A 44,802-nucleotide genomic window follows, 5' to 3' on the forward strand; every position below is an offset into this window, starting at 1 on the left:
GTACTCTAAGTCTGATTCTCGTGCCGATATCCGGCTTTGTTTTCCGTTCTCAATTTTACAAAACCTCAAGCACCCCCACCACTAACTCTCTCGCATCAAAGCCTGCGGTACCAAAGTGCGCCAAGTGCAGCTATCCCCCAGGGAATCGACACCAGCACCAGCACCCGCAGCCAAACAAGAGCCAGCTCCAAAACCGCCCTCCCCAGCCGCACAAAAACCCGCCAATCTCCCCGCAACTGTCAGCATCAAAGCAGTTGGCGACATCATCCCCGGCACCAATTTTCCCTACAACAAACTGCCGCCAAATAAAGACCGTTTATTTGATTCGGTAAAACCGTACCTTCAAGGAGCCGACATTCTGTTTGGCAATTTTGAAAGCACGATGACCGATTACCCTTACAGTTCCAAAGGAGTCGGCGGACGAATGCTGTTTGCCTTTCGGACTCCTCCAAGTTATGCCAAAATCTTCAAAAATGTCGGTTTTAATATTTTGAATGTTGCCAACAATCACTCTTACGATTTTAACGAGCAGGGATTTAAGGACACGATTAAAAACATCGAAAGCAACGGCATGAAAGCCGTTGGGAAAAGAGATCAAATTGTTTATCAAAATGTCAAGGGCGTGAATGTTGCTTTTATCGGCTTCAGCAACTACGGCGAAGTCCACAATTCCTTGCTGGAACTAAAAGCAGGGGCAGAAGTTGTCAAAAAAGCGAAGCAAAAAGCTGATATTGTAGTGATATCAGTTCATGCTGGAGCTGAAGGAACCGGAGCTCAGAATGTCAGAAATAAAACCGAGTTCTTTTACGGAGAAAACCGGGGAAATATGGTTTTGTTTTCGCGGACGATGATTGATGCCGGAGCAGATTTGATTTTAGGACACGGCCCGCACGTTACCAGAGCTTTGGAACTTTACAAGGGGAAATTGATTGCTTATTCCCTGGGCAATTTTATGGGTTATCGCACTTTGTCCACAGCGGGAGCACTCGGTCAATCTCTGATTTTGGATGTAAAAATGAATCCGCAAGGGGATTTTGTTTCTGGTAAGATTATCCCCGTCGAACTTGACAGCAAAGGTATTCCGTCTGTCGATAAGGATTTTAGGAGTGTAGGCTTGATTCGCCGTTTGACTCATAGCGATTTTCCCAACACTGGTTTAACTATTGATGACAAGGGACAAATTTTGAAGAAGAGTAAGTAGTCAGTTGGCAGTTGGCAGTTGACTGTTGACTGTTGACTGTTGACTGTTGGCTGTTAACTGTTAACTGTTGCCTGTTAACTGCTGGCTGTTAACTAATGAATGTTGCCAACTAACAAATAACAAATAACAAATAACAACTAACAACTAACAACTAACAACTAACAACTAACAACTAACAACTAACAACTAACAACTAATCAAAACTCATTGCTTTCAAAGCTTCTTTCATTTCGTCTGCTGTCGTCGTTGCAGTACCGAATTGACGCACGACAATGCTAGCCGCTAAATTGCCCAAAACTGCCGCTTCCCAACCGGATGCACCGACGCATAAAGCTAAAGTCATTGCTGCTACAACTGTATCTCCAGCACCGGTTACATCGAATACATCAGTCTTGTTAAAAGGGGGAATATCCCAGCTTTGAATGGCAAATTCCCCGTTTTCACAAGTGGATGTTGGAGGGGGTGAATTTTTGATGGCTTCGCCCTTGGCTTTTTCAAACAAACTCATCCCTTCTTCGCCGCGAGTAATCAGGATTTTTTGAGCCTGAGTTAGGTTCAACAAATCGCGTCCTGCTTGCATTAAAGTTTGAGGGTTATTGATAGCGTATCCGACTGCTTGTTCGGCTTCGGGCAAGTTGGGAGTAAATAGCATTGCTCCAGAATATCGCTGCAAATCTGTTTGAGCGTCTACTATTGTTTTGCCGGGAACTACTGCCGATTCGATCGCCAAATTGGTCAAAACTCCGTCGCCGTAGTCGGAACAAACGACGGCATCTACTGTCGGGATTTGTTGCCCGATGTAGTCTGCTAATTGCAATTGCAAGTCTACATCCGGCAACTCGTCAGATTTGCGATCGACTCGGACAATTTGCTGAGTCACTGACTGTCGCGCGTGCCCGGAAATTCGAGTTTTGGTGACAGTTGGACGCTGCGAATCAATGAAAATCCCACCCGTATCAATTCCCGCAGCCTCAAAAATACCGCACAAAGCCTTTCCCTGGTCGTCTTTTCCCACCAAACCAGCAACTTTGACTTTGCCTCCCAGTTTGGCCAAATTGTAGACAGCATTTGCGCCACCTCCTGGCAGTTGCCGAGTATTTTCGTAGCGCAAAATCAACACAGGTGCTTCGCGGGAAATTCGCTCTACTTGTCCGGTAAGAAACTCGTCCAAGGTCAAATCTCCGATCGCTAATACCTGCGCTCGATCGAAGCAGTCTAATCTTTTCAATAATTGCTCAGTTGAGGCACGCAGTTGAGGCAAAAAATCGGAATAGTCGTTAGTCATTAACCAAAAAAAATGAGACTGAGGAGTTGATAGTTGAGCAGGGGACGAGCGGCAGTTAAAAATCCTAATAAAGATTAATAATTGATTTCCTCCCTGATTTGATTTTTAACTTTTCATTGACTGTCTCGCTTTGATTTTGATAAATTTATTGCAGGCTGCAGGCGATCGCACTCGCTCAACCAACTTGGCAAATAATTGCATCAAGACTCAAGACAAAGTTTCACGCTGTAGAAGTTTCCTCCTACATAAGCGGCTTCAAAAAACAGCATAATTATTTCAATTTCTGCTTGATGATTGTAATCACCTGACTCATTTGTTTTTTGAGTGCATCAATTTCCGCTTGCATTTTCGCCATTTTCTGAATCATCGCCTGAATGTCGGCACCGCCGGCTCCGGAACTGGGTGCAGCGGCGGCTGCGGCTTCGGGCACTGGTTTCTTTTTGGCCAGTACCATTGCCGATTTGATCGCCTCGGTTAGCTGCTTCTTCTCAAAGGGTTTGGCGATGAATGCAAAAAAATGCTTCTCGAAGGGTTTGGGAATTTTTTCCATCACCTCTTCTTCGCGCCCCGACATGATCACCAAAGGTATCTTGGAAAGTTCGGCATGGGCTTGCACTTTTTGATACACTTCCCAACCGCTGACTTTGGGCAGCAGGAAATCTAACATAATTAGATTCGGGCGGGCTTGACGGATCAGTTTGAGTCCCTCTTCGCCGTCTTTTGCTTCTAGAACTTCAAAGTTACCTTGGGGCAACATCTCTCGGACTCGAACTCGGATGACTTTACTGTCATCGATTACCAAGATTTTTTGACCAGCCACGACTGACTCCTTCAGTAATGAGTGATGATTCGCATCCTTTAGTATATCCCTAACAGAATTCTACCCAGAACTCTGGGCAATATAGTTTTGCTGCAACGATCGCGCGATTTTGATTTGGGGTTATATTCCTACAAGTTCAGGGACTTTGATTTCGGATAGGATCTAAGGCATTAACTCGATCGCCCTTGAATTTTATGTCGCCCCAGACTCCTCAAACTCATACTGTCAAAGCAACTGCCGCCCAAATGCGGGGTGAAATCGAGCTGATTCCGGAATGGCTGCGACGGCCAATTGGCAAAGCTAGCGAACTTTCCCCAGTCCAGAAAATTATTAAACAGCGGCAAATTCACACCATTTGTGAGGAGGGCAGATGTCCCAACCGGGGCGAGTGCTACGCCCAAAAAACGGCGACTTTTTTGTTGATGGGGCCGACTTGCACCCGCGCTTGTGCTTTTTGTCAAGTAGATAAAGGTCATTCTCCGATGCCCCTCGATCCGGAGGAACCGCAAAAGGTGGCGGAAGCAATAAGTCTTTTGGGCTTGCGCTATGCGGTGCTGACTGCGGTGGCGAGGGACGATTTGCCCGATGGCGGTGCGGGTTGGTTTGCAAGGACGATCGCCCAAATCCGCCTCTTGAACCCGGATACTGAAGTTGAGGTACTGACTCCGGATTTTTGGGGGGGAATCGGTAGGGGCGATGCCCCCGCGCCCTTCCCCGGCGGACAGAATTCCGACCTCGATGAGTTGCAGCGAGAGCGGATTCGGACGGTGGTGGAGGCAAAACCGGCTTGTTACAACCACAATATTGAGACGGTGCGGCGGTTGCAAGGGCCGGTGCGGAGGGGGGCTAAGTACGATCGCTCGATCGGCGTTCTGCGGATTGTCAAGCAATTTGACCCAACTATTCCCACCAAATCCGGTTTGATGTTGGGGCACGGGGAAACCTCCGCCGAGATTGTTGAAGCGATGGCCGATTTGCGGGATGCCAAGTGCGATCGGCTCACCCTCGGGCAATACATGAGACCATCTCTAGAACACCTCCCAGTGCGTAAATACTGGACGCCAGCCGAATTTGACCGTTTTGGGTCGATCGCCCGAGAGATGGGGTTTGAGCGCGTGCGATCGGGGCCTCTCGTCCGCAGTTCATACCACGCCGGAGAAAGCGATTGAAAGCAATCTCAATTCAACCGGGTAGAAACTCCTAGTTACAAAAAATAACACTCTAAGAGTGTGCTCATGTGCGACGCTCTCTGCTATTTGTGAATAGAGTGACATTATGAATTAGGAGCTTTACCTATGGCAGAGATAGCGAAGAACCAATTAAAATCCGACTCCGTGATGAAAACGGGCAAATTCCCTTACACCTTTCGCGCAGGGTGGTTTCTATTGCTGTTAGGTATCAACTTTCTCGTGGCAGGCTATTATTTCCATATCATTCAATAGTTCTGTAATTTGACTGTTAGCAGCCCCTGCTGTTTTCGACCTCAACGTCGGAGACTGAGAAAGAGGGAGAGGGGGAGAGTTTTGAGTTTTAAGTTGGGGAGAATATGACTTCATCCTTTTAACTAATGACTGCTGACTTCTTCCCTCTTCCTTTTGACAGTTGACAGGAAAGTTGGTGGTTGGCCCGAAAGCAGTAGTTAACAGTCAACAGTCAACTGTCAACTGTCAACAGCTAACAATTCCCTAATGACTAATGACTGCTGACTAACGACTAATTACTGCTGACAACTGCTTTCCTACCAACTGCCAACTGACTAATAACTTCAAGAGCGATTTCTCGCAGATTCTAACTTAGATAACCGCTCTTTGATTTTGAGCACATCCTGCTTAGTTTCAATTGCCAAAGTTGCTAAATTGTCAAACATCGGGTCTCCCGACAGCATTCTAGGATTTGCGCGCCCAGAACTCGGACTGTTTCGAGACTCAGACCGGTTAACTCGAGAACCTTGAGACTGCAAACTGTAGATTTGTCCTCTGAGTTCGGTAATTTGACTTTCTAATTGAGTAATACGAAACTCTAATTGAACAGTCGATTGAGCTGGCGTAAAACTGGGTAAAACAGCAATTGCTAACGCGCAAGCAAGACACACAACACAGATTTTTATGGCGCGATGGCGAAAAAAATTCGGCATAGCTTGAATAGTTTAAATTATACCAGGTATAGGATAACAAATCGCCGATATTTTGGGTCTCTATCAGAAGTGTGTTTTATCTGAAATGTTGCACCATTCTCAATTTGTTGTGGGATGGGCATCCTGCCCGTCCATAAAAGGCTGATTGACAATAGTGCAAGATGTCAGTTTTATGCGAAACAGGAACGTAGCTATTTTAATGTTTTCCGCATCGGACAAAGAGTCTCGATCGACTAAAATTCACATTCAGAGGACTTAAGTCCGAGAGGGCGAACCGGAAGAATCTTAATTTACGAAAATTTACATTGCAAAAACTGAAGTTTTAAGCATCTTCACCCCAAAATTTTAGTTGCACATAAACCAATATCAAAGCTACAGCCATTAGGAAAGTTGCCGCAGCGGCTGCATAACCAAAATCAAATTGCGAAAAAGCTTGCTCGTAAATATAATAAACTAGCAAGTTAGTAGAGTTCAAAGGGCCACCGCCGGTGATGACGTAAACTTGCTCGAAACTCCGCAGGGTAAAAATAGCTGTAGTCACCGTAGCAAATATTAAAGTCGGCCGCAAGCCTGGTAAAGTGATGTACAAAAATTGTTGCCAAGCATTGGCTCCGTCCAATTCTGCCGCTTCGTAACGATTTATGGGGATTGCTTGCAATCCTGCTAAAAATACTACCAGATTAAAGCCTAATTGTTTCCAAACACTCAGCAAAATTATGACTGGCATTGCCCAAACTGTGCTGCTAAGCCACGGAATTGGATTTAGACCGATCGCCATTAACATATCATTCACCGGGCCTTCGGTTTGAAACAACCACCGCCAACCCAAGCCAACCGCAACTAAAGAGGTAATCGAAGGGACGAAATAAGCGGTGCGGAGAGCGCCCCGCCAAGCAAACGAGCGATTTAGCAACACTGCTAAACCCAAAGGAATTACTAAACTGGGAATGACTGTGGCGGTAGTAAAATAGATCGTGTTTTGGATAATTTGCCAAAAATCCGGGTTAGTGAGGAGACGCGAGTAGTTGTTCAAACCAATTAAACGCACTCCCGACTGGGTAAAGCTGCCGCTGGTAAAGCTGAGGTAAAATAAATAGGCGATCGGCCCAATCAAAAAAGTACCCAAAAACAGCAAAGCCGGCGTTAGGAAAGTCCAAGCTGCGATCGACTCATTGTCCAACCAGTTAAAACTCCCAAATTTAATCCTAACCATTGACTTGTAAATTTTAGCTTTTAGTTTTAAATGATATCACAATATAGGTGAATGTCAAAATGAATCTTCTCGATATATTAGCCAATTTACCCACTATAGAAACTGAGAGACTGCTGCTCAGAAAAATTAGTTTAAACGATGCTAGCGATATGTTTGAGTATGCTTCTAGTCCCGAAGTGTCGGAATACACAATGTGGTCAACTCACACCTCGATCGAGGACACTAAATATTTCCTCAAATCGCTGACAAAAATGTACAAAAGACGAGAGCTTGTGGATTGGGGACTTGTCTCCAAAGCCGACAATAAATTTATCGGTACTTGCGGATTTGTGGAATGGAGTATGACACACAACCGCGCCGAAATGGGATACGCTATTTCTAGCAAATATTGGAATCAAGGATATATGAGCGAGGCTGTCAATGCAATGATGGAATTCGGCTTTCGGGAAATGCTGTTGAATAGAATTGAGGCTAAATGTAAAGTTAGTAATATTGGTTCGGCGCGGGTAATGGAAAAAGTGGGGATGCAGTTGGAAGGAATATTGCGACAGAAGATATTTGTCAAAGGCGAATACTGGGATCTAAAAATTTATTCGATTCTCAAAGATGATTTTTTTGCCGATCGACCAGATTAGCACTCCTAAATGTATGCCGTGCATTGCACACAATACCCTTTAAGTAGAAAGGCGCAAATCAACAGCACTGTGTTAATGAAGTGTAAATCACACGCTTTCCCTCAAGCCTCCTGCGTCAAGCCTCCTGCCCGATTCCAACGATAAATATTTGTGCCGACTTAATTCACCGAGAATTTCAAAGGTGATACCCGCCACGTGATTTATCCGTGGAATCAATCCAAAATCTCAAATCTCAAATCCTCAAGCCCCCGGATTGAGCTGTGGAATCAATCCAAAATCTCAAATCTCAAATCTCAAATCTAATGACCCTATTCTAAAATATAAGTGAATACTTTTTAGCCTTATGACAACTAACCCACTATCTATGAATTCCACTGCTAGCCTGATTTCTCCTGAGATTAGCAAAAGTTCGTTAGCGTTAGCGAAGCGATCCGAAGGAAAGCCCACCCCTACGGGGGCTACGCCAACGAAGAGGATCGCTCCGGCTCATCCTCCCTTAAAAATAGGAGTTTTAGCTTCGGGTAGCGGCAGCAACTTCGAGGTAATTGCCCGATCGATCCAACAGGGGCAACTTAATGTTCAAATCCCAGTATTAATTTACAACAATCCCGAAGCCAAAGCTGCCGCCCGAGCTGAAAAATACCGCATTCCCTCGATTTTGCTCAATCACCGCGACTGCAAAAGCCGCGAAGAATTAGATACAAAAATTGTTAAAACTTTCCAAGAATATGATGTAGAATGGGTAGTGATGGCGGGTTGGATGCGAATTGTTACTAAAGTTTTGCTAGATGCTTTTCCCGACAAAATTATTAACATTCACCCCAGCTTGCTGCCGAGTTTCCCAGGAATTCGAGCCGTCGAGCAAGCACTCGCAGCCAAGGTTAAAATCACCGGATGTACGGTGCATATCGCCCGTTTGGAAGTAGACAGCGGGCCGATTTTAATGCAGGCTGCGGTGCCGGTATTGCCTGACGATACGGCAGAAACTCTGCACGCGAGAATTCAGGTGCAAGAGCACCTGATTATGGTAGGTGCGATCGCCCTGATTGCCGAATCCCATCAAAAACATTGTGACTAACAACCTCACCAGCGCGGCATCTGTACCCAAATTGTCCGTCAGCGAATCACCGGAACATCTCTGGCCGAGAAATATCATAGCTGGTGGAATAATTCGCCCCGAACCTTGATTCGGCAGCCATCGGGATGCCAAAGTCATCGCCGCCAGCGCCGAATTGGGCGAACCGGAAAAAGCACCTATTTTAGATGTCGGTGCGGGCCCTGAGCACAATAGTTTACTCTGAGCAAGGTTAGGTGATTTCGTGGATGCGATCGAACTAAGGAATGAGAATTAAATAACTTACCATTTTTATTGTTCTTGTGGGATGGGCGGGAGAGCCCATCCCACAATTATGTGTAAATTATTTAATTCGCGATCCTTAGTCGGCGTCCGGCGGACATTGTTTGTGTAGACGCGGTTTCAACCGCCGAGTCTTTTTTGCGAGAATAAATTATCCCAATGATATCGCCGGTAGCCACGGAATATCTGTAACGCCGGGGTCGCAGCCAAGTTGTTTGAGCAGTGCGGTAATTTGTCCTCTATGGTGAGTTTGATGATTGAACATATGTGTCACCAGAACCCAAGTCGGTAGCACGCGGCATTTACCGTCTACATTGCTTGTGTACTCAAATGGTTGACTCAACCAGTCAGAATTAAGGTGTCTCGACCATTCTATAATTTGCATATCTGTTGTCTCGCGTTCAGCTCTCAAAACCTCAAAATCAGCATACAGTTCTTGACCGATAACGGTTCCCGAAAATGGGTGGAGAGTGAAACGACCCATCCATGCTTTGTCACCATACAGTAAGTGATTCAAAGTGCCGTGAATAGACTTGAAAAAGGCACCCATATCCTGTTTGCGTTGTTCGTCAGGAATTGCCGAGCAGACAGAATATATCTTTTGGTTCATCCAGCAATTGTACTCTGCCATTAGCTGGTAGTAGCTACCGTCGTACATACTCAAAACTTAACCGCCTAGTTTTAACCACTTACATTATACAAATAAGTAATTGTAAATATTTACCAAACCTAAAATTTGCTTTTATATCTCTTGACAGCGTATTCCAGGTTTATGAACTATGCCCTCCTAACCGGGTTTCTTGAAAGTTATCGCCGGATAACTGATGGGTGTTGGAGAAGCCCGGCTAGGAGGGGGTACTGGAGCTACATGGAATTTGCTGTAAGTTGGTACACTTTCTGATGCTAGATCGTGCTGCTACGAGGGACAAACACTCGCTAAGATTGCCACTTAAAAGTTTATATAAATAATAACTAAAGCGCTTTTTGTTTTTTTATGAGTTGATAAAAATGCGTTATTTGAAAAAAATAGTAAATTCATTTACGGCATTTTTAGGACGCATCTGGCGATAAAAAAAAAATGAAATTTCCGGCCCAAAAACGGTGGAAAAACTTGCAACATTCTCGATCCCTTCCCTGAAATCGTCAGTATAAAAAGTTTTGTCGTACTGATTTCGATCGCTCCCAACACCAGGCTGGCGATCGGGTAGCGCAAATCTGTAACGACGGTGTAGAGGCGATCGCATCCGAAATACAACAGCAGCAATCGGGTTTTTGGATCGAGATAGAGCGCTAAAAATTACTCAAACTAAGTATTTTTGCCAGTCAACCCGGTTTTTGCCTCCCGGATTGAAAAAAAAATTAAATTCCAGAAAAACGTCGATCGGGGCACGTTTTACCGTACATTAAAAAATAAGGAAAAATTAACTATTTACCAGAGCCTGAGCTTTTTGAGGCGCGATCGCAGGATATTTCTTGAGTCTGGCGTATTTTTGCTATCCGTAATGCCATTAACCAGGCAAAAATTTGGGTGTGCAATTGGTGCATCTTTCAATTCAGCATTGTCCAATCTTACTGATTTACTAATGTCAATTACTAATCAAATTCGTTTTAACAATCTCAGGGGCGACATCTTCGGCGGTGTCACTGCTGCGATCGTCTCGCTGCCCCTGGCCCTGGCCTTCGGTGTCGCGTCCGGGATCGGACCGATCGGGGGGCTGTACGGTGCCATTTGCGTTGGCTTCTTTGCAGCGCTGTTTGGCGGTACCCCAACACTAATTTCCGAGCCCACTGGGCCGATGACTGTGGTGATGACTGCGATCGTCGCCTCCCTCACCGCCAGCAATCCCGAACAAGGACTGGCGATGTCGTTTACCGTGGTGATGCTGGCGGGCCTGTTTCAAATCATCTTTGGTGTTTTCAGGCTAGGAAAATACGTCACCCTGATGCCCTACAGCGTGATTTCCGGCTTTATGTCGGGAATTGGCGTGATTCTGATTATTCTGCAAATAGCACCTTTTCTGGGTCAACCCGCGCCCAAAGGTGGAGTTTTGGGGACTTTTTTAGCAATTCCGCAGTTGGTAGCCAACGTGAATCCGCCGGAAGCAATTCTGGGTGTCTTGACGGTGGCGATCATTTTCCTGATGCCCAAACAAGTAAAGAAATTGGTGCCGCCGCAATTGGTGGCGCTGATTATCGGCACGATAGTTTCCATGACTGTCTTTCAAAACGCGGAGATTCGCCGGATTGGGGAAATTCCCGTAGGATTCCCCCCTCTGCAATTTCCGACTTTTTCTGCAGATCAACTCACCCTGATGTTGGTGGATGCGGTGATGCTGGCGATGCTGGGCTGTATCGATACCTTGCTGACGGCGGTGGTGGCGGACAGTCTGACGCGGACGGAACACAAGTCGGACAAGGAGTTGATCGGTCAAGGGATTGGCAACATCATATCGGGAATCTGCGGTGGCTTGCCGGGTGCCGGGGCGACGATGGGAACTGTGGTGAATATCCAAACAGGCGCGACTTCGGCGCTGTCGGGTATAACTCGGGCCTTGGTTTTGTTGGTGGTGGTTTTGGGGGCGGCGCAGTTAACTGAACCGATTCCGATGGCGGTGTTGGCGGGAATTGCGCTGAAGGTGGGGATTGATATTCTTGACTGGAGTTTCTTGAAGCGATCGCACAAAGTGTCTGTCAAGGGTTCCGCAATCATGTACGGGGTGATGTTTTTGACAGTGTTTGTGGATCTGATTGTGGCTGTGGGTGTGGGCGTGTTTATTGCTAATATTCTGACGATCGAACGGTTGAGCAATTTGCAGGCTGCGGGAGTGAAGCTGATTTCCGATACGGATGATGATGTCCTCCTCGGCGAGGAAGACAAGCAACTCTTGGATCGGGGCAGGGGGCGCGTGTTGCTGTTCTGTTTGAGCGGCCCGATGATTTTTGGTTTGTCGAAGGCGATCGCCCGCGAACACAATGCTATGAAGGATGCGGATGCTTTGGTGATGGATTTGACTGAGGTGCCGATGCTGGGCGTGACTGCTTCGCTGGCGATCGAAAATGCGATTCGCGATGCTTGCGATAAGGGTTTGCAGGTTTACATCGTCGGTGCGAGTGCCAAAATTCAGCAGCGCTTGCAAAAGTTGGGATTGTTGGATCTGATCTCGCCCGATCGTATTTTGGGCGATCGTACCACAGCTTTGCAACAAGCCGTCGCGGTGGCTGACAGCAAATTTGCCCTCTCGGAAGTGCCAGTTTAATACCAACTTCGGGTAACATACCTCTTTTACGATCGAACCGCGAAGACGCTCATAGCGCGAAGAGAAGAGTCAGAAGATAAAGGGGATAGCAAACTCGGATTTGGTGTAACAAGACCTAGCTACTGGTTGTCAAAAACCGGGTTTTTTACGATAATATTGGCTCGCAGCCTTTAAGATCAGTAAAAAATTCGGTTTCTTTGGTATTTATGCCTCCAGGACTAAATTTTTGGACGCAATTGTCACAATTAGTAGGGAGCTAATATTATCAGAAAATTGTGAATTGTTTCACAATACTCCTGACTCTAATAGCTTTAAATATATAAACTCAGGAGCTTTTACTCCCGCTTCTTCTCTAATTTTTACCAGTCTCGGAGATTCAAAAAATGCCCTGGCATCTGCTATTGATGTCCAGCCACTGAAATGAACAATTTTGTTGGGTTCATTTTCATATTTCAATACTTGATACGATCTCTCGCCAGCTTCTTTTCGCAGGTTCTCAGCATTGTGAAATACTTTTTGCCAAGCTTCATAATTTTCTACTTCATGAATAATTAAGACATATTGTATACTAATCAAACCTATTTTCCTCTCAATACACTTGATCGTGACTACCAATATCTACAAACACAGTTTTACCATCTTCCGTAAAGTAGAATAGCACCCTTTCGTCATAATCTACGGTAAAACTCCAAAAATCATTAAGTTTCCCCGACAGTTTGTGAGTTTTCAAAGTCGGATCAAATCTATCTATCGTGAACTGCTCTAATTTTTGCCAAAACCTTGCCTCTAAATCTGCATTGCCTTTAATACGCTTTTTGAAAGCACGTTTAAATTAAGAACTGAAACTGACTTCGATGATTACTCCTCTATCAGTTGTCTCAGTTCATTGATGTTGGCATAAAATTTCAGCAAACCTTTTTGTTTTTCGACTTGCGCCGACTTAAAATTCTCAGATATCTCCTCACGGCGTTCTTCACGGAGATATTGTTTCAAAAATAGTTGAATTTCCTGCTTCTCATCAGCGGAAAGAATTTTTATAGCCTCAACTACATCACTGAAAGTCATAGTCTAAAAATCCCTATCGTGTTTATTCGATTAATCTAACATGAAAAAAGTAAACGCGGTTTCAACTGCCGAGTCTATTTCATGAACGATCGAGACATCCTGCACAGCCATAAAACCTATTTTCCTCTAATTTCAAACATTCACAGAGCTACCTAAAAACTGCTCGTATCCCTCTTTAAACTTTTGCTTTCCCTGAGACTCGATGATGCTGCCGTGAGCGACAATCACTCGCTCAAAGTCCCAACCTAAAACCTTCTTAACTGATTCTCTCACTTTTTGTTTATCCTTTGTCGCAATTCGCTCCAGGAGCGATGGACTCAATTTTTTATATCCGCCAATCACTTGGCTCGCAAATTGTGTGATGATTGGGAAACTATCATCAAAGTGAAAGGCTGTGTCGGTTAAAATCAGAGTGTGGCTGGCAGCATGAAAAAATACACATTCATTGAGTGAATCAAAACCGCTTAAACTAAGTGTTCTAAATCCGTCAAAAAATACATATTCCAGCCCCTTCCATAAACTATTTGCTTCACCCTTGATGGTTAGATCGATCGACAAATCTGTTTTTTTAGCTTCCAAACCCGGTGCAGCCCAGAATTTCGCGTTTGGGTAGAGCTTTTTGAAATTGGCCGCAAACAAATAGTGATACAGGTTGGGCGCTATGATGTGGCTAACGGTTCCCAGTTCGCCAAGCTGACTGACGATTGTATCATTGACTTGAATCGGAGAAATAACGACTAACTCGCAATTAGCCAGCCGAATTACTGTCATTCTCGTGCCAACGCTGAGTCCAAAGTACCGTAAAGGTTGTTCGGCAACCCAAATATCTCGATCGATTTCTCTGAGCATCTCCAAATTTAAGCAGCTTCCGAAACACAGTCAATCGTAGCGCTTTTTGACATCGCACCCTCAACGCTCGCGATCGCGCTTTCCACTAAAGTAGTAAACAGTGCCCGATCTAAGTTTTTCCTAAATATCGTGTCTATATTTTCTGAAATTCCGACTGTGTGGTTGCAAATTTCCCTCGTGGGTATCTGGTTGGGCTTGATTTTATTGGTGGCTGAAGGGCTAAATCGCTTTACTTCTGTCGGTGGTGAGGTATCGCGCAAGGTGGTTCACATCGGTACTGGGAACGTGATTTTGCTGGCGTGGTGGCTGGAAATACCGGGTTGGGTGGGGATTTCGGCGGGTTTTTTGGCTGGTGCGATCGCCCTCATTTCCTACCAAGTTCCTATTTTGCCTAGTCTTAACAGTATCAACCGCAAGAGTTTCGGGACTTTTTTCTATGCTGTGACTATCAGCGTTCTGGTAGCTTGGTTTTGGCCGCTGCAACATCAGGAATACGCTGCTTTGGGTATTTTGGTGATGGCTTGGGGGGACGGATTGGCTGCTGTCATCGGCCAAAAATACGGCCAACATATTTATCGAGTTTGGGGAATTCAGAAGAGTTGGGAAGGTTCTGCAACTATGTATTTGGTGAGTTTTGCTGTTAGCATTTTGATTTTGCTGGTTGCTGGCGGCACTGTTTGGCAAACTTTGGCTGTGTCGGCTGTTGTAGCTTTGGTTGCTGCTACTTTGGAGTCTGTTTCTCTGTGGGGAATTGACAATTTGACTGTGCCGATCGGCAGTGCGGCGATCGCCTTTTTTCTCAATCAACTTTGGTAATTTGTTTGTAGTGAGGACGTAAGGATTCAGAAAAATTAGAAGACTCAAGTTCTCACTACCAAATTCGTACAATCATTGTCAGGTGCGCTGGAACGCACCTGACACATAGCTATAAAGTTACTAAGTTGCTGCTCAATCTTTCGATTTAGACTTTTTTGATCGCTTACCTTCAAAAGGTTGAACTCCACTATTTGGATAGTTGTCATCGGTGGGGCTAAAAATCCGTCCGGCAGCTTCGGAAACGTAACGCATCGCGTTTGCAAAAGATTTAGAAAGATTCATGAAATCTGCCTCTCTTGTCTGGGTTCTGATACTTCTTAGATTACTGCGAGCTTCGGTCTTTGGATGGCTTTAGCAATATTTATTTGAATAACTTATTAGTCCGCAATATCCCAGAAAGCTGAAGTTTTTAGGAATTGCGGAGTTTGGGCGATCGCACTCATACCAAAAATGCTTTTACCAAAACTTCAGATCCACCCACAAACATCCAAGTCAAAACTCAGCACACTGCAGCCCTACCAACTAAAATTGGCTGTTTTTATTAAAAATACCATAGCATTAATCTGTAAATTGACCTGCAACCCTCTACCAAAGGGCGTAGTTAAGCAAATTTTAAGATAGTACGAGCAATTTTTCTCAAAGCTTTACAAAAATATATAGTATTTATCACTATAATTAAAGTAAATAAGTTTGTCCGGGGTTTTTCGCTATGAAAACTGCGACAGAAAGTCTGCACCTCACAGGTTTTGAGGAAATCTTAGAAGACCGGGAACTGACGGTTTCCCCAGCAGATTACAGCCTCTTGACGGATCTTTACCAGCTAACGATGGCTGCTTGTTACGTCGGGGAAGGGTTGGACGATCGCCCTGCGAGTTTTGAATTATTCGCGCGGCGGCTGCCAGAGGGTTTTGGCTACGCGATCGCGATGGGCTTGGCTCAAGTTCTCGACTATCTGGAGAAATTTCGGTTTTCTCCTGCACAAATTCAAGCTTTGCAATCCACTGGGATTTTTGCAGGCGCGCCTGAGCGATTTTGGACTCTACTCGCCACAGCCCGCTTTACTGGCGATGTTTGGGCGGTGGCGGAGGGGACGGCAGTGTTTGCTAACGAGCCTCTGCTGCGTATCGATGCTCCTCTGTGGCAGGGTCAGTTAGTCGAAACTTATTTGTTGAATGCGATAAATTATCAAACTTTGATTGCGACGCGGGCAGCGCGGTTGCGGGATGTGGCGGGTCCAGACGCTAAGTTGCTGGAATTCGGGACGCGCAGGGCTTTTGGGCCGCAAGCTGCTGTTTGGGCTGCCAGGGCGGCTCTGGCTGCTGGGTTCGATGGCACTTCAAATGTTTTGGCTGCTTTAAAGTTGGGCCGCAAGCCAGTCGGCACTATGGCTCACGCTTTGGTGATGGCTGTGGCCGCTCTCGAAGGCAGCGAAAATCAAGCCTTTGCAGCTTTTCACCGCTGTTTTCCCGGTGCACCGCTGCTGATTGATACTTACGATACTGTGGCGGCGGCGCGGATGTTGGCCGATCGAGTAAACAGCGGTGAAATGCAGTTGGAAGGCGTGCGGCTGGATTCGGGAGACTTGGCCGCGCTGTCGAGGGAAGTGCGATCGATCCTTCCGGGCGTGCCAATTATTGCTAGCGGCGATTTGGACGAGCGAGAAATTGCTAAATTAAAAAGTAGCGGCGCTTGCATTGACGGTTACGGTTTGGGAACAAAATTAGTCAGCGGTTCACCCGTGAACGGTGTTTATAAGTTGGTGGAAATTGACGGGATTCCAGTGATGAAGGAGGCAAGCGGCAAGGTAACATATCCGGGTAAAAAACAAATTTTTAGACATCTTCAAAATGGACAAATTCTCGGAGATTGTTTGGGATTGTCCGGTGAATATCATCCAAATTCTGATTTTCATATACCATTAATGAAATTGGCGATCCAAAATGGCAAACGAGTGCAGGAACAGGAAACTTTGGAGGATATTGCCAAACGAACCGCTGCTTCTGTCGCCAGTCTTCCGGCAGCAACCCGCCAACTAGACCGCCCGATTTCGCCGCCGGTGGCAATTTCTACAGATTTGCTAAATCTTACCAAAAAAACAAAAAAGAGTCATTAGTCATTAGTGTCAACCACAGACTAAAATCCATGATAAATCTCGCTTATAGCTTAGCCTCTATCCCCCTAAATCCCCCTTAATAAGGGGGACTTTGAGAGCTTACAGTTCCCCCTTATTCAAGGGAGATTTCGCTCGCTCCAGTCCCTTCTTTTTAGGACTGGGCTCGCTCTTGTCCACGCTTTTTTAAGGGGGGTTAGGGGGGATAAAGAGGTGAATAATCAAGCAACAGGTCGGAAGTACGTTTGATATTAAGTTGATCCTAACGGTCATGAGTATGTAATTTAATTCCCAATTCCCAATTCCCAATTCCCAATTCCCAATCCCCAATCCCCAATGACTACTGAAAACTGACTACTGACTAATTCCCCATTACCTAACCTATGCAGAGAATTGCCTTGTTTGGAACCAGTGCAGATCCGCCCACAGCAGGACACAAAACAATCCTGAGTTGGCTTTCCCAGCATTTTGATTTAGTAGCAGTTTGGGCGTCGGACAATCCTTTTAAGTCCCACTCCACATCCATAGAACACAGATCGGCAATGCTGTTGTTAATCATTCAAGAAATTAATTCACCAAAACACAATCTGTGCTTGAATCCCGAACTCAGCAGTTCTAGAACGCTAGAAACTGTCGAACAAGCAAGATTGCAGTGGCCGGATGCAGAGTTGACACTGGTAATAGGTTCGGATTTGGTCGGGCAACTGCCTCGCTGGTACAAATTTGAACAATTGTTAAAACAAGTGGAGTTGCTGATAGTACCGCGGCCTGGTTATCCGTCAGAACAGTTAGATTTGTGGCAGTTGAGGCGCAGCGGTGCAGAAGTGGCGATCGCATCTTTGAATGCTCCCAATGTTTCTTCTACCTCCTATCGCGAAACAGGAGACACCGAAGCCCTAACTCCAACCATCGAAGATTACATTAATCGGGAGCATTTGTACCCATGGCACGAGGAACAAAAAAGAGCGAAAATTGCTCATTAGCTGACTTTAAAGTAGGAGTAGATAATGCCATTTTCTCCGTCGATACCGAGCAGAACCGCTTGTTGGTGCTGTTGGTAATGCGGCCTGACGAACCGTTTATCGACTGTTGGAGTCTTCCCGGTACCTTGGTGCGCCACGGAGAGTCTCTGGAAAATGCAGCTTACCGAATTTTGGCTGAAAAAATCCGGGTCAAAAATTTGTATTTGGAACAACTCTATACTTTTGGAGAACCGGGGCGCGATCCTCGGGAATTTACCAGAGGAAATCGCTATCTTTCGGTGAGTTATTTTGCTTTGGTTCGGTTTGAGGAAGCTGAGTTAATTACAGGGAGTGTAGTTGCAGGTGTCAGCCACCGCGTCGGCGGCATTGCTTGGTATCCCGTGCAACAAGTTCCGAAGCTAGCCTTCGATCACAATCAAATTCTCGAATACGGATACCGACGACTCCGCAACAAACTCGAATACAGTCCGGTAGCTTTTGAAGTTTTGCCGGAGCTTTTTACTTTGAGCGATTTGTATCAACTTTATACCACTATTTTGGGGGTACATTTTTCTGATTATTCTAATTTTAGAGCTCGATTATTGAAATTAGGTTTTTTGTGCGATACCGGGGTTAAGGTTTCGCGAGGGGCTGGCCGTCCTGCTAGTTTGTACCGCTTTGATGCGGCAGCTTTTGCTCCTTTCAAAAATAAGCCACTGGTGTTTATCTAAATGTTCCTTGGACTGTGCGCCCCAAACGGAATCCCCCGACTATTGTCGTGGAAATTCCAAAATTGTAGACTCTTGTTCAATCTCCCAGACTCATCTAGAAGAGTAAATCTAAAATCTAAAATCTAAAATTGACTGACATTGGAGAATCAATTTAGTAAGATGAGAAGAGAAGCTATTCAGGAGTGCTGAGGATGAAAGACCCCGATCAATGCGCTAATATTCACGAAGTGCGGGAGGAAATTGATATCATCGATCGAGAAGTGATCGATGCTTTGAGCAAGAGATTTCAATACGTCATCGCAGCAGCAAGGTTCAAAACGAGTGAAGCTAGCGTTATAGCGCCCGATCGCTTTCATACTATGTTGCAGCAGCGGCGCGAGTGGGCTTTAGAATCGGGTTTGAACCCTGATGTGGTTGAAAATATTTACCGGGATTTGGTAAGTTATTATATTGAAGAAGAATTGAAACATTACAAGTCTGAGTAATGCTTCCCTACATTCAAATCTAGAACTATTAGGAAGTTTAGTCCGCGCGAGCGGACGGCTAGCAAAATTTATAAGGTAAATTGGTAATATGAAAATTGCGATCGCACAACTCAACCCTACGATTGGCGATATCTTGGGCAACTCCAACCTAATTCTGGAGGCTGCGAAAAAAGCCGGGGTTGCAGGCGCAAACTTATTGCTAACACCGGAACTTTCTCTAATCGGTTATCCGCCCCGCGATTTGTTGATGGATGCGAATTTCATTGCAGCCGCCGCCGCACAGTTGCAGAAACTCGCGCCAGATTTGCCACCGGAGTTGGCCGTCATCGTCGGTACTGTCGTACCTAATGTTCATGCTGTTAAATTAGGCGGAAAATCATTGTTCAACAGCGCTGTTTTATTGCAAAACGGCGCGGTTAAACAAGTTTTTCACAAACGCTTGTTGCCTACTTATGATGTATTTGACGAAGATAGATATTTTGAACCGGGAGAAAACAGCAATTACTTTACTGTTGGCGAACTCAAAATTGGCGTGACAATTTGTGAAGATTTGTGGAACAATGAGGATTTTTGGGGTCAACGCAGTTACGCGGGCGATCCGGTTGCCGATTTGGCAAAATTGGGCGTAGATTTAGTGGTAAATTTGTCGGCATCGCCTTATTCTGGGGGGAAGCGGGGAGTGCGATCGGCTATGTTGCAGCACAGCGTCATCCGCTGCGGGATACCGATTGTTTATGCTAATCAGGTAGGGGGAAATGATGATATTATTTTTGATGGCAGCAGTTTTGCTGTGAATCGAAAGGGTGATTTGATTCAGGTATTGAATTCTTTTGAAACTGATTTTGCGGTGCTGGAATATGATGAAAATAAACAAGATTTAGTGGGCAGCAATCAGCAAATTGCAGTAGCAATTGAGGCGACCAAGTTGAGTTTTGCTCCGCCTGAAGGAGATGCAGAAATTTGGGCTGCTTTGGTTTTGGGGGTGCGAGATTATGTTCGCAAGTGCGGTTTTTCTAAGGTTGTGCTTGGCTTGAGCGGTGGGATAGATTCGGCTTTGGTGGCGGCGATCGCCAGTTGCGCGATCAAACCAGAAAATGTGCTGGGGGTGTTGATGCCTTCTCCTTACAGTTCGGATCATTCGGTTAATGATGCTTTGGAATTAGCCCGAAATCTGGGTATGGCGATCGAAATGTTGCCGATCGCCGATTTGATGAAATGTTACGATCGCACTTTCGCCGATTTGTTTGTCAATACCACTTTCGGCATTGCTGAGGAAAATATTCAATCCCGGATTCGAGGTAATCTGTTGATGGCAATTTCTAATAAGTTCGGACATTTGCTACTTTCGACGGGCAATAAGTCAGAAATGTCCGTGGGTTACTGCACTCTCTACGGCGATATGAATGGTGGATTGGCGGTGATTTCTGATGTGCCGAAAACTCGGGTTTATTCACTTTGTCGGTGGCTGAATGCTGGCGGATATGCCGACGCGGCGGCCCCGCGCCCTGGTAGCGAGATAATTCCGGTTAATATTATTAGCAAACCGCCGAGTGCGGAACTGAAACCGGGACAAGTTGACCGAGATTCTTTGCCGGATTACGATGTTTTGGATGAAATCTTGCAGCGATCGATCGAACATCGCGAATCAGTCCCAGAAATTGTCGCAGCGGGACACGATGAAGCTGTGGTTAAACTTGTAGTAAAATTAGTCAGGCAATCGGAGTTTAAACGCCGACAAGCAGCCCCGGGTTTGAAAATTAGCGATCGAGCTTTTGGTACCGGTTGGCGAATGCCGATCGCCAAAGCTTCCTTCTATTAAAGGCATTATGGTTAACATTGACGGTAGTTTCGGCTTCGATTTTCTGATCGGAAGCCCCAGCAGCGATACGATTAGAGGATTTGCTGGTAATGACACTATTCAAGGTTTGGCGGGAAATGACCTGATTTTTGGCGGTAGCGACAATGATTTGCTCGCCGGAAATCAAGGCGCTGATACGATTTCAGGAGGCCGGGGAAGCGATACAATCTATGGAGGACAAGAGTCGGATTGGATTAATGGCGATCGGGGTAACGATTTGCTAATTGGTGGCGAAGGCAAGGATATCTTGACAGGAGGCGCGGGCGATGATTTATTTGTTATTGACACAACCTCGGCCGCATCTACTATTACTGAAGCCGATGTAATTACAGATTTTGGCAGCGGCAACGATAAAATTGTTTTGACAGATCGCAGAAAGTTTAGCGATTTAAACATTTTTGTTTCTGACAACCAAACTATTATGCAAGATCGAAACTCGGGCAACTATTTAGGAGTTTTTTTGGGAAAACTCAACCTGACTGAATCCAACTTTATCTCGCTGTTTGGCGGGATAGATACGGGCCAAGTTTTGCCAGTTTCTGCGAACATTATTGTGGGCGATCGCCCGCTAGGATTAGAAGTGGCAAAAACTCCCCAAGAACAAGCAATTGGCTTAATGTTTCGCACAGAATTGCCCGAGGACAGGGGAATGTTTTTCCCGATCGCCCCCGCGCGAAATGTGCGTTTCTGGATGAGAAACGTGTTAATCGAGCTCGATATGGTTTTTCTCAACGAAGGCACTGTGCAGGCGATAATTCCCAACGTACCGCCGTGTTTGAGCGACACCTGTCCCAACTACGGCCCGGATGTCCCCGTGGACGGAGTTATTGAACTCAAAGGCGGAAGGGCTGCTGAATTGGGATTGAAAGTGGGCGATCGGATTCCCAATTTACCCTAAAAAGTATATAATTTTACAACAGCATTCAACATTTGTGCATCCCATGAATCCGATTGAATTAAAAATAATCCCCAATCAAACTCAAGACGGTTTAGCTTACCAACATTTGCGCTTGCGAATTACCACTCAAGATGGTGTGATCGTACCCGATGATTTACAAGGTTTGAAAATTCCCGAAGGCGTTCAATTTAGCCAAGGAATTGTCATTGAAGGTAGAGGAGCGATTTGGCTGTACGGGTATTTAGTGCACGAATGCCATCCTGCAGCGTGGGTTGGATGTTACGATCCGCGATTGGAAGGTGCGGTGGTGGTAGCAACGCACAAGCACGAAGTATCGGTTGGACAGGTATTGAAATTGAGTTTACCAAATTAATCAATTAGATACTGTTGGGTAAATTACCCATAGTATTTATAGTGGCGGGTTTTACCAACAATCTTTCATTCACAATATTTGTCAACCAGCCCCCTCTCCCCACCTCATGTTAATTATTTGTAATCACCTACTTATACCAATTATCCAAAATGATGCAACGCTCGTAACTGTTGGGGAAAGTTGACGCAAGGCGGGTGAGAGTAAGGTGCGTCGCTCATCGATTGTCGCTCCTCTTTGAGATAGATTGATGGCGACGCACCCTAGGGCTACTGTTGCCTGAATTTTGACAATTAGTATACTAAGCTGGTGTAATTAAAATTTATCCTTTCACGGGCAAAACGATCGCAAACTCAGTCCCAACTCCGGGCTCCGCATTCACCTCAATGCTTCCGCCATGTTTTTCTACCGCAATCTGATGAGCAATTGTCAACCCCAATCCTGTGCCTTTACCGACACATTTTGTCGTAAACAAATGGTCGAATATCTGATTTTTTACTTCCTCTTTCATCCCGGTACCGTTATCAGCAAGTTTAATTTTTATCTGACTTTCCCCCAGTAGATCAGTGCAAATAGTGATGCGGTTGGGATTGGTGGCAATTTCGCTAAAACTGCGTCCTAGATTTGACTCTTCTAAGGCATCGATCGCATTCGCAAGCAGGTTCATGAAAACTTGATTTAATTGGCCGGGGAAACATTGGATTTTAGGGAGACTGCCGTATTTAGTTATCACTTCGATCTGCGGGCGGTATTCGTTGGCTTTGAGGCGGTGTTTCAAAATTAAAATAGCGCTATTAATGCCCTCGTGAATATCAAAAGAAACTTTGTAGTCTTTATCCCCTCGGGAAAAGGTGCGGAGGCTGGTACTGATGCTAGAAATGCGATCGCACCCGACTTGCATTGAATCAATCATCTTCGGTAAATCTTCCAAAAGATAATCGAGCTCTATCTCTTCGGCATGATTGGCAATCTCCGATTTCGGTGCATCAGAGCGATACAATTCTAAGTGTTCTACAATATCTACCAAACTCATTTTAGCTTCGGTTAAGTTGCCCGAAATAAACCCAATCGGATTGTTAATTTCGTGGGCGACTCCGGCGACTAAATTGCCTAAAGCCGACATTTTCTCGCTTTGCACTATTTGCAGTTGCGCTTGCTGTAAATCTTTCAAAGTTTTTTCTAGCTGTTGATTTTTCTGCTGCAAAAGTTCATGTGCTTGCTTGCGATCGGTGGCATCAACACCCAAACCAATAATCCCGATCGTCTCGCCCTGGAAATTTTTTAACTTTACTTTTGTGACTTCTAAATAATGTTCTTTGCCGTCAACCAATGTAAGAGTTTCGCTGGAGTAATGCGGCGAATCTTGGGCAAGGCAAGCGGCATCTGAAACTAGACAGTTCGCTGCATTTTCCCCCAGTATATCTTTGTAATGCTCGACAGCTAGAAAAGCACTCAGAGGCACGCCCACATCTTGACAAAAAGTATTATTAAAAAAGTGTACTTTACCCTTGGGATTCACCATCCAAATCCAAATTGGAGCGACATCAAGAATCGCTTGGAGCATCTGTTTTTGCTCGGCAAGCTGAGCTTCGGTGCGGCTATATTTTGTTAGCAATCGTTCTAATTGTTGGCTGTAATCATGAGATTTTTTGTAGAGCAGAGCATTTGAAAAACTGATGGCTGCTTGGGAACACAGGAGATTGAGAAGTTGTAGGCGATCGCGGGTAAAAATTCCTGCATTTAACCGATTTTCTAGATACAAAATGCCGACTAAGTTAGCTCGATCGAGAATCGGCCAACACAACAGGCTCTGCGGTTGGTATTTAAGGATGTAGGAGTCGGAATCGCTATCGCAATTTTCAGCGATGTTCCGCACAATCACGGGTTTCAACAAGTTTTTAACGCAGTCAACAATTTTCAGGGGCAGGATTTCGCTGTTTTCATCGAGTGCTGCGGATGTTAAGCCGATCGCCCGAGCGACACCCGAATTGTCGATCGCGCTGGCACCAGCCACTTCCCATTTATTGCCGTTTGGTAACACCAGCACTGCTTTGTCAGCTCCTGTCTTGCTCGCCGCCAGTTGCATCAGTTTGGCAATCAGCCGATCGAGTTGTAATTCACGAGAAAGCGATTGACAAGCTTTTAGCAGAGTTGAAAAAACTCCAAAATCGGAGATGTGACGCGACACAGATGAATAAACAGATGGCTGCACAAAGTGATTTTGGTTGTCAATTCTTCCGATATTTGCTAATTGATTGCTAGCTATTTTTTCTGGAGTTAAAATTGACAATGACAATTGAGGATAGCATTTTTGTAAGTCATCAATTTTGACTCTATCTCCGCAGCGAGCGTAGCAATCGCAGGCATCTATCATGTAGACTCGGGCAATTTTTTCTCTGCCCCATGACAGGTAAAACTTAGCAGCGAGTTCGCAGGCGAGAGCTTCTTCATTTAAATATTCAGTAGCTTTAGCTCCGGCAATAGCTCGATCGTACAATTCCATTGCTTCTGCTTTCTGCCCCAAAACGCGCTGCCATTCTGCCTCAACCAGCTCTAACTTGTGCTGATAATCCATCGGGGCGATCTGCGCCAATTCTTTGAGTTTTTTCTGACTCGTCTCAACGCGCTTCAGGATTTGTTGGCGCTCCGTCGGTGCGGCACCGGCATAGATTGCCAAATGTGCCAGCGCATCGTAAAAGTCGTGCATCATTTTTACTAGCATCGAAACACAATTTCCTAATAAATTTTGCCTGCATCCCCCTGTCGCTCTGCTTCGGATTGCGGCGGCATATCGCGAATCCGTCGCCTTTTTTGGCTCAATTTTATACCGACATCTCTGGGTTGTAAAAGTCAATATAAAGTCCAATATGGGGATGTTTCATACATTAGTAAACAACTCGGATTTGTTCGATTTCGTCGAGAATGTCTGTTGGCTTAAAGACTATTTCGAGCAATGCAATTAGATGCAATTAACTGCACTTATACAAATCAGTCGTATTCTGTCGGACAAATAAACATTGTACATTCAGGGCGGGCGGGACACCCCACAAGATTGAGATTTTTTGTGACATTCAATTTAAATGCCGCAACAGGTTATTCTGTCAGCCACCACTCAGACCTAGCGGCAGGCGCAAGGTTTTATAGTTCAGGCCGGAATTTTGCCGGTAATATTGAGATATTTGACCGTAGCGCGCCGGTTTCGAAACTAGCAAGAGTTTGCTGCTACCCGGTTGCAGGTGTTTTTCTGGGGCAGCCCGAACAGCAGCCGATCGAGAATCGGCGTACAATTGCGCGATCGGTCGATATCCAGGCATTACTGTCAAATTTGCTACATTTACTGTTGCATTCATTTCCACTGAGCCCAACCCCGACACTAACTTGAGAACAGTTAATGTATCTATCTTAGGACATAAACATCATAATTTCTAGTTGCCGATCGCAAATTATAGTTATCTGCAAAACCACATTTTATACTTAGGCGATCGAAATTAGAGCCTTTTACTTACGTATAAATTGCTGCGGTTAATCTCAAATGCGCTTAAATTAATGCCAAAGACAGTAGGAACACCGAAAGATGGTGTCTTTAAAAATACAGTATATATATAATTAAGTAATTTAATATAACTCGATCGTGAAACCAGTAAAATAGCTCCTGGAAAAAGATACAGCGTATTCCACGTTTTATATGAAGTACACCTCATAAGCCTGGAATACGCTGTATCTTGCTGGTTGTTTGCGAGCAACGAAGCAATCGCGAACAAATAATATTGCTTCGTTTCTCAACGTTATTTGAAATTAGTCGATCGCATCTGCTGCTCTTTCTGCTGCTCGTTTAGTTCTGTCAATATCTCGATCGACTTTCGCGCGAACCTTGTCCGAAGCATCTTCAGCGCTGTATTTTACATTTCGCGCTGCATCTTTGACATTTTCCTTACCTTGGCTGACATTATATTTCAGCGACTCAGTACCCTCGGCTGCTCTTTCTTTTGCTCCCTCGGCAGCTTCTTTAACAATGTCTTTTGCTCCCTTCAAACCTTCGCGAGTGTTTTCTTTAAGATTAGAAAAGCCTTTTTTGGTTTTGTCGCCAAAGTCATCAGCTTTGCGCTGAGCAGTGCGAGCATTATCATTCACATTGTCGCCAATTTGGTCAATTTTGTCAGGCACGTCATCCACTACCCGCCGCACGTTTTCGCCCACATTGCTGCTAGATTTAGTGTCGATGCGGCGCTGGGCTTGATCTTTGAGACTTTGAGCTTTTGCTTCTGCTGCTGTAACAGTTTTGTTTCTGGGATCTTCATCGCTGTATTGATTCTGACCACCTTTGTATACAGAAGTTACAGCCTCAGAAGGCACTTCTTCTCTAATTTGGTCTGAGGTTTTTCCTGTCATCGCATCAGCGCGACTGCAAGCAGTGCTCACTAATACTAAAATGCCAGCCAGAAACACTGTTAAAATTTGTACAGCTCGAATTTTTTTCAGAAATGCAGTTAGTCTGTTCATAAAAACAATCCTTTCTATTGTGATCTGCTCAAAGGCCTTGTGGTTTTGTAAATAGATAAGATTACAAAGTTAGGCACTCAAACAATCTTTTAACTATAGGAATATAAACAAGAGCTTTTCATCTATCTCAAGTTAGATTTCTCAAGTTGTAGCATAAGTCATTAGTCATTAGTCCGAAGGAAGAAGGAAGAAAGATGGCAGAGTTGACAGCAAACAGCAAACTGTTGACAGCTTTGCCCGAAAAGCCCGTTGTTGGGTTGACAGTTGACTGATGCAAGAAGAAAGAAAAAATGGACAATCCTCCATCTCATACCAATTATTAAAAGTCACGGCATTGCTGTGCCGGACTTGGGTTCAGCCGTTTCCCTACTTGGCTGAGCGTTTGGCCGGAAGTGCGCGGGCTGCGTTGAAAAATTTGGGGTTTTGGGGTCAAAAAAAACCTTCCGGTCAGGAACCAGAAGGAACGGTTGTATGATCTCAAGTACAACAAGGTCTTTAATCGCAATTTTCTTCGCACGCCGCGATCGCACACATCTGTCTAATGGCTGAAAGTATCTGCACAGTTGCTAATCATTTTGAATCGCTGTTTTTAGACTCTTGCAGAATTCGCCGATCGCCTCTAAACCCTCTTCTGGAGTGCCTTGGGCCAAGCGTTTCACAAAAGCGCTGCCAACAATCGCAGCGTCTGCACCCCATTCTTTCACTTGGCGGGCGTGTTCCGGTTTCGAGATCCCAAACCCGACACCGATGGGTTTGTCTGTGACGCTGCGGAGTTCTTGCAGCAACTCTTTTGCTCGCGTTTCTAAACCTTCGCGCACTCCCGTAACCCCCGTCACGCTGACTAAGTAAATAAATCCTTGAGACTGGCGGGCGATGGCTTCTATGCGGCTTTTGGGACTTGTCGGAGCAACTAATAATGTTAGTTCAATCCCTAATTTCTTGGCAGGTTGGATGAGACTTTCGGCTTCTTCTAAGGGCAAGTCCGGTACAACCAATCCCTGAACTCCGGCAGTTTTGATTTGCTGCAAGAAGGTTTCTATACCTCGGTACAAAATCGGGTTGTAGTATGCGAACAGAATAATGGGCGATCGCAAATTCGGACTAACTTTCGCTACCATTTCCAGCACCGGATCTAACCGCGTTCCCCGCTGCAGGGCCCTAGTAGCAGCAGCTTGAATCACCGGCCCGTCAGCTAGCGGGTCAGAATATGGAACGCCAAGCTCGATCGCATCTGCACCGCTATCATCCAAAACTTGCAGTGCTTTAGCCGTTGTCTCCAAATCTGGGTCGCCAGCAGTAATAAAAGGAATTAATGCACATTGGTTGCTCTTTCGCAACGTTTCAAAACATTTAGAAATAGTCATTAGTTATTAGTCATTAGTCATTGGTCATCAGTCATTGGTCATCAGTCATTGGTCAATAGTCATTAGTCATCAGTGCCGTCATCGCTCGCGAACCTTGTCATTAGTGCGAGATTAAGAACTCGCTTTCCATCCTCAATCATTAGTCATCAGTCGTCAGTTCCCCGAAGCGAGCGACATCCTCGCACGCCTAAAAAACACTAATAACTAATGACCAATGACTAATGACTAATGACCACTGACCAATGACTAATAACCACTGACTAATTATCTTTTTCCTGCTCAATTTCGGCTTGAAGTTTGGCTAACTCTTCAGGAGTGAGTGCATCAAGCTGCTTCTGCAAGACAGCATCTTTGTACTCTTTCAGTTGCTCGCTGTAGGTCATACTTTGAGTCAGCGCTCGAAATAAATAAGTCACCAGCCAGCCAATCAAGCCAGCCACCAAAAATAACTGACTCCAAATCCCTGCATTCATGCTGTCGAGTCCAGCGAATTGCAGTAGCAAGTAGACAAACCCACCTGCTACAAAGAAGCCGATCGTGATTCCAATTACGTCAATACGTCGCATTTAGGCTTCTATCTGCCGCCGTTTGGGGCGAAAGTTCAAAAAGGGAGCTAAGAGAAACATACCGGGGAAGAAGAAGAACATCAAGAAGTACATGAAGCCGCGCTCAAAAGAGGTGGCCACGTACCAGCGGCTGTTCAGGTAAGCGTAGGTGGCGGCCGGTACTACCAAGAGGTAGGCTCCTGCCAAGACGGCGTAAAGCAGCAAAGTAATATACATAGATTTGCTTTATGGGAAAAATAACACGGGCAAGCGGGCAAAGAGGCTCTGCTAGCTGGTTAACTATTGTACTGCTTGGGGAGATGCAGCGCGAGTTTTCGGAATTTTTAGATTAGGGGTTGCGTAAATTGGGGTTTTGGTTGTAGAATAAAAGGCTGTTGCTGTCAGTGAATCAAATCCACAGCAATTTGACTAAAGGGGGGTGTGGCGGAATGGTAGACGCTACGGACTTAAAATCCGTTGACCCGAAACGGTCGTGTGGGTTCAAGTCCCTCCACCCCCATACTTTTCAATACTTTGTGAGTCAATAGTTTCAGACTTATTCCACCAGCAAGAGTTGTGTTTTCCGCTGAACTTTGGCTCAGTTTGGCTTTTTAGATGTGGTCGAGTATTTCTAGAACCCCCAAATCTGCCTTAGACTTTTTGCGCCGCGCTTTCAACCGATTGAACAAGTCAGCAGCTTCAGGGAATTTGGCGACTGTCGGATCTGAGTTGTTATTTTCCTCCCAAGACTGTATTTGCAACAATCATTGGTTAACATAGAGTACCCTGATTTGACAAGATTGCCAAGGGCGATCGGCTTGAGTTATGACTGATTCGCAGTCGCATCAGTCACAAGGAGAACCCGTGAAATATTTTTCAGTAGTAATGTATTTGCTGCGGGAACGGCAACAGTTTCTCGAAGAAATTCGTGAAGGTGTCAAGCTCAAATCTAAAATTTTCGGCTTGTTAATTTCTAGTACCATATTTTTTGGAATTTACGGAGCGATATTAGGTGCATCTAGTACCTGGATGCAATGTCTAGTTTCAACAATAAAGTTACCAGCACTTTACTTGCTGACGCTGATTATCTGCTTTCCCACACTGTACTTTTTTAATGTCATGTTTGGTTCAAAACGAACTTTTGAACAGTATTTGACATTGTTGATGACAGCAATGGCGATGATTAGCGTATTGCTGTTTGGATTTGCACCTGTCAGCCTATTTTTTCTGATCAGCAGTACCAATTACAATTTTTATCTGCTGTTAAATGTTGCGATCATGGCAGTCACAGGATTTTTGGGTGTAAACTTCATTTATCAAGGAATGCACTTTCTGTCCGAACAAGATGCCGAAGGCAAAGACATCAGGCTAAATATTTTGCGGTGTTGGTTGGGACTTTATGCGTTTGTCGGCAGTCAGTTGGGATGGACGCTGAGACCGTTTTTTGGGGCACCGGGACAACCTTTTGAACTGTTCCGAAGCCTAGAAAGCAATTTTTATCTGAGTCTGTGGGATTCAATTAGGTCTCTTGGGGGATTTTAATTGATGCCAGCTTAAGGAGAGTTGAAATAGTGATACAAGCGGATTTGGATGAGTTAAAACTTCCTGAAAAAGAGTTAGATGACTTGAGTGGAATAGCTTTGAGCGACAGTTTTGCTGCGGATTTTTACAGATTTGCTGCACGCCCGGATGGAAAAAAGCTGTTTGCTCTTTTGTTGCACGAGTTACTGATATTTTGCGTGACGCTTGTTGTGTCCCTGCCTGTTGCTTTGCTGCTCAACAAACATGAAGTTGGTTCATTTAGCGATGCTGAGATATTTGTCCGAGTTTTACAAATAACTTTGGGTGTTTCGCTGGCGATTACTGCTGTTTGGAATGTTTATCAATGGATGAAGACCAAGCCTCTGCTAATGCTGGCGAGTCTGCTGGATGAAGTTGAGAAGTATAACGAAGTGATTAAAGCTTTAGATATTATCGATCGCCTAACGGCTGCTGGCAATTTACAAGCCAATTTAATTAACCGACAAGATGCGATTGAGGCTTTGAAAATTACTAGAGAAAGTTTAGTTTGTGCTTTGAAAACAGAAAGGATTCTGCGGGAAAATCAGGAATTTATCGGTCGCCGTTACGAGTTATTTGCTAATATTGAAAGTAATTTGGCTGCTTTGATGGCGATCGATGTGAGCGATCGGGCGACTGAATACGGGCGGTTGCTAAATGACGCTTTGGAAATTGGGATGAGCGTGCAGAAAGAGGTAAGAAAGTTGCAAAATGGCAAGTGAAGTTGAGTTGTAGGGTGCGTCAGACATTGGTCGTTTCGATTTTAACAAATTTGGACGAGCTGACGCACCCTACGCATTTACAAACTACGAACCTTTTTTGGGGACAATTTCAATCCTCAAAGATATCCAATTGTTGTCCCTCAGACTCTTTTTTACCATCTTTTTTAACACCCTTCCGCAGCCCGATCGCAATTTTGCTATGTTTCTCTATCTGCTTCATCACCTGTCTCGCCCTCTCAATCACCGACGGTGGCAAACCAGCCAACCTCCCCGCTTCAATACCGTAAGACTTGTCAGCGCCCCCTGGCTGAACTTCGTGCAAAAATACAATTTGATCCGGCAATTCTTTCACCGTCACCTGATAATTTGCAACATTATCCAAAATAGAAGCTAACTCATTTAACTCGTGATAGTGAGTAGCAAAAATCGTCCGCGCCCGAATCTCGCTGGCTAAATACTCTGCCACAGACCAAGCAATCGAAAGTCCGTCAAACGTCGCCGTTCCCCTACCAATTTCGTCCAACAAAACCAATGACTGCGGTGTCGCGTGATTGAGAATATTTGCAGTTTCGTTCATTTCTACCATAAATGTAGATTGACCGGTTGCCAAATCATCCACGGCACCGACGCGGGTAAAAATGCGATCGCAAATTCCCAAAGTCGCAGCTTTCGCCGGCACAAAACTCCCCATCTGCGCCATCAACTGAATCAAACCGACTTGCCGCAAATAACAGCTTTTTCCGCTAGCATTCGGCCCGGTTAAAATAATTAAATCCGGTCGGTTTAGCGATGCTTCCCGACCCAAAAAAGCCGAATTCGGGACAAAAAATCCCGGCGGTAAAGACTTTTCCACCACCGGATGACAACCTTCAACAATTTTAATTTCCCGACTTTCTACCACAGTCGGGCGGCAGTAATTCTGGTAAACTGCTACTTCTGCCAAACCGCACAAAACATCGGCCGCCGCCACCGCGCGGGAAACATTGCGAATAACTTCGGCGTGTTCTCCTATTTCCGATCGCACTTTCGCAAAAATATCGTATTCCAACTGATTTAAATCTTCCCGCGCCGTCAAAATTCGCACTTCCCTTTCTTTTAATTCTTCAGTGCTGTAACGTTCTTCATTGGTAAGAGTTTGCTTACGGGTGTAGTCGTTAGGCACTTGGTCTACTTTCGATTTTGTCACGCTGATGTAATAGCCGAAAGCTTTATTGTAGCCAACTTTCAAGTTAGCAATTCCGGTGCGTTTCCGTTCATTTGCCTCTAAATTTGCAATCCAATCTTGGTCAGCGGATGCAGTTTGGCGCATCTCATCAAGCATGGCATTGATTCCGGCTCGAATCAAACCTCCTTCTTTTAAATGAATCGGGGGTTCATCAACTAAATAATCGTGAATTTTCGCTGCCAATTCTTCGACAATTGATGGTACATTTTGTAGGGTTCTCAAATAAGGCGAGATCCCTTGGGCTGCAATAACAGCCAATTCCGGCAGTTTTGCTAGAGAATCGGCTAAAGCGACCAAATCTCTGGCGCTAGCGGTTCCAGAACCGGCGCGCCCGGTCAGTCTTTCGATGTCATAAATTTGGCGCAGCAATTGCTGCAAGTCTTGGCGCAGCGGATTGTTTTCTACTAATTCTTGAATCGTGTCGTGTCGGGCGCAAATGCCTTTAATGTTGAGCAAAGGTTGCAGCACCCAGCGGCGCAAAGCGCGGCCTCCCATGGCGGTGCTGGTTTTGTCTATAGCCCACAGCAGCGAACCGTGAAACACTCCATCTCTGACTGTTTGAGTAATTTCGAGATTGCGGCGGGTTTGATAGTCTAGTATCAGAAAATCGGTGAGAGTATAAGTGTGCAATCTTTGTAAAGCAACTGCTTTTTCTTTTTGAGTTTCTTCGAGATATTGCAGCAAACCGCCGGCGGCGCGCACTGCGAGGGAAAGGTGACCGCATCCCATACCTTCGAGCGATCGCACTTTGAACTTTTGCAGAATTCTTTGTTTTGCTTCGGACAAAGTAAACGGAATTTGCGATCGCAAAGAATAGCAAAACGAATTCGGCAAACAATCGGGTAAATGCTCAGATTTCTCTCCCGGTCTCAACATCGTCACCAAATCCGGCGCATTAGTTGGTATCAAAATTTCCGAAGGTTGCAAGCGCAGCAATTCTAGGGTTAATTGTTCTAAACTTTCGGCTTGGGTAGTTACGAATTCTCCCGTAGAAATATCTGTATAAGCCAATCCCCAATGTTCTCCTGCGATGACGATTGCTGCTAAAAAGTTATTTTGTCTGGGTTTGAGCATTCCGTCATCTGTCAAAGTTCCGGGAGTGAGAATGCGAGTAATTTCGCGCTTGACTTGGCGGCCTTCGCGGGCGGCGATAGAAGCATCTTCAACTTGGTCGCAAATTACTACAGCATAGCCTTTTTCTACTAACTGAGAACTGTAGCGTTCGAGGGCGTGGTGTGGCACTCCAGTCATCGGCACTTTGCCAATTTCTTTGCCGCTTTCTTTGCTCGTACAAACAAGTTCTAATTCCCTCGATATCGTCACGGCATCTTGGAAAAAACACTCAAAGAAATCTCCGACTCGAAAAAACAAAAGTGCGTGGGGATACTGTTCTTTCACTTCAACATACCGCTGCATCATCGGCGTTAGTTTGGTGAATTCTAGTAAGCGGTGGTCGGCATTGCGGATGTTGGCTTGATGGGGGTCTGTTGGGGTAGATGCAGTGTAAGGCATAAAAGGCGATCGATAAATTTTAATCTTTAACAACTTTAGCCCAAGCTCGGCTTTTAGTTATAGCTAATGATACAATTTTTGACGATTAATCATCCTCAAGCAGGGTGCGCGATTCTCAAGATGCCAGCCCAGTTATATAGTTAGTAGTGCGGACTGAAGTCCGCTCTCATGCTGCGGACTGAAGTCCGCAGCATGAGAGCCGCGCCTGGGGTCGATCGAGCGGACGCGATCTGAGAAAGCAGCGACTGGCGATCGCCAAAAACAACCTCAGCTATCCCGCCCTGAGCTGTTAACTGTTAACAGAAGAACCCTAAAGCTTCTGGCACTTATTCTGGCTAAGCTAGACATTTTTTATGATTTAAAACAGCCAAAAGATCCATTTGTAAATTATACCTCAGGTAGAGAAGAATTATGTTTTATCTGGTTATTATAAAAACGTGAATCAAATTGATGTGGCAGCAAAGTAAATTGAATATTGAGAAGTCAAAATTGGCTACTAACTAGAGGAGAATTAAATAATGAAAGCTCTTTGCTGGCACGGAGCAAATGACGTGCGAGTTGATAACGTACCAGACCCAACAATTATCAATCCGCGGGATGCCATAGTTAAAATCACTTCTACAGCAATCTGCGGCTCAGATTTGCACCTCTACAACGGCTTCATCCCGACAATGCAATCTGGCGACATCATGGGTCACGAATTCATGGGGGAAGTAGTCGAACTAGGCAGCGAAGTCAAGAACTTGAAAAAGGGCGATCGCGTTGTTATTCCTTTTACTATTTCTTGCGGCAGTTGCTTCTTTTGCAACCGGGATTTGTGGTCGCTGTGCGACAATTCCAACCCCAACGCAGGATTGGCTGAAAAAATCTACGGTCATTCGCCGGCGGGACTGTTTGGCTACTCGCATTTGACGGGTGGCTATGCAGGAGGTCAAGCAGAATACGCGCGGGTTCCATTTGCAGATGTCGGCCCTTTGAAAATTCCTGACGGACTTTCTGATGAGCAAGTATTGTTCCTCACTGATATCTTTCCGACGGGTTACATGGCGGCCGAAAACTGCAATATTCAACCGGGGGATACTGTTGCTGTTTGGGGATGCGGGCCTGTCGGACAATTTGCGATCAGAAGCGCGTTTATGTTGGGGGCCGATCGAGTAATTGCGATCGACCGAGTGCCCGAACGCTTGCAAATGGCGGCTGCGGCTGGGGCTGAAATCATCAACTACGAAGAAATGGACGCGGGGGAAGCCGTCACCGAAATGACCGGGGGACGCGGCCCAGACGCTTGTATCGACGCGGTGGGAATGGAAGCCCACGGTACCGGTTTCGACGCTTTGTACGACAAAGCCAAGCAAGCAGTTCGGTTGGAGAGCGATCGGCCTACAGCGCTGCGACAAGTCATCCTCGCCTGTCGGAAAGGTGGCACAGTGTCAATTCCCGGCGTTTACGGCGGCTTTGTTGACAAAGTACCCCTAGGTGCAGCGTTCAACAAAGGCTTGACGGTGAAAATGGGACAGACGCACGTTCACCGCTATTTGCGACCTTTGCTCGATCGCGTTCAAAAAGGTGAAATTGACCCAACCTTCGTGATTACGCACCGCATGAAATTGGATGAAGCGCCCGACGCTTACGAAATTTTCAAACAGAAAAAAGACAACTGCATCAAAGTTGTCCTCAAACCCTAACTCACCATTACTTCACAAGGAGAAACTATGCTTTTACAAGAAAAAGAATCCGGCGACTTGATAGAAATCATCGATATCGCGACTTTAGTCAGCCCTACAAAAACAGAGGTGGGCGGCAAAAGTCAAGCAGGTCAAGAGGAGCAAGAGCCGACTACTTTTGAGAAGAGTAAATTGGTTTTTCCCTCCGGTGAAGTCCTGCCGCGCTGCTGGATTGAGGAAAATTATCAAACTAAAGGTTAGGAGTAGGAACTTCAGTCCCAGATTGACTAATTAAGTAATTAAGGACAGAAGTCCGAACGATCTAACCCAAGAAAAAACTAAAGTTTTTACTACTAACCTTTGGTTGGTAGTGGGGACTTTAGTTGTGGCTTTGCTAATTAATTACTCAAAAACTGAAGTCTTTGCTGCCAACCCAAGTTTTACAAAAATAAATTTTATCAAAAATAGTAAGTAACCTATGAAATTGCAAGCAGTAATGCTCGATGTTGACGGCACTCTCGTGCTCAGTAATGATGCCCACGCTCAAGCTTGGATAGAGGCATTTGCTGCTTTCGGCTACGACGTGCCGTTCGATAAAATTCGCCCGCTAATTGGTATGGGCGGCGACAAAGTTATACCCAAAATGGTATCAGGACTTTCTGAAGAAGAAGGCGACGGGAAAAAGATTGCACAGAGACGCAAAGAATTGATTATTAACCGCTTTTCATCTACTCTCGATCCTGCACCAGGTTCGCGGGAATTGGTGTTAAAAATGCAGCACCAAAAACTGCGGCTAATTATTGCTACTTCAGCTACCGCCGACGAACTTTCGGGTTTGCTCAAAGCAGCACGGGTAGACGATTTGCTCGACGAAGCGACAACATCTAGCGATGCGGAAGCTTCTAAGCCGGAACCGGATATTGTGGAAGCTGCTTTGAGCAAGTTGCAGGTGGAAGCGAGTCAGGTTGTGATGTTAGCTGATACTCCTTACGATATCGAAGCTGCAAGCAAGTGCGGGGTTGGTGTCATTGCTTTTCGCTGCGGAGGTTTCGATGATGCTTCGCTAGGAGGTGCTTTAGCTATTTATGACGATCCTGCTGATTTGTTGGCGGATTATGACAATTCTATTTTGGGGAAAAAATAATTTATACCGCGTTGATGAAATAGAACTATTTAAGGAGACATCTTTTGGTTCTTAAGTTCGTAGTTGCACTTCAGCGCCCTCTTTAACGCTCAAGCGCAACTACAAACTTGTTTTTACTGCGAACTTTTGAGTAAAAACAGGTCAAAATGCTCTTGACTTATTGCTCTGCGCGACATACTAGGTTCCACAGAATATCGCCTATTTCCTCAAAATGCTCTAGCAAAAAATCCATCAAAGCTAAATTTTGCAAATCAGCCGGAGTAGCGCGCCGGTAGTGGCGGCCTGTTTTAAACCACCCTTTAACTGTCGAAATCGATCGCAAATTTCCGCCATTTGCTCGTAAGTCACATCCCATTTTCTGTAGAATTTATGAGGAGTCATCCCTAATTTGCACTGACTGTAAAGAGCAATTAACCGCACTTCTCGCTCTTCAATTTTTCGCGGGGTATTCGCCATCGAAATTCTCCCTAGTTTTGCAAAATTAATGGGAAGTCAGATTAGTTACCAAAATCTCTCTCTCAGCCCTATAGTCCCAGTAGAACCTCAACGCCATTGAAGCAGAAGACCCCCAAATATCTCCGGTTTTTTGCTGGTATCGGTGGGTTCTCAAACTTCTATAGCTGGGCCCTTCTGTCTCTAATAATTTGAAAGCTTTTTCGTATTGCTTTCGGGCTGGGAGGGGAAGAAAATTCAGTTTTTTGGTGACTTGTTTGGTGAAAGCAAGCTGAAATTTTGGGGTTCGACATGACATGAAATCTTGCCCCTTTACCGATTGTTTTCATTCCCTATAACTGGTAACAAGTAGAAAACCATGTCTAAATTAGGGTTGTACTCGAGTCTCGATCACCCTGGCACCCCCCTTAAAAAGGGAGGGACAAGAGCATTTCTCAAAGTGGGTCTTCTTAAGGGAGATTTAGGGGGAGCTAGACTCGGCTACAAGCGAGATATACAGAGGGTTTTTGTCTTAAGTTGACATTGCGATTAGACGATGAAAACCGAATCGTCGATCGCAAATTCCGGCTCTGTTCCCAATATCTTTACCTGGTAGCGGCTGTTGGCTGGTAAAGGATAAAAACGCAGTTTGTCTACTTTTGCGTCGAGCAGATTTGACAGTTTTGTTTGCAGCTTATCGTACTGATTTTGATTCAGCACTGCTTCAAAAACTGATTTCTGCACTCGCATTCCGAAAGCTTCTAAAAGCTTGGAAACTTTCGTCCGCCGCCTGTCGTCTGCGATGTCGTAGCAAATTAGGTAAAACATCAGTCAACCTGTAGATTTGATTCTTCAGTCTGCGGAGGCGGACTTCGTTTGACAAGAGGCGGTTTCAACCGCCGAATCATCTTTCCAAAGCATGGAACGATAAACATCTTGTTCACCTTTGACGCAAGCCAGATATTCTGTGACTTGCAATTCCAAACAGTGGCGGTAACTGACTTGTCCGGCATATAAATGCGCGGCGCAACTCTGCAACTTGGTTTCCCAATGCAATAAGAACTCTCGCAGCGCTTCGGGATGTAAATACAGTCCTCCCCGTTCGTCTGGCGGAAAAAAATCTCCGACAGCGATGCGATTTTGATTGACTAAATCTGCGACTAATGCTTCGACGAGCGGCGCGCGGAACTGCTCCATTAAATCGCAGACTAAAGGTGTGTGATTTTGACAGGTATGGTGCAAGTTGCCGAAGTCGGGATTCAGCCCGAAATTTTGCACGCAGGCGTGAATGTTTTGGCTCAATAAGGCGTATCCTAGATTGAGCAAGCTGTTAATTCGATCGCCCGCTAAATCAGCCGATCGCCCTTTGAAATTGAACGCGAACGGCAGCAGGTAGCTGAATGCTTGAAAATAAATCCGGGCGGATGCAACTTCAAATTGCCAGAATCCTTGCCTGGTAGTGGCGGAGGGCAGCGCTTCCAGCAAATAAGCGAGACTGTCAGCGGCTTTACCAACAATTTTGAGGTGGCGGCGGCTGTTTAATTGCATTAGCAAAACGCGGGAATTGTGCAGTTTTGCTCGCAGCAAACTTTCAACCATCGCCAGTTGAAATTCAGCATCGCCAAAGCACTGTTTCTGGCGGCTTGAGTGCAGGCATTTTCGCTGATCGTGCAATCGCGCCACATAGCGCCCGCCGTCGGCAATGAATCCTACCGGAATGCCGCGGGCGATCGCACATTTAATTGCCGGCGCAGTGATGTCGCACCAGTCAAACAAGATGATTTGTTTGACTTTGACTGCCGCCATTTCGCAGCAGAGTTTTTCGAGGAAAAAGACTTGAAAGCGAGAACCCTCTAAATGCACGATCGAACCGGGCTCAGTTGCGTATAATGTAATCATGGATTCTTTGGCAAGAAGTGAAACACCAACAGTTCAAAGGTGGAGAAATTTGACCTTTGGCTGTCGTTAGAATCCATATTTGCAGGGGGGTAAGTGTGTTTCTGCCCCCGTATCAAAGCGTGTTGCGTGTGTTTGGTGCGCGTCTTGATAAATTGGGTGCGATCGACAGTTGTTATCATTCTCGCTTAACAGGCTCTCCGGCCTGTTTCACAATAAAATTCACTCTTTGTGGAACAGGCCGGAGAGCCTGTTTGGGAACGAACTCTTCGGCTTGTGAAGCGATAAATATATTACATTCGTCCAATTTCCCAAAAATTATGAGCTTACTTCCTCCGTCCAAAGAAAAATTAGCTATTGAAAATATTGTCGCCCCCCAAACAGCTCCAGAATATGTAGGATTTATAGTATTAACAGTGGCGATTAGCTTGGTAACAGCGGCAGCGGGCAGCAGTCTGCCTGGTACTATATTGGGAGCCGCCGTTATCGCAATTTTCGGTTTTATCTGGTGGCGGGTCGATCGCGCCCGCGCCAAAGCCCGCGTTCAAAGGTTGTACAGCGATTTAGCAATCTCCGTGGACAAAGAAGCACCTACAGGGGCTAAAGGTTTAATCCTGTTACTCAGTCCCTATTCGCCCCGCAAAGCAGAACTGAAAAATGAAAGTACGATCGCCCCTTTAATGGAAGCTGTCATCAACGGCGAGATAGACAAACTGACTCAAGCAGACTTCGATCGGCTTGACTTGTTGAATTCAAATCTTTTCCCCCAAATCAAAGCTGTAGAATTTCATGCAAAACAGGAAAAACTGCGAGATATTTGGCTGATCAGCACGGAAAGGTACGAGACAAAGGAAGGTAAAAAAGTTAAAGGTTCCGAAGACTCGGCACTAATTCTCAGTCAATACCTGCGGTTTCTCTACGGAAAAAGGCTGGATATTAACTCGGAGGGATTATCAGTCAGAGATTACGATTATCAGGGATTGTGGCGGCTGGCAGAGCAAATTTTCCGCGATTCGGGATACAAAGATGAAGTGATAGTTGCCGATATTACCGGCGGCACAAAAATGATGAGTGTGGCTTTGGGTATGGCTTGCATTCCCCCAAAACGGCGAATGCAGTACATGGATTCGCAGCGGGATTGGGAAGGAAATCCGGTGTCGGCCGGGGATATGCAGCCGGTAGTTATTGATGTTGACCCGATTTTGTATGTGTAGTGTGGTGCGTCGCCCCGGAAAATCTGCAACTAAAATCGCAAAGCTTTGAAAGCGACGCACCACACAAATACCCGTAGGGTGCGTCGCCCCGGAAAATCTGCAACTAAAATCGCAAAGCTTTGAAAGCGACGCACCACACAAATACCCGTAGGGTGCGTCGCCCCGGAAAATCTGCAACTAAAATCGCAAAGCTTTGAAAGCGACGCACCACACAAATACCCGTAGGGTGCGTCGCCCCGGAAAAACTGCAACTAAAATCGCAAAGCTTTGAAAGCGACGCACCACACAAATACCCGTAGGGTGCGTCGCCCCGGAAAATCTGCAACTAAAATCGCAAAGCTTTGAAAGCGACGCACCACACAAATACCCGTAGGGTGCGTCGCCCCGGAAAATCTGCAACTAAAATCGCAAAGCTTTGAAAGCGACGCACCACACAAATACCCGTAGGGTGCGTCGCCCCGGAAAATCTGCAACTCAAATCGCAAAGCTTTGAAAGCGACGCACCCTACAAATACCCGTAGGGTGCGTCGCCCCGGAAAATCTGCAACTCAAATCGCAAAGCTTTGAAAGCGACGCACCACACAAATACCCGTAGGGTGCGTCGCCCCGGAAAATCTGCAACTCAAATCGCAAAGCTTTGAAAGCGACGCACCACACAAATACCCAGCGGCGCACCACACAAATACTAAGGTGACGCACCCGCATACGGGATATAAGGTGAATTATTACCGCTGTCTGGAGTTGCAGGTTTGGGAGTATATCGCTTGTTTGACGGGGGAACAAGAGGTTTATCGACCGATGAAGTGGGATCAATAATGGGTTTTGTAGAGTCACTCGGCGGTTGAAACCGCGTCTACACATACAAAGTCCGCCTTTGCGGACTAAGAGATCGAGTTTGAGCCGCTGTTGTATCGACATCAGCGGCTTTTTTTTCTGTGGTGCTTGACAGTTATCTAGGAGTCGGGTATCTTATTTGTCAGGTAAAAATCAAGTTCAACCTGAACCTTGACAAATTAATATTTTTCGTGTTATGGCAACCTAGCTGAGTTTCAGTTTTCGGTCTTGAAAAAGCCGGATTTGCTAGGGTCGCCAAATTGCTGAAACCCCGATTGTTTGGTTGACCCTAGCGGGTCGCTTACGCTGTAAGGGTTTGAGGCTTGTTAAGAGGGTCGTAGTTTTCAATAAATTTAGATTATTGGCGATCGAAAAGGGGGGTAGCAATTTTGGCTACTTGCATCCCTGATTCGACAAGAGTTTTAAAGTAAGACACTTTGACTTACCACTTCCCCTCACGGGGATTGAAACTATTGAGGGTAAGGAATATCCCCCACCCAAATAACTTTGACTTACCACTTCCCCTCACGGGGATTGAAACAATGCGTCCATACGGGTCAGGGTGCGGTTTTGACTTTGACTTACCACTTCCCCTCACGGGGATTGAAACTTTTGCAGAGACTAATTCTCCGCCGCCCATAAGTTGACTCCTTTGACTTACCACTTCCCCTCACGGGGATTGAAACATTATCGACAGAGTTTCCAAAAATACTCTGTTTTAGACTTTGACTTACCACTTCCCCTCACGGGGATTGAAACTAATAGGCAAAGCTTTCTTGGCTACTCATGCGTACTTTGACTTACCACTTCCCCTCACGGGGATTGAAACGTTCGGTGGCATAGAACAGCCTCCTTACCCAATCTTTGACTTACCACTTCCCCTCACGGGGATTGAAACACTATCTCAATCCTGTCCCATTGCATTCATCGCTTTGACTTACCACTTCCCCTCACGGGGATTGAAACTTCAAGCCTTGCTGTTGCGGCATCTCTTTCTTGCGCTTTGACTTACCACTTCCCCTCACGGGGATTGAAACTTTTGGGCACTTTCTGACTTCTGACGCATATACATCTTTGACTTACCACTTCCCCTCACGGGGATTGAAACTCTACCCCAACAACCTTCCCTTCTCCAGCCATTACAAAATACTTTGACTTACCACTTCCCCTCACGGGGATTGAAACCTAGAACCGTCGACACCATTGGATTCTACGGCTTGCTTTGACTTACCACTTCCCCTCACGGGGATTGAAACGGGGTTTCCTTGGTCATCGTACCTTTCTATTTGATCGCCGCTTTGACTTACCACTTCCCCTCACGGGGATTGAAACTTTTTGCGGTTGCTACTAATTCAAGTGGATCCTTTGACTTACCACTTCCCCTCACGGGGATTGAAACTATTCTTAACCTGAGAAATTACCCACGAGCTAAATTTTATAACTAAATAGTTATATATAGATATAGCCAAATAAAAATTAAATGAGCCGATCGCCCTTGTGTAGGGAAACGCCACTGCCGTGTCCTCTGCCGAAGCTCGATCGCCGGAGTTTTGCATATAATTGATGAGACAAAGGAGCGATGGGGCATGACACAGACGCGCTTAAAACCAAAAGACCAACGGCTAATTCATTCCGGGATTAGCTGGGAAGAATTTAAGTCGATCGAAACCGGGTTTGCGAACGCTCCGGGTATTCGGTTATTTTATTGGGGGGGCGAAATAGAAATATTGGCAGTTTCGCAAGACCACGAGTTTTTTAGCCGCACAATTGCTGGACTTTTGTTCATCTACTGCTTGGAAAAAGAGATTGAATTCGCACCTACCGGCAGCTTTACTCAAGAAAAGGAAGGTGTAGCATCGGCACAAGCTGACGAATCCTATTATATCGGCAGGGGAAGAACTGCAAACTCTCCTCCAGATTTATTTATTGAAATAGTGTTTAGCAGTGGCAACGAAAGCAAACTAAACCGTTACCGAATCCTGGAAGTGCCGGAAGTGTGGTTTTGGGAAGATGGCTTGTTTGCTATGTATCGCTTGGGCGTTGAGGGTGATCAAAAAATTTCTGCAAGCGCTGTTTTGCCGGATTTAGATATCAGTTTGCTGTCGCGCTGTTTGCTGATGGCTTCAACTTTGGAAGCGACGCGGGAATTCAGGCGCGGAATTTCTATTTAGTCTGGCGCATTCATATCCGGCCGGGGCGGGTTTATTGGATTTGGGATTTGTGTTGAATATCAGGGTGAACCCGCCCCTACAAGAATCATGATCGATTGACCGGACATGATATCAAAAGGTTTAATGTAAAAATTACTATTAATTTGATTATGTCGCGATCGCTAACAGCTTCTATTAACGGCATCAAACTCGCCAAGCAGAAATTGGAAAGCAGGCGCTTGTCGCAAGTTGCGTTTGCCAAAGAATTGAAATTTTCCTTAAAAACTATCAACAATTTTTTCACGGGAAAAAGGGTCGATCGCAAATATTTTGTAGAGATTTGCGAAGCGTTAAAATTGGAGTGGGAAGATGTCGTTTTTGGGACGGAAAGCGAGGAAGAAGAGAGAGAAAAGGGCGGCGGCGGGGAGATTTTGTCCCTGCAAGAGATAGTCAAACAAAATGGCGATCGGGCTAGAAAAGCCCTCGACCCTTACATCTTACCTCCGATCCGCCGCCAAAGTCTGTTGGAAAAATGCCTCAAACAAATTCGATCGGGCATCTGGCAAAACAAACGGCGCGTCATCCCGATTTTGGGCGCTGCGGGCTATGGCAAAAGCACGATTCTGGGAACTATTTACGACGAACTCAGCGCTGAAATTGCAGCAGCAGAAACGGGATGGATTGCTTTGATCCGGTGCGACGATTTAATCGAATCTGCGGAAACCTTTGCTTTGGAAGTCGGGGAAAAAGTCAGCGGCAAACGGCAGCCGATCGCGGAAGTTGCCAAACAGCTTACCGCAGAAAGGGGGCGGGGCACAATTGCGATCGACACTTTGGATATTGTATTGACAAAACCCCTGGTTCCCGTGTTGCGAAACCCCTTGCAACAACTGTTAGAAACGGGGACTACCGTTGCCTTTACCTGCCGCGATACCGACTACAGCAATTTTTTTGAACCGTATCACGAAAGTTTTGCCGGCTTCCGAGAAAGCGTGCAAGACGGATGCAGGATTACCGCTTTCAGTGACGGGGAAGTCAGGGAAGCGGCGGCAGAGTTTGTGAAGCGGAAAGGGGAAAATTTACTGGTGGATGGGGAAGCTTTTGCCGATCGGATTATAGCCCTTTCCACCGACAGCGTTTCCCTGCAAGAAATCGTCCGCAATCCGTTACTGCTGGCTTTACTGTGCGACTTGTTTACAGAGTTGGAAAACGTGCCGGAAGATTTGACAGTCAGCCAACTCTACGGGGAATACTGGAATTGGAAAGTTTCGGCTGTACGCAGCAATTTGCAGCCTCCGCGCGTCAGGATTGCTAAGGAAAAACTGTGCTTGAAGATTGCAGAAATTATCTACAGCAATTCTGGAGAAAGGCTGCGAGATTTTATCTATGAAAGCAATTTAGAATTTAGCGAAACTGAATTTGAGGCTTATACTTCTCTGAAAAGCGAAGGCGTTTTAAAAGATTTCGGCGGCAAGCGGATCGGATTTTTTCACCAAACTTTTTTAGAATATACAGTAGCCCGCTGGCTGAATTCCACGGAGTCGGGAGAAGCTGCAAAAAATCAGTTAAAAAGCGAGATGGTGTTTGCGGAATCCGAGTTTTCGCGCTACTACATCTGGCCGATTTTTCGGCAACTGCTAACTTTGATGGATTTAACTGAATTTTATCACACACAGCGAGCTTTAAACAAACATAAAATCATGCCGTTTCGGGCAGTGGCTTTTGCCTCGATTTCCCGAAAAGAAGCGGAATCGGCTGCGGTTTTGCTGCCGATGTTGGAAATTGCGATTAGCAGCGGATATACTTTTCAAGAGACTTTGCTAGTCGCGGCTAATTCTGCACCGAAACGCCACAGCGAAATTGTTTGGGAAGTGGCTGTCAGACTTTTAGCAACTGTCAGCCAAGAGTTGATTAATAAAGCGGCGGAAACTGTCGCGGAATTGCTGTTTCGTTTAAACGATGAAAAAAGTCAGCGATTTCAGGAAGCTGTAAAT

Annotated in this window: 47 protein-coding genes, 1 tRNA gene, 1 pseudogene and 1 CRISPR repeat array; of the genes and pseudogenes, 25 read left to right on the plus strand and 24 right to left on the minus strand. The window is 45.5% G+C overall.

Annotated elements, in window-relative coordinates; all coding sequences use genetic code 11:
• Positions 1–124 precede the first annotated feature (124 nt).
• On the plus strand, positions 125–1,201 hold the full coding sequence (locus IQ270_RS07980; RefSeq protein WP_339384380.1) for a CapA family protein: 1,077 nt from the start codon (positions 125–127) through the stop codon (positions 1,199–1,201).
• A 193-nt stretch (positions 1,202–1,394) separates the two neighbouring features.
• On the opposite strand, the gene IQ270_RS07985 is transcribed toward IQ270_RS07980, so the two are convergent.
• Both IQ270_RS07985 and IQ270_RS07990 read right to left on the minus strand, forming a co-directional pair.
• Positions 1,395–2,486, minus strand: a complete 1,092-nt coding sequence (locus IQ270_RS07985) for a bifunctional heptose 7-phosphate kinase/heptose 1-phosphate adenyltransferase (protein WP_193972701.1) — start codon at positions 2,484–2,486, stop codon at positions 1,395–1,397.
• Between the two features lie 271 nt (positions 2,487–2,757).
• Positions 2,758–3,306 carry a response regulator gene (locus IQ270_RS07990; RefSeq protein ID WP_193972702.1) on the minus strand — a complete coding sequence of 183 codons (549 nt, stop codon included), beginning with the start codon at positions 3,304–3,306 and terminating at the stop codon, positions 2,758–2,760.
• Positions 3,307–3,500: 194 nt separating this feature from the next.
• Here IQ270_RS07990 and IQ270_RS07995 point away from each other — a divergent pair, with 194 nt between their 5' ends.
• Both IQ270_RS07995 and IQ270_RS08000 read left to right on the plus strand, forming a co-directional pair.
• Positions 3,501–4,475 (plus strand): lipoyl synthase, encoded by a 975-nt coding sequence (locus tag IQ270_RS07995; protein ID WP_193972703.1) that lies wholly within the window; start codon positions 3,501–3,503, stop codon positions 4,473–4,475.
• Positions 4,476–4,643: 168 nt separating this feature from the next.
• Positions 4,644–4,748 (plus strand): photosystem I protein PsaX, encoded by a 105-nt coding sequence (locus tag IQ270_RS08000; protein ID WP_339384384.1) that lies wholly within the window; start codon positions 4,644–4,646, stop codon positions 4,746–4,748.
• 323 nt (positions 4,749–5,071) lie between these two features.
• On the opposite strand, the gene IQ270_RS08005 is transcribed toward IQ270_RS08000, so the two are convergent.
• Positions 5,072–5,440, minus strand: coding sequence for a hypothetical protein (locus IQ270_RS08005; RefSeq protein ID WP_193972705.1), 369 nt, complete (start codon positions 5,438–5,440; stop codon positions 5,072–5,074).
• A gap of 322 nt (positions 5,441–5,762) precedes the next feature.
• A complete protein-coding gene (locus IQ270_RS08010; RefSeq protein WP_193972706.1) occupies positions 5,763–6,653 on the minus strand; it encodes a carbohydrate ABC transporter permease in 891 nt (296 codons plus the stop codon).
• Between the two features lie 59 nt (positions 6,654–6,712).
• On the opposite strand from IQ270_RS08010, the gene IQ270_RS08015 reads away from it, so the two are divergent.
• Both IQ270_RS08015 and purN read left to right on the plus strand, forming a co-directional pair.
• Positions 6,713–7,288, plus strand: a complete 576-nt coding sequence (locus tag IQ270_RS08015) for a GNAT family N-acetyltransferase (protein ID WP_193972707.1) — start codon at positions 6,713–6,715, stop codon at positions 7,286–7,288.
• A 343-nt stretch (positions 7,289–7,631) separates the two neighbouring features.
• Complete coding sequence (gene purN / locus IQ270_RS08020; protein WP_193972708.1) at positions 7,632–8,366, plus strand: phosphoribosylglycinamide formyltransferase; 735 nt, start codon at positions 7,632–7,634, stop codon at positions 8,364–8,366.
• Positions 8,367–8,796: 430 nt separating this feature from the next.
• Here purN and IQ270_RS08030 read toward each other — a convergent pair whose 3' ends face one another.
• Together IQ270_RS08030 and IQ270_RS08035 are read right to left on the minus strand one after the other, a co-directional pair.
• Positions 8,797–9,303 carry a DinB family protein gene (locus tag IQ270_RS08030; RefSeq protein WP_193972709.1) on the minus strand — a complete coding sequence of 169 codons (507 nt, stop codon included), beginning with the start codon at positions 9,301–9,303 and terminating at the stop codon, positions 8,797–8,799.
• A gap of 355 nt (positions 9,304–9,658) precedes the next feature.
• Entirely contained in the window at positions 9,659–9,889 is a 231-nt protein-coding gene (locus IQ270_RS08035; protein WP_228056161.1) for a hypothetical protein, read from the minus strand.
• A gap of 339 nt (positions 9,890–10,228) precedes the next feature.
• Here IQ270_RS08035 and IQ270_RS08040 point away from each other — a divergent pair, with 339 nt between their 5' ends.
• Complete coding sequence (locus IQ270_RS08040) at positions 10,229–11,902, plus strand: SulP family inorganic anion transporter (RefSeq protein ID WP_193972742.1); 1,674 nt, start codon at positions 10,229–10,231, stop codon at positions 11,900–11,902.
• A gap of 285 nt (positions 11,903–12,187) precedes the next feature.
• On the opposite strand, the gene IQ270_RS08045 is transcribed toward IQ270_RS08040, so the two are convergent.
• From IQ270_RS08045 to IQ270_RS08055, 3 genes are all read right to left on the minus strand, one after another.
• The gene (locus tag IQ270_RS08045) at positions 12,188–12,478 is read right to left on the minus strand and encodes a putative quinol monooxygenase (RefSeq protein ID WP_228056162.1); all 291 of its coding nucleotides are present in this window, start codon (positions 12,476–12,478) and stop codon (positions 12,188–12,190) included.
• A 282-nt stretch (positions 12,479–12,760) separates the two neighbouring features.
• The gene (locus IQ270_RS08050; RefSeq protein ID WP_193972711.1) at positions 12,761–12,967 is read right to left on the minus strand and encodes a hypothetical protein; all 207 of its coding nucleotides are present in this window, start codon (positions 12,965–12,967) and stop codon (positions 12,761–12,763) included.
• Between the two features lie 132 nt (positions 12,968–13,099).
• Positions 13,100–13,816 carry a DUF4336 domain-containing protein gene (locus IQ270_RS08055; RefSeq protein WP_193972712.1) on the minus strand — a complete coding sequence of 239 codons (717 nt, stop codon included), beginning with the start codon at positions 13,814–13,816 and terminating at the stop codon, positions 13,100–13,102.
• A gap of 129 nt (positions 13,817–13,945) precedes the next feature.
• Between IQ270_RS08055 and IQ270_RS08060 the strand changes: the two genes are divergently transcribed.
• Entirely contained in the window at positions 13,946–14,632 is a 687-nt protein-coding gene (locus IQ270_RS08060; RefSeq protein ID WP_193972713.1) for a diacylglycerol/polyprenol kinase family protein, read from the plus strand.
• A gap of 132 nt (positions 14,633–14,764) precedes the next feature.
• Here the strand turns inward: IQ270_RS08060 and IQ270_RS08065 are convergent, their stop codons facing one another.
• Positions 14,765–14,914: an isochorismate synthase gene (locus IQ270_RS08065; RefSeq protein ID WP_193972714.1), complete on the minus strand. Its 150-nt coding sequence runs from the start codon at positions 14,912–14,914 to the stop codon at positions 14,765–14,767.
• A 427-nt stretch (positions 14,915–15,341) separates the two neighbouring features.
• Between IQ270_RS08065 and IQ270_RS08070 the strand changes: the two genes are divergently transcribed.
• The 7 genes from IQ270_RS08070 (at position 15,342) to crn3 (ending at position 22,049) form a co-directional block, all read left to right on the plus strand.
• A complete protein-coding gene (locus IQ270_RS08070) occupies positions 15,342–16,745 on the plus strand; it encodes a nicotinate phosphoribosyltransferase (RefSeq protein WP_193972715.1) in 1,404 nt (467 codons plus the stop codon).
• A 380-nt stretch (positions 16,746–17,125) separates the two neighbouring features.
• Positions 17,126–17,725 carry a nicotinate-nucleotide adenylyltransferase gene (locus tag IQ270_RS08075; RefSeq protein ID WP_193972716.1) on the plus strand — a complete coding sequence of 200 codons (600 nt, stop codon included), beginning with the start codon at positions 17,126–17,128 and terminating at the stop codon, positions 17,723–17,725.
• Positions 17,686–18,435, plus strand: coding sequence for an NUDIX domain-containing protein (locus tag IQ270_RS08080; RefSeq protein ID WP_193972717.1), 750 nt, complete (start codon positions 17,686–17,688; stop codon positions 18,433–18,435). Before IQ270_RS08075 ends, IQ270_RS08080 begins: the two co-directional genes overlap by 40 nt.
• A gap of 191 nt (positions 18,436–18,626) precedes the next feature.
• Positions 18,627–18,920, plus strand: a complete 294-nt coding sequence (locus IQ270_RS08085; RefSeq protein WP_193972718.1) for an isochorismate lyase — start codon at positions 18,627–18,629, stop codon at positions 18,918–18,920.
• 88 nt (positions 18,921–19,008) lie between these two features.
• A complete protein-coding gene (locus IQ270_RS08090; protein WP_193972719.1) occupies positions 19,009–20,739 on the plus strand; it encodes an NAD+ synthase in 1,731 nt (576 codons plus the stop codon).
• A gap of 7 nt (positions 20,740–20,746) precedes the next feature.
• Positions 20,747–21,676 carry a DUF192 domain-containing protein gene (locus IQ270_RS08095; RefSeq protein ID WP_193972720.1) on the plus strand — a complete coding sequence of 310 codons (930 nt, stop codon included), beginning with the start codon at positions 20,747–20,749 and terminating at the stop codon, positions 21,674–21,676.
• Positions 21,677–21,719: 43 nt separating this feature from the next.
• On the plus strand, positions 21,720–22,049 hold the full coding sequence (gene crn3 / locus IQ270_RS08100) for a CRISPR-associated ring nuclease Crn3/Csx3 (RefSeq protein ID WP_193972721.1): 330 nt from the start codon (positions 21,720–21,722) through the stop codon (positions 22,047–22,049).
• A 319-nt stretch (positions 22,050–22,368) separates the two neighbouring features.
• Here the strand turns inward: crn3 and IQ270_RS08105 are convergent, their stop codons facing one another.
• The 3 genes from IQ270_RS08105 to IQ270_RS08115 all read right to left on the minus strand — a co-directional run bounded on the left by IQ270_RS08105 (position 22,369) and on the right by IQ270_RS08115 (position 26,546).
• Positions 22,369–24,768 carry an ATP-binding protein gene (locus IQ270_RS08105; RefSeq protein WP_193972722.1) on the minus strand — a complete coding sequence of 800 codons (2,400 nt, stop codon included), beginning with the start codon at positions 24,766–24,768 and terminating at the stop codon, positions 22,369–22,371.
• Between the two features lie 379 nt (positions 24,769–25,147).
• Positions 25,148–25,396, minus strand: coding sequence for a hypothetical protein (locus tag IQ270_RS08110; RefSeq protein ID WP_193972723.1), 249 nt, complete (start codon positions 25,394–25,396; stop codon positions 25,148–25,150).
• 445 nt (positions 25,397–25,841) lie between these two features.
• Positions 25,842–26,546: a DUF6658 family protein gene (locus IQ270_RS08115; RefSeq protein ID WP_228056163.1), complete on the minus strand. Its 705-nt coding sequence runs from the start codon at positions 26,544–26,546 to the stop codon at positions 25,842–25,844.
• 271 nt (positions 26,547–26,817) lie between these two features.
• On the opposite strand from IQ270_RS08115, the gene IQ270_RS08120 reads away from it, so the two are divergent.
• Complete coding sequence (locus IQ270_RS08120; protein WP_193972724.1) at positions 26,818–27,021, plus strand: hypothetical protein; 204 nt, start codon at positions 26,818–26,820, stop codon at positions 27,019–27,021.
• A gap of 91 nt (positions 27,022–27,112) precedes the next feature.
• Here the strand turns inward: IQ270_RS08120 and trpA are convergent, their stop codons facing one another.
• The 3 genes from trpA to ndhL form a co-directional block, all read right to left on the minus strand.
• Positions 27,113–27,910, minus strand: coding sequence for a tryptophan synthase subunit alpha (trpA, locus tag IQ270_RS08125; RefSeq protein WP_193972725.1), 798 nt, complete (start codon positions 27,908–27,910; stop codon positions 27,113–27,115).
• Between the two features lie 260 nt (positions 27,911–28,170).
• Positions 28,171–28,476 (minus strand): DUF3007 family protein, encoded by a 306-nt coding sequence (locus tag IQ270_RS08130; RefSeq protein WP_193972726.1) that lies wholly within the window; start codon positions 28,474–28,476, stop codon positions 28,171–28,173.
• A complete protein-coding gene (ndhL, locus tag IQ270_RS08135) occupies positions 28,477–28,692 on the minus strand; it encodes an NAD(P)H-quinone oxidoreductase subunit L (protein ID WP_193972727.1) in 216 nt (71 codons plus the stop codon).
• Positions 28,693–28,890: 198 nt separating this feature from the next.
• Here ndhL and IQ270_RS08140 point away from each other — a divergent pair.
• A tRNA-Leu gene (locus IQ270_RS08140) sits at positions 28,891–28,975 on the plus strand.
• Positions 28,976–29,066: 91 nt separating this feature from the next.
• Here the strand turns inward: IQ270_RS08140 and IQ270_RS08145 are convergent.
• Positions 29,067–29,216 (minus strand): hypothetical protein, encoded by a 150-nt coding sequence (locus tag IQ270_RS08145; protein WP_193972728.1) that lies wholly within the window; start codon positions 29,214–29,216, stop codon positions 29,067–29,069.
• A 64-nt stretch (positions 29,217–29,280) separates the two neighbouring features.
• Between IQ270_RS08145 and IQ270_RS08150 the strand changes: the two genes are divergently transcribed.
• Entirely contained in the window at positions 29,281–29,997 is a 717-nt protein-coding gene (locus IQ270_RS08150) for an actin-binding WH2 domain-containing protein (RefSeq protein ID WP_193972729.1), read from the plus strand.
• 29 nt (positions 29,998–30,026) lie between these two features.
• Positions 30,027–30,737 carry a hypothetical protein gene (locus IQ270_RS08155; RefSeq protein ID WP_193972730.1) on the plus strand — a complete coding sequence of 237 codons (711 nt, stop codon included), beginning with the start codon at positions 30,027–30,029 and terminating at the stop codon, positions 30,735–30,737.
• Positions 30,738–30,846: 109 nt separating this feature from the next.
• Here the strand turns inward: IQ270_RS08155 and mutS are convergent, their stop codons facing one another.
• On the minus strand, positions 30,847–33,474 hold the full coding sequence (mutS, locus tag IQ270_RS08160; protein ID WP_193972744.1) for a DNA mismatch repair protein MutS: 2,628 nt from the start codon (positions 33,472–33,474) through the stop codon (positions 30,847–30,849).
• Between the two features lie 518 nt (positions 33,475–33,992).
• Between mutS and IQ270_RS08165 the strand changes: the two genes are divergently transcribed.
• The 3 genes from IQ270_RS08165 (at position 33,993) to IQ270_RS08175 (ending at position 36,282) form a co-directional block, all read left to right on the plus strand.
• Positions 33,993–35,159, plus strand: a complete 1,167-nt coding sequence (locus IQ270_RS08165; protein WP_193972731.1) for a zinc-dependent alcohol dehydrogenase — start codon at positions 33,993–33,995, stop codon at positions 35,157–35,159.
• 27 nt (positions 35,160–35,186) lie between these two features.
• Positions 35,187–35,399: an acetyltransferase gene (locus tag IQ270_RS08170; protein ID WP_193972732.1), complete on the plus strand. Its 213-nt coding sequence runs from the start codon at positions 35,187–35,189 to the stop codon at positions 35,397–35,399.
• 217 nt (positions 35,400–35,616) lie between these two features.
• A complete protein-coding gene (locus IQ270_RS08175) occupies positions 35,617–36,282 on the plus strand; it encodes an HAD family hydrolase (RefSeq protein ID WP_193972733.1) in 666 nt (221 codons plus the stop codon).
• A 237-nt stretch (positions 36,283–36,519) separates the two neighbouring features.
• Here IQ270_RS08175 and IQ270_RS08180 read toward each other — a convergent pair whose 3' ends face one another.
• The 3 genes from IQ270_RS08180 to cas1 form a co-directional block, all read right to left on the minus strand.
• Positions 36,520–36,738, minus strand: a complete 219-nt coding sequence (locus IQ270_RS08180; protein ID WP_339384381.1) for a hypothetical protein — start codon at positions 36,736–36,738, stop codon at positions 36,520–36,522.
• Between the two features lie 525 nt (positions 36,739–37,263).
• The gene (gene cas2, locus IQ270_RS08185) at positions 37,264–37,542 is read right to left on the minus strand and encodes a CRISPR-associated endonuclease Cas2 (protein WP_193972734.1); all 279 of its coding nucleotides are present in this window, start codon (positions 37,540–37,542) and stop codon (positions 37,264–37,266) included.
• Positions 37,543–37,566: 24 nt separating this feature from the next.
• Positions 37,567–38,613 (minus strand): CRISPR-associated endonuclease Cas1, encoded by a 1,047-nt coding sequence (gene cas1, locus IQ270_RS08190; protein ID WP_193972735.1) that lies wholly within the window; start codon positions 38,611–38,613, stop codon positions 37,567–37,569.
• 317 nt (positions 38,614–38,930) lie between these two features.
• On the opposite strand from cas1, the gene IQ270_RS08195 reads away from it, so the two are divergent.
• Positions 38,931–39,824, plus strand: coding sequence for a hypothetical protein (locus IQ270_RS08195; protein WP_193972736.1), 894 nt, complete (start codon positions 38,931–38,933; stop codon positions 39,822–39,824).
• Between the two features lie 29 nt (positions 39,825–39,853).
• Here the strand turns inward: IQ270_RS08195 and IQ270_RS08200 are convergent, their stop codons facing one another.
• From IQ270_RS08200 to IQ270_RS08210, 3 genes are read right to left on the minus strand one after another with little or no spacing between them, the layout of a single operon-like run.
• A complete protein-coding gene (locus IQ270_RS08200) occupies positions 39,854–40,075 on the minus strand; it encodes a hypothetical protein (RefSeq protein WP_193972737.1) in 222 nt (73 codons plus the stop codon).
• Entirely contained in the window at positions 40,076–40,297 is a 222-nt protein-coding gene (locus IQ270_RS08205; RefSeq protein ID WP_193972738.1) for a hypothetical protein, read from the minus strand.
• 1 nt (position 40,298) lies between these two features.
• Positions 40,299–40,523 carry a hypothetical protein gene (locus tag IQ270_RS08210; protein WP_193972739.1) on the minus strand — a complete coding sequence of 75 codons (225 nt, stop codon included), beginning with the start codon at positions 40,521–40,523 and terminating at the stop codon, positions 40,299–40,301.
• On the opposite strand from IQ270_RS08210, the gene IQ270_RS31845 reads away from it, so the two are divergent.
• From IQ270_RS31845 to IQ270_RS08225, 3 genes and pseudogenes are all read left to right on the plus strand, one after another.
• Positions 40,515–40,640: a hypothetical protein gene (locus IQ270_RS31845; RefSeq protein ID WP_255532392.1), complete on the plus strand. Its 126-nt coding sequence runs from the start codon at positions 40,515–40,517 to the stop codon at positions 40,638–40,640. The genes IQ270_RS08210 and IQ270_RS31845 overlap by 9 nt on opposite strands.
• A 453-nt stretch (positions 40,641–41,093) precedes the next feature.
• A CRISPR array of direct repeats spans positions 41,094–42,057; the repeat unit is 36 nt; unit sequence CTTTGACTTACCACTTCCCCTCACGGGGATTGAAAC.
• Between the two features lie 187 nt (positions 42,058–42,244).
• Positions 42,245–42,829: a Uma2 family endonuclease gene (locus tag IQ270_RS08220; RefSeq protein WP_193972740.1), complete on the plus strand. Its 585-nt coding sequence runs from the start codon at positions 42,245–42,247 to the stop codon at positions 42,827–42,829.
• Between the two features lie 149 nt (positions 42,830–42,978).
• Positions 42,979–44,802, plus strand: a pseudogene (locus tag IQ270_RS08225) (hypothetical protein); the annotation flags it as partial.

This window comes from Microcoleus sp. LEGE 07076, from assembly GCF_015207455.1.
GTDB lineage: Bacteria > Cyanobacteriota > Cyanobacteriia > Cyanobacteriales > Microcoleaceae > Microcoleus.

What these genes read in the sequence shown, in the direction of transcription:
- mutS (WP_193972744.1), bottom strand. Translation starts at nt 33,474, where the DNA reads ATGCCTTACACTGCATCTACCCCAACAGACCCCCATCAAGCCAACATC.
- IQ270_RS08170 (WP_193972732.1), top strand. Translation starts at nt 35,187, where the DNA reads ATGCTTTTACAAGAAAAAGAATCCGGCGACTTGATAGAAATCATCGAT.
- IQ270_RS08180 (WP_339384381.1), bottom strand. Translation starts at nt 36,738, where the DNA reads ATGGCGAATACCCCGCGAAAAATTGAAGAGCGAGAAGTGCGGTTAATT.
- IQ270_RS08050 (WP_193972711.1), bottom strand. Translation starts at nt 12,967, where the DNA reads ATGACTTTCAGTGATGTAGTTGAGGCTATAAAAATTCTTTCCGCTGAT.
- IQ270_RS08130 (WP_193972726.1), bottom strand. Translation starts at nt 28,476, where the DNA reads ATGCGACGTATTGACGTAATTGGAATCACGATCGGCTTCTTTGTAGCA.
- cas2 (WP_193972734.1), bottom strand. Translation starts at nt 37,542, where the DNA reads ATGTTTTACCTAATTTGCTACGACATCGCAGACGACAGGCGGCGGACG.
- IQ270_RS08010 (WP_193972706.1), bottom strand. Translation starts at nt 6,653, where the DNA reads ATGGTTAGGATTAAATTTGGGAGTTTTAACTGGTTGGACAATGAGTCG.
- IQ270_RS08005 (WP_193972705.1), bottom strand. Translation starts at nt 5,440, where the DNA reads ATGCCGAATTTTTTTCGCCATCGCGCCATAAAAATCTGTGTTGTGTGT.
- IQ270_RS08035 (WP_228056161.1), bottom strand. Translation starts at nt 9,889, where the DNA reads ATGCGATCGCCTCTACACCGTCGTTACAGATTTGCGCTACCCGATCGC.
- IQ270_RS08105 (WP_193972722.1), bottom strand. Translation starts at nt 24,768, where the DNA reads ATGCTAGTAAAAATGATGCACGACTTTTACGATGCGCTGGCACATTTG.
- crn3 (WP_193972721.1), top strand. Translation starts at nt 21,720, where the DNA reads ATGAATCCGATTGAATTAAAAATAATCCCCAATCAAACTCAAGACGGT.
- IQ270_RS08055 (WP_193972712.1), bottom strand. Translation starts at nt 13,816, where the DNA reads ATGCTCAGAGAAATCGATCGAGATATTTGGGTTGCCGAACAACCTTTA.
- IQ270_RS08150 (WP_193972729.1), top strand. Translation starts at nt 29,281, where the DNA reads ATGACTGATTCGCAGTCGCATCAGTCACAAGGAGAACCCGTGAAATAT.
- IQ270_RS07995 (WP_193972703.1), top strand. Translation starts at nt 3,501, where the DNA reads ATGTCGCCCCAGACTCCTCAAACTCATACTGTCAAAGCAACTGCCGCC.
- IQ270_RS08110 (WP_193972723.1), bottom strand. Translation starts at nt 25,396, where the DNA reads ATGAATGCAACAGTAAATGTAGCAAATTTGACAGTAATGCCTGGATAT.
- IQ270_RS08195 (WP_193972736.1), top strand. Translation starts at nt 38,931, where the DNA reads ATGAGCTTACTTCCTCCGTCCAAAGAAAAATTAGCTATTGAAAATATT.
- IQ270_RS07985 (WP_193972701.1), bottom strand. Translation starts at nt 2,486, where the DNA reads ATGACTAACGACTATTCCGATTTTTTGCCTCAACTGCGTGCCTCAACT.
- IQ270_RS08040 (WP_193972742.1), top strand. Translation starts at nt 10,229, where the DNA reads ATGTCAATTACTAATCAAATTCGTTTTAACAATCTCAGGGGCGACATC.
- IQ270_RS08015 (WP_193972707.1), top strand. Translation starts at nt 6,713, where the DNA reads ATGAATCTTCTCGATATATTAGCCAATTTACCCACTATAGAAACTGAG.
- ndhL (WP_193972727.1), bottom strand. Translation starts at nt 28,692, where the DNA reads ATGTATATTACTTTGCTGCTTTACGCCGTCTTGGCAGGAGCCTACCTC.
- trpA (WP_193972725.1), bottom strand. Translation starts at nt 27,910, where the DNA reads ATGACTATTTCTAAATGTTTTGAAACGTTGCGAAAGAGCAACCAATGT.
- IQ270_RS08080 (WP_193972717.1), top strand. Translation starts at nt 17,686, where the DNA reads ATGGCACGAGGAACAAAAAAGAGCGAAAATTGCTCATTAGCTGACTTT.
- IQ270_RS08070 (WP_193972715.1), top strand. Translation starts at nt 15,342, where the DNA reads ATGAAAACTGCGACAGAAAGTCTGCACCTCACAGGTTTTGAGGAAATC.
- IQ270_RS08030 (WP_193972709.1), bottom strand. Translation starts at nt 9,303, where the DNA reads ATGTACGACGGTAGCTACTACCAGCTAATGGCAGAGTACAATTGCTGG.
- cas1 (WP_193972735.1), bottom strand. Translation starts at nt 38,613, where the DNA reads ATGATTACATTATACGCAACTGAGCCCGGTTCGATCGTGCATTTAGAG.
- purN (WP_193972708.1), top strand. Translation starts at nt 7,632, where the DNA reads ATGACAACTAACCCACTATCTATGAATTCCACTGCTAGCCTGATTTCT.
- IQ270_RS08000 (WP_339384384.1), top strand. Translation starts at nt 4,644, where the DNA reads ATGAAAACGGGCAAATTCCCTTACACCTTTCGCGCAGGGTGGTTTCTA.
- IQ270_RS08085 (WP_193972718.1), top strand. Translation starts at nt 18,627, where the DNA reads ATGAAAGACCCCGATCAATGCGCTAATATTCACGAAGTGCGGGAGGAA.
- IQ270_RS08120 (WP_193972724.1), top strand. Translation starts at nt 26,818, where the DNA reads ATGCAAGAAGAAAGAAAAAATGGACAATCCTCCATCTCATACCAATTA.
- IQ270_RS08090 (WP_193972719.1), top strand. Translation starts at nt 19,009, where the DNA reads ATGAAAATTGCGATCGCACAACTCAACCCTACGATTGGCGATATCTTG.
- IQ270_RS08075 (WP_193972716.1), top strand. Translation starts at nt 17,126, where the DNA reads ATGCAGAGAATTGCCTTGTTTGGAACCAGTGCAGATCCGCCCACAGCA.
- IQ270_RS08165 (WP_193972731.1), top strand. Translation starts at nt 33,993, where the DNA reads ATGAAAGCTCTTTGCTGGCACGGAGCAAATGACGTGCGAGTTGATAAC.
- IQ270_RS08095 (WP_193972720.1), top strand. Translation starts at nt 20,747, where the DNA reads ATGGTTAACATTGACGGTAGTTTCGGCTTCGATTTTCTGATCGGAAGC.
- IQ270_RS08220 (WP_193972740.1), top strand. Translation starts at nt 42,245, where the DNA reads ATGACACAGACGCGCTTAAAACCAAAAGACCAACGGCTAATTCATTCC.
- IQ270_RS08175 (WP_193972733.1), top strand. Translation starts at nt 35,617, where the DNA reads ATGAAATTGCAAGCAGTAATGCTCGATGTTGACGGCACTCTCGTGCTC.
- IQ270_RS08115 (WP_228056163.1), bottom strand. Translation starts at nt 26,546, where the DNA reads ATGAACAGACTAACTGCATTTCTGAAAAAAATTCGAGCTGTACAAATT.
- IQ270_RS08065 (WP_193972714.1), bottom strand. Translation starts at nt 14,914, where the DNA reads ATGAATCTTTCTAAATCTTTTGCAAACGCGATGCGTTACGTTTCCGAA.